This window comes from Sorangium sp. So ce1036, assembly GCF_051369805.1.
Taxonomy (GTDB): Bacteria; Myxococcota_A; Polyangia; order Polyangiales; family Polyangiaceae; genus Sorangium; species Sorangium cellulosum_F.
The window spans coordinates 7,650,244-7,706,606 of record NZ_JBBMOX010000001.1 but is presented as its reverse complement, the minus strand read 5'-3'; the positions used below and the strand labels follow the sequence as shown (position 1 = coordinate 7,706,606).

The window sequence follows — 56,363 nt, the reverse complement described above, 5'->3', positions numbered from 1 at the left end:
AGGATCGGGCGAAGGCGACGACGGCGGCCGGTACGGAGCGCCGCCCATTTCCTTACCTGGCTGCGGCAGCACCGGCCGACCCGTCCACGTTCCGGTGAGCGCCCACCAGGCGACCTCGAGCACGAAGCTCTTGCCGAGCCCATGGTCTCCCGTGATCACGTTGAGCCGCTCGCCGAGCTCCAGGTCGAGCTGGTCGGCCGGCCCCACCCCTTTCAAGTGCAGCGCTCGCAGCATCTCGGTTCCGCGTACCACACCCGTTGCGGTCCCGGCCATGCGTCCCGCCCACCGGCTCCTGCCTCCCAGGCTCATGACGCGGGAGCTGTCCGTCCGGGTGACCGTGGCGATCGGTCCCCATTCACCCCCATCGCGCCGAGGGGGAGATGTCCGTCTGGGTGATCGTGGCGGTCAATCCCCCATCCACCCCCGTAGCGCCGAGGGGAGGGTCTGCGCGGCGGCCGCGGGCGGGCGCGATCGAGCACCGACCGAGGTGCCATGAGGTCGCAGCGGGCTCCACGTTTCAGGCGCGCCTCGTGTGGCGCGCGACGAAACGTCCCAGGAGGCAAGGCCCGAAGGGAGACATGCCGGGCGGTGGTGGATGCGCAAGCTCCACGTTCCCGCCTCGGCGGATGGCGAGCGCCCGCCCGCGGCCGCCGCGCAGACCCTCCCCTCGGCGCGGGCCCTCGGCAGAGGGGCCCCCTCGGCGCGACCCCGGCCTACTCGTCCTCGGCCTCGCCCTTGTCCCCGCGCAACCCGAGCGCCTTGCACTTCTTGTAGAGGTGGCTCCGCTCGAGCCCGAGCCCCCGCGCCGTCGCCGCCATCTGCCCCCCGTGGTGGCCGAGCGCCTCCTCCAAAATGGTCCGCTCCGCCTCCTCCGAGAGCACCCGGAACGGCACCCCCGGCCGGAAGAGCCCCCCCTTCATCGCGGCCTGCTGCCCCCCGAGACACACCTTCACGTCGCCCTCGTCGATCGTGTCGTCGGGCGTCAGGATCACCAGGCGCTCGATGATGTTGCGCAGCTCCCGCACGTTCCCCGGGAAGCTGTAGGCGACCAGCATCCTCATCGCGCCGTCGGTGAACGCCATCCCCGGCCTGTCGTTCGCCTGCGTCGCGAGCGCGAGGAAATGCCGCGCGAGCAGCGGCACGTCCTCGCGCCGCGCCCGCAGCGGCGGCAGCGACAGCGGCAGCACGTTCAGCCGATCGTACAGGTCCGGCCGGAACTGCCCCTCGCGGCACGCCGCCTCGATGTCGCGGTTCGTCGCCGCCACCACGCGCACGTCCACCTTGATCGTCTCGTGCCCGCCCACGCGCTCGATCTCCCGCTCCTGCAGCACCCGCAAGAGCTTCGCCTGCATCGCGAGCGGCATGTCCCCGACCTCGTCGAGGAACAGCGTGCCGCCGCTCGCGCGCTCGAACTTGCCCCGGCGCTGCTTCGTCGCGCCCGTGAACGCCCCCGCCTCGTGCCCGAACATCTCGCTCTCGATGAGCTCGCTCGGGACCGCCGCGCAGTTCATCTTCTCCAGCGGCCCGCGCGCCCGCTTCGACGCGCCGTGGATCGCCCGCGCCACGAGCTCCTTGCCGGTGCCGCGCTCGCCCGTCACGAACACCGTCGCGGTCGCCTTCGCCGCCCGCGCGATCTGCTCGCGCAGATCGAGCATCGCCCGGCTCTCTCCGATGAGCTCGCCGACCTGGCCGGTCTGCGTCCTGAGCGCCTTCGCCTCGGCCTCGGCCCGCACGAGGCGCAGCGTGTTCTCGAGCACGAGCAGCAGCCGATCGGTCGAGAGCGGCTTCTCCAGGAAATCGATCGCGCCGAGCCGCGTCGCGCGGACGGCGGCGTCGATGGTCGCGTGGCCGCTCATCATCAGGACCGGCAGATCCGAGCCCGCCGCGCGGACGCGCTGGAGCAGCTCGACGCCGTCGCCGTCGGGCAGCGAGACGTCGAAGAGCGCGATGTCATAGCTCCGCTTCGCCAGCTTCTCCTCGGCCACCGCGACGCCGCCGGCGACGTCGACCGTGTAGCCCTCGAGCGACAGGGCCTTCTGGAGGGTCGTCAAGATCGCTCGCTCGTCGTCGAGCACCAGCACATGTCCGCGCGGCATCCCACCACCCTAGCGCGGAACCGCCGCGCTGGACGTGTGACACGCGCATGACATCCGCGCGCTCGCGGCTCGTGGCGGCTCGTGGCGGCCCGCGGCGGGGCGCGTGATCGCATTGGAAAGGGGCCGCCGGCGCGCGGTCGCTATGGTAGCTTGGCGCAGGATGTCTCCCGACGGTCCTGCGACGGCGGAAGGAGATCTGGAGCGCACGCCGTTCGCCCATCTCTTTGTCTACGCCGTCGATCACCGGATCACCGGCGCGCTCGTCCTGCTCGATCCCACCGGCGCCGAGCACACCCTGCGGATCGTCAGGGGGGTGCCGGTCAAGATCCGCCCGAGCGACGGCTATGCCCGGCTCGGCGAGATCCTGCTCGAGGAGCGGGTGATCTCCGCCGACACCCTGGCGGATGCGCTCGCGACGAGGGGCCTCCTGGGCGATGTGCTCCTGCTGTCGGGCTGCCTCGACACCGCCACGATCGACTGGCTCGCCCAGGTCCAGTTCGTGCGGCGGATGATGCGCCTGTTCGCGCTGCCCCCGGAGACGAGGTACCGCTACTTCGACGGCCTCGACGCGCTGGCCGACTGGGGCGGAGATCCCGCGAAGGTCGAGCCCCTCGCGCTCCTCTGGGCAGGGCTGCGCGAGCACGGCGAGCGCTCGACGCGGCTGGAGCGGACCCTGGAGCGGATCGGGGCGACCCCCCTCCGCCTGCACCCCGCCTTCGAGCCGGGTCGCTTCGGCCTGGTCGAGGGCGAGCGCGCCGTGATCGACGCGCTCCAGCGCTCCACCCCCACGCTCGCGGCGCTCGTGCGGTCCGGGGTCGCGCCCGAGCCGCTCGTGCGCAAGCTCGTCTACGCCCTGGCGATCACCCGCTACCTCGACTTCGGCAGGGGCTGGCCGGTGGGGGTCGAGCCCTCGTCCAGCGTGCCCCCCGCGAGCGCGGCGAGCCTGTCCCTCGGGCGCATGCAGCTCCGCCCGACCCTGCACCGCGTGGGCGCCGCCGCGCCGGATCCCGCCGGCGACGGCGAGCGCGCGCCCGTGGTCGGGCGAGCCCGGCGCCGCGATCGCTCGTCCTCGGAGCCGTCGCCCTCGTCCTTCGTCGCGGGGGCGTCTCCGCTGATCGGCGGCTCGCTCGCGGCGGCCGTGGCGGCCGAGCTCGCCGGCGCCACCGGGACCGAGGACGATCGCGCGACGCGCGGGCCGCCCCGCGCCGACAGGGATCGCGACGCCTGGAGCCCGTCCCCCACGGCCGAGGGCGGCGCTCCGGGCGGCTCGCCGGCCAGCGAGGACCCCTGAGGAGAGCGCCGGAGGCCGGACGAAGCGGCTCCGCCGCGCTGGAACGCGCGCGCCCGCTCGAGGAGAGCGCCGGAGGCCGGACGAAGCGGCCCCGCGCTGGAACGCGCGCGCCCTCTCTTTTATAGGCCGCCGAGCGATGCCGAGATCCGCGCAACGCCCGCTCCCCGCTCGGGTGCACCTCCCCTCGGGCAGGGTGGCGCGCCTGTCGGACGCTGCCGCGCGCGCTCACGCGGCGGCCGTCCTCGGCGCATGCGCGGACCGCGACGCCGGGGAGCGCGCGCCGATCGGCGCGTGCGCGCGCGGCGTGCAGATCCTCGCGGGCCCGTCGGTGCTGGCCGATGCGCGCGGCGCGCCGCTGGATCCGCTCGGCCTGCCGCTGCCCGACGCCCACGTCTTGCGGGCGCTGCTCGCGTTCGCCGGCGTCGTCCCCGAGGAGCCCGGCGCGTACTCCTGCGAGAACTGCGGCGCTCCGTTCGAGGTCGCGCCGTCGAGCCTGCTGGAGATCGGGCCGTTCACCGACGGGGAGCTCGACGACCCCGAGCTCGATCGCCCGTTCGACTTCGGCGCGTCGCACCCGGTGCCGGCGCTCCGCGTGGGGCGCGCGCTCTGCCGCAGCGTGCGCTTCGTGGAGCGGACGGTCGAGGAGGCCATGCCGCTGCTCCGCGCGCCGTGCGACGGCGCGCTCCGCGTCACGCCGTCCCTGGTGGCGGCGATGGGCGTCGCCGCGCTCGGCCGCGAGCGTCGCGCCTCGGTGATCGCCGACGCGCTCGCCAGGGCGCCGGACGACGCGTGGGCGGCGATCGTCGACCTCTACCACGAGGCGCGCTACCCGGCGCGGCTCGTCGCGGTCCACCGCTGCCCGGGCTGCGGCGCGCGCAACGATCTCGATGTGCCCCTCGAGCGAGAGCTCGAGCGCGCCCCCCTCCGCGCCCTCGGCGACGGCGAGGACGATCGCGGTGCGCCGGGCTCCACGCCGCGGAGGGCGGGCGCGTTCCCGGACCTCGACGCGTTCGAGGCGCGCGTCCGCGCGGCGGCCGAGCGGATCTACGCGGCCCGCGGCGTGCGGAACATCGACCTCTTCATCGATGCGGGGGTGCCCGCCTGCGATGACGGCGGCGAGCCGCTGCTCGGGTGCTACACGCCCGGGACGCCCGCGGACGATCTCGGGATCGCCCGCCCCCCGGAAATCCGGATCTTCTACCGGACGTTCCGACTGGAAGCTCGCGAAGATCCCGGGTTCGACGTCGACGCGGAGATCGACGAGACGATCGACCACGAGGTGACCCACCACCTGCACCACCTCGCCGGGAGCGATCCGCTCGACGACGAGGAGCGCGAGCAGATCGAGCGCGAGCAGCTGCGCCGGGTGGGGCACGCCGAGGCGGCGCGGCGCGCGCGGCGCGGCGCCCTCGCGGAGCTCGGCGGCTTCGTGCGCGCGACGTGGCCGATCTGGGTGATCACCGCCGTGGGATCCGCGCTCGCTTGGTGCGCGGGCGGTCGCTGACGCCCGGCGCGGAGCGGCGCGCGCGCCGCGGCGGAGCGTCCGCTGCTTTCTTCGAAGCGGGAAGGGGAGCTGTCTATACTGCGGAGACAGCCGGAAGATGTGCCGGGGGGCTCCCGGCTCCTCGAGCGCTGCTGTGCTCCTGCCGAGGATCGTGAAGACGAAGAGCTCGCCGGCCGTCGCGGCCGGATCCACCAAGGCGCCCCGTTCATCCAAGCGGGATGGTGATGCGCAGAACCGCCGGGGAAGTCCGGACGCCGTCGAGAAGCGCCGGGCCGCGCGCCGGTTCAACGAGCTGCTCCTGGGTGGCGGCGGTCGCGCCGGCGACGGCCGCACGGAGCGCCGGCGCCGGCGCCTGCTCGCGGAGCTGGCCGAAGGCGTCTCGCGGCGCGGCAAGCGGGCGCTCAAGCCGATCGACGTGCTCTCCCGGGTCGAGGAGCTCCTCGAGCTCGGCGAGCCGCTCGCCTCCATCCGCGAGGCGTACCCGCCTCCGCCCCCGGTCGAGGTGACCGCCGAGCTCGTGGAGGGCCTGAGGCACCTCCACCGCGCCTACGGCTTCTCCGCGGACGCCTACCGGTTCGTCGGGCTCGACGCGCACGCCCTGCGCAAGGCGGGGGTGCTCCGGGGCGGCCAGCGAGAGGGCCGGGGCAGCGCGCCTCCCCCCGAGACCGCGCGCCACGGCGCCGCTTGACCTTGCCTGCCGTCGCGGGGATAACCCGCCGCGATGCGCGCGAGAACGGTGAAGCTCTCCCTCGCCGCGGCCGCGATGGCGGTCGCGGGCGCGGCGTCGACCGGCCTGTCTCTCCGCGCCGAGGCCCAGCCGGCGCCCGCCGCCGCGGCGGACGCGGTGGTGGCGCGCGTCGGCGACCAGGGGATCACGGCGCGGGACGTCGAGCGCAGGCTCGCGCAGATCCCGCCGTTCCAGCTCCAGAGCCTCGGCCGCACCCCGGAGGAGATCCGGAGGCGCTTCGTGAGCCAGGTCCTCGTGCGCGAGCTGCTCCTGGCCCAGGGGGCCGCGTCGCAGCGGCTGTCCGAGCGCGCCGACGTGCAGGATCGCGTCCGCGGCGTGCTGCGCTCGGCGCTGCTGCAGCGCATCCAGGCGGAGGTGGCGGAGCGCTCCCCGGTGACGGACGAGGAGGTCCGCGCCTACTACGAGGCTCACCGGGACAAGTTCACCGCCCCGGCCATGGTGGCGCTCTGGCGCATCGTCGTCGCGACGCGCGAGGAGGCGGAGGCCATCCTGGCCGAGCTCAAGAAGGACCCTTCACCGCAGCGCTTCAAGGATCTCGCGCGCGAGAGGTCGCTCGACAAGGCCACCGGCATGCGCGGCGGTGATCTCGGCTTCGTGGCGCTCGACGGCGCCACGGCGGAGCCGGGGCTCACGGTCTCGCCGGCGCTCCTGAAGGCCGCCGCGCGGGTGAAGGACGCGGAGCTCGTGCCCGAGCCGGTCCCGGACGGCGATCGCTTCGCCGTGCTCTGGCGGCGGCAGAGCAGGAAGGCGGTGAGCCGCCCGCTGGAGCAGGAGGCGCCGGCCATCCGCCGGATCCTCGCGCACGGCAAGGTGGAAGCGCGGGTGAAGAAGCTCCTCGAGCGCCTGCGCGCGAAGGACGTCTCGGGCCACGCGCCCGAGCTCGTCGACCTCATCGACGTCACCTCGACGGGCGATCTGCAGCCGCTCAGGCGCCCGGGCACCCTCGCGAGCAGCCGGCGCCCGGGCGCGCCCCCGCCGTCGCCCGTGCCGCGCCACGACCTGCGTTGACGCGCCGCCGCGGGCGCGCGTCAGCTGACGGCGAGGACGAGCGCGACGGCGGCGAGGCCCGAGGCGACGGTGAGCGCGAGCGCGGCCACGCTCCCGGCGCGCCGGGCGCGCTCCGCGGCCTCGGGGCGGAGCGCATAGACCCCCTGGAGCAGCGCCGTGGAGGCCTTGCCCGGCACACGGAGCGACGCCGAGAGGACCTGCCCGGCGCCCTGCACGCCGCTCGTGACGAGCATGACCAGCGCGCCGAGCGGGCCGGCCATGAGATCCCAGCCGCACGCGTAGAGCCCGAAGCGGAGGGCGCGCCGGCGCTCTGGCCGCGCGCCCTGGCGGCGAGCGCCGAGGTCGAGGGCGGCCCCGTGCACGGTGTGGGCGAGCACCATCCACACGGTCAGCCCGGGGACGCCGACAGCGAGGCACTGGAGGGCGCTGTCGCGCGCGGCCGGGTTCCGGGCGAGCTCCAGCGTCAGGCTCGGCAGCGCCAGCGCCGCGACGGGCAGGAGCGCGACGATCATCGCGAGGATCGCGAGCGTCTCCGCCAGCAACGCGAACCGCATGGCCGAAGGGAGCGCGCCGTCGGGCATCATCGCGAAGAAGGTCTCGGCCCCCAGCGTGGTGGCCTTCGACGTGGCCCAGAGCCGCGACCAGACGCTGCCGACGGGGCGCTCCCAGGGGATGATCGCGACGACCCCCGAGCTCCCGTCGCTCGCCGCAGCGCACCCGGCGCAATCGGGCTGGCCGCAGCACGCGCAGAGGACCGCCGCGGGGACATCGAAGACCTCGTCGTCCCGCACGAGGTCCCGGACGAGCTCACGGCGTACGCTGGCAGATTCCTTGGCCATGGCGCACCTCCGAGCAGCGGACCAAAGCTACTCCGATCAAGGGTACGCCGCACGCGCGGGCCTGTCGACCCGAGACGCCCGGGAGCACGTTCCGACCGGATGCCGGACCCGCCGGATGCCCCGCGCCGGACGCACCGGATGCGCGGGGGCGTCGCTTCGTCCTCGGAGATCGGCGCGCGCCTGGAGCAGAGGATTCCACGGCGCGGCGCCGGCGAGCGATCCGTTGGACGGCGCGCTGCGCGCTGCGCGCGGCGCGCGGCGCGATCAGTGCAGCACCTCGTCGCCCCGTCGCGGCTGCCCGGTGGGGAGGTCGTCGAGCCTTCCTCCGAAGAACGCCGCGGTGATCAGCGCGAGGAGCGCGATCGCCCCGGTCGCGTACAGCCCGTAGCCCCACGTGAAGCGGACGGGGCGGAGCAGCGTGCTGGCCGGCGTGAACAGCAGCCGCAGCGCGACGGTGGTGAGGGCGGTCGCCGCGAGGAAGGCGACGGCCACGCGCGCGCCGCGCATCTGGTGGATGGATCTCCGCGTCAAGACGAGGGGGATCATCACGAAGAAGGCGACCGCGGGGGCCCACATCCACCCGAGCCTGCGCGCGAGCCCGAAGCCGCTCAGGTCGCGCAGCTCGGGCGCGGTCTCGTGGACCCACGGCGCGAAGAAGGCCGCGAGGCCGAGGACCGCGAGCGCGAGCAGCGGCCCCCTGCAGCGCCCGGCGTAGGTCCAGGGGAGCGGCTCCCTGTGCGGCGGGAGCGGCTCGTCCGGGTCCTCGTGGAGCGCGTCGTACGAGGGAGGAAGCCTGGAGAGCGCCTCCAGCCGGAGGCCGCAGGCAGGGCACGTCTGTGCCTCGCTCGCCTCGAACAGCTCCCGGCAGAAGGGGCACGCGCGGAGCGCGGTCATCGAGGCGGGAGGATAGCGCAAGCGCAGGGCGGTCACCGCGCGTCCGGGGTCGCATCCCCGGGGCCGGGAGCCGCATTCCGGGGTTCCACCGCGGCGGAGCTTGGCTCATAGTTCCACCCCATGGGCAAGCGGGATCGGCTCCCGGACGATGAGATCGCCGGGTTCATCGCGGCTCACCCGGGCTGGGCGCGAGCGGGCGAGCGGATTGAGCGGAGCTACGCGTTCCCGGATTACGGGGCCGCGGTCGGCTTCGTGATGCGGGTCGCGCTCCTGGCCGAGCGGCGCGATCATCACCCGGACGTCGCGCTGTCGTGGGGCAAGGTGCGGGTCGCGTGGTCCACGCATGACGCCGGCGGTCTGACGGCGCTCGATCTCGAGCTGGCCGAGCTGACCGACCGCCTCAACCCGGCCTGACGTCGCGCGTGGGCAAGGTGCGTGGGATGCTCCCGAGCGAGCTGTTGCGGCGCCTGGATCTGGGGCTGGACGGGGATCTGCCGCACCTCGAGGAGGCGCTGACCCATCCGAGCTTCTCGAACGAGCAGCGAGGCAGCCGGCGCGTGGACAACCAGCGCCTGGAGTTCCTGGGCGACGCCGTGCTCGGCCTCTGCGTCACGGAGCTGCTGATGGAGCGCTTCCCGGGGGCGCGGGAGGGCGAGCTCTCGATGATGCGCTCGGCGCTGGTCAACACGGACGCGCTCGCGGCGTGGGCGCGCGGGATCGAGCTCGGCGCCGCGCTGCGGGTCGGGCGCGGGGCCGAGGTCGCCGGGGAGCGCGACCAGACGAACGTGCTCGCCGACGCCGCCGAGGCGCTCGTCGCGGCCCTGTACCTCGATCGCGGCTTCGAGAGCGCGCGCGCGCTGAGCCGGAAGATCGTCGCGAGCCCGCTCGAGAAGCTCGCGAGCGGCAGCTCGCTCGGGCGCGACGCGAAGAGCGAGCTGCAGGAGCGCGTGCAGGCGCGCGGCGCGGCGTCGCCGCGCTACCGGCTGGTGGGCACGGAGGGGCCGGACCACGATCGCGCGTTCCTCGTCGCCGTCGAGGTCGACGGGGAGGTCATCGGCACCGGCCAGGGCCGATCGAAGAAGCTCGCGGAGCAGGCCGCCGCGCGCGCGGCGCTCGAGGCGCTCGCGGCGGGCGCCGCGCCGGGGCCCGCGCCCGTCTCACCGCCCGAAGGGGCGCTCGCCGAGGCCCTGGGAGGCGCGCCCGAGGGCAGGGAGGCGCCGCCGGAGAGCGGCGGGGCGTCCCCTTCGCGACCCATGAACGACCGAGGACCCAGCCGATGATCCGTCACCTGTTCCTTGCCATCACCTTCGCGCTCAGCGCGCTCTTCATCGCGTTGCCCGCCTGGGCCGGGAGCTACCTCGACCGGGCGAGCCTGCTCCTCGACGAGGCCCGCAGGGAAGGGGACCTGCTCCAGCCGCGGACGCATGACAAGGAGCTCGTCCTGGTGATCCACGCGCTCGCCGAGGCGCGCGCCCGCGTGGCGGCCAGGATGGAGTGTCCTGCCTCTGTCTCCAGGGCGCACCCGCACCTCCTGCTCGTGCTCGAGAACAGCGAGCGCGCAGCCGACGCGGCCGCTCAGGGCAACTTCAAGAAGTTCATGGAACACCTCACCGTGGCGCGAAACGAGGACCGCGCGTTCCGGGCGATCCTCGCCGAGCTCGGGTACACGCTGCCCACGCCGCGCGCGCAGCGCTGAGCGCGGCGCGCACCGGCGCGGCGCGGGCACACGAGCCGCGCCGGTCGGGAGCCGACGCCACGCCGCGCGCGCAGCGCTGAGCGCGGAACACACCGGCGCGATGCGGGCCCGCGATCCGTGCCCGTCGGAAGCGGGGCCACGCCGAAGCGCAGCCCCCTCCGCGGGGACGCCTCAGAACACGGCGCCGAGATCGATCGCGAGGGTCCACTGCTGCCCGAGCCCGGCGAACTTGTTCTCGCCGGCGATCTCGTAGGCCTCGCCCTGGTTCGCGTCCTCGGGCGGTACGACGTCGGTGATGAAGTGCGCGCCGAACTTGACCATCTGGAAGCGCAGCTGGGCGCCGAAGTGGAGCCGGTGGCGCGTCATGCGCACGGCGTCGAACACGACGGTGTTGTTGAAGTCGGCCTGCGAGCCGCCCGAGCACACCGGCTGGCCGTCGTAGGGGACCGGCGCCCCGCCCTGCCCCTCCACGGGGGTCGCCGGCGAGTTCACCCCCCGGAAGTTGCAGTAGCTGACCGCGTCGGTGTTCGGGGTGAGATCGATCAGCCCCGAGTCGCCGAAGATCCGGAGCCACTGGTAGCCGGCGTACGGGGTGACGACCACGGTGCCGGAGATCGGCAGCGGCTTCGACACCTGCGCGTCGATGCCGGCGACCGTCAGCTGGAACTCCTCGGTCCCGGTGACCGTCCGGACGCTGCCGCCCACGGCGACCTCCGGGAAGATGGCGGGGATGCCCTTGCGGAAGCCCTCGAACAGCGCCCAGCGCACGTCGGCGCCCGCGCTGATGAGGTTCGTGTTGGCGAGGAACCCGACCGCGGTGGTCAGCTCGAACCCGAACGGAAAGCCCTTGCGCACCTTCAGCGCGTAGTGCTGCAGGAAGGCGTCCGGGCTCCTGTTCTCGATCGAGAAGTCCTTGGTCGTCGGATCCTGCGGCCCCTGGGTGCCGCGCTTCCAGTAATCCGCGTCGCTGTCAATCTTCGTGAAGTCGGCCTCGAGGCCGATCTCGAACCCGCCGTAGCCGGTGGTCCGCGCCGCGTGCATCGCCGACGGCGCGACCGCGAAGCCGTACTGCGCGATGAGCTTCGCGAACGCGGCGTCGTCGGTCTGGCAGCGCTCGTAGCGCGAGGCGGGGTTGTAGTAGAGGCCCTTGTCCGGCCCCACCAGGCGGCAGCCCGAGTCGCGCACGAGCCGCGCGAGGGCTGGATCCATGGTGTCCGCGGTCGCCACCGAGGACGACACAACACCTGCAAGGGCAATGGCCGAGGCGATCCAGCACGATGCACGCATACCGAGCGAGTCTCCGAGGCGGGAGGCTACGTGTCCGCTCGCACAGCCGTCAAGCGAACAGAGGCACCTCGTCGCTTTCCGATCACGTTTTGCGTCGCCCCACGTGGGCTGGCTGCCTCCTCCGGGGCCGCGCCGGCCAGGTCGCGGCCGGCGCCGGATGCACGATCGGCGCGCTCGGGGGTTGCGGCGCGCGGGCGCGTCGCGGAAAGAGAGGCCGTGCTCAAGGACGGTCGCCCCCGGCTCCGCGCGGCGCCGCTCGATCCGCCGTTCCGGATCGTGCTCGTCGAGCCGGAGATCCCGCAGAACACAGGCAACATCGCGCGGCTCGCGGCTGCGACGCAGAGCCCACTGCACCTGCTCGGCAGGCTGGGGTTCCGCATCGACGAGCGGAGCGTCCGCCGCGCGGGGCTCGACTACTGGCACCTGGTCTCGCTCGAGCAGCACCTCAACCTCGCCCATTTCCAGAACCGGCACCCGGACGCGCGGCTGCGCCTGTTCAGCGCGCAGGCGACGCGGAGCTACCTCGACGCCGACTTCCGGCCGGGCGACGCCCTGGTGTTCGGCAAGGAGAGCGTGGGCCTCGACCCCGAGCTCCTCGCCCGCATGCCGGACGACGTCTTCGGGATCCCCACGCTGGGCGCCGTGCGCTCTCTCAACCTCGCGAACGCGGTGTCGATCGTCCTGTACGAGGCGCTCCGTCAGGCGGGCGCGCTCGCGGGCGCAGCGCCCGGATGAGGGGGCGAGGCGGCGATGTGCGGCGGATGAGGCGCGCGGGACGGGTGCGCGCGGTGGACGCCGGCGACGAGGCGTTCTAAGGGGAGGCGGTCATGGCGGTGCACCGGCAGGGCTCGCGACGCAGCGATCGACGGGCCGCCTCGCGTCTGCGCGGGGTCGGCGTCGCGATCGCGCTCTCGCTCGCCGCGCTGGCCTCCGCCGGGTGCAGCAGGCGGCCCCCGAACGGCACGCCTGACGGCGCCGTGCGGGAGCTGATCGCGCGCCTGCGCCAGCTGCACGGCGATCCGGCCGACGCCAAGGCGGCCTTCGAGCTCCTGTCCCGGCGCGCCCGGGACAACCTGGCGACGCGCGCGCAGCGCTACAGCGCGGCGACCGGGAAGGCGATCGCTCCCGAAGCGATGATCACGCCGTCGCGCTTCCTCCTGCGGTTCGAGCCGCAGCGCTACGTCGCCCAGATCGCCGGCGCGCACGCGCTGGTCGACGTCGCCGGCCTGCTCCCGGGCGAGCGCGCCCAGGTGCCGTGTGTGTACGAGGATGCAGGCTGGCGCGTCGACCTGGCGCTGCCTCCGCTCCCCCCCGAGCAGAAGCGGCCCGGCAGCGATCTCTGAGCGAGGGCGGCCCGGCGGCGATCGCCGAGCGAGGGCAGCGCCCGCCCCGCCGGGCAGCCGCGATCGAGCGTTCGCCGCCCTGGGTCGCCGTGCCTCCCGCCTGGCAACTCGGACCCACAAAAGCCCGGAGGCCGGCAATGCCGGCCTCCATCGGCAGCGGCCGCAGGGCCGCTAACCATGAGGGTTCGCCTCAGTTGGCGAGAAAGATCGCTTCGATTTCGGTCTTCACCTGCTCTTCCGTCTGGCCCCGGGCGATCGCGATCTCCTTGACGATCAGCGTCCGGGCCGTGTCGAGCATGCGGCGCTCACCGAACGAGAGTTGCTTGTCCGTCTTCAGGCGGTAGAGGTCGCGGAGCACCTCCGCGACGTCGTAGATCGAGCCCGTCTTGATCTTGTCCATGAAGCCGCGGTAGCGGCGGTTCCAGGTCTGGTTGTCGAACGCGATGGTGCGCTCGCGGAGAATATCGAAGATTTCCCGGATTTCCTGCTCTGAGATGACCTGGCGAAGGCCGACCGCGCTCGCATTGCTCACTGGAACCATGATCTTTCGATCCGTGTCCAAGATGCGGAGAACATAGAACCGCTGGCGATTACCCGCGATATCCTTCTCCTCGATGTTGACCACCTCGGCCACGCCCTGGGCCGGGTAGACGGCTTTGTCGCCCACCTTGAACTGGATCTCCGAACGAGCCTGCATATCGTCTCCTTTGCCTTCCACCCCGCCGTCTCTTTATTTTTTTCGTCTGCTCCCCGAGATCCTCCTCGGGGAGCGTCCGTTGAACATGCGGTTGAACCTGGACCCGCAGAACCAACACACACCGTCGCGCATTCCGAGAAAAACGCCGAGATCGCCGCTCGAGAACGCTGCTCGAGAGGCAAGCGCGCGAGCACCACCGCCGTGACCCTCGAGAGGTCGGTGCTCCGGCGTGCAAAGCAGAATCCTGGTCAGCGGCGGAAGAAGCGGACGGTTCCGGGCGGAAGGGACTGAGGTTGGGGGAACGGCCCCCTCGAAAAAGGGCCGGTTTGCGCCAGGCGCGCGCACTCTAGTGATCCGGCGCAGATACGTCAACAAAATTCCCCGTAGCTGACCCATCGTGGGATTATCATTGCGTTTTTCTTCTCGAGATCGGGCGGGGTCACAGTGTGTGCCAGTGGAGGCATCCGCCTAGGCGCGCGCCGGCTCGCCCCCCTAGCTTAGGGCAGAGCGGGCGTCTCCGGGAGAGGTGGCGGACCTGACCTGGGTGGGATGGCTCAAATATGTGGTCGAGCCAACGGGGTGTGGGCGGATTGCCGGGGAGAAATCCGTCCGACCTTCAGCGGGTGGGGAGGCTCAAGGGAGGCAGAGCCGTTCGGCCAGCCCCCAGCGGACGCCGCGATCGGAGGCGACGAGATCGACGGAGCTTCCGGATATCCTGGTGACCCAGGCGAGGATCTCCTCGATGAGCACGCTGCCGGCCACGATCACGTCGGCGCGCGCTGGATCCAGGGCGCGAAGCTGCCGGCGGGCGGCGAGCGGCATCGACGCGAGCCGGGACGTGAGGGCGACGATCTCCGTCCGGGATATCCTGGCGCCGTGCACGCGGGCGCCGTCGTACGGGACCACGTCGCGCACGATCGCAGCGAGGGTGGTCACCGTCCCCGCGACGCCGACCAGGGTGGGCGCGGCGGCCAGGCGCTCCGCTGGAAACATGGCCAGCGCGGCCCGGGCGTCCGCGCGCACGGCCTCGATCTCGGCCTCGGCCGGCGGGTCCGAGCGGATGTGACGCTCGGTCAGGCGGACGCTGCCCACGTCGAGGCTCGCCGACTGCACCACCGCGCCGTCGGCTCCGCCGACGATGATCTCGGTGCTCCCGCCGCCCACGTCGAACACGACCCTGGGCCCCTGGGCCGGCGCATCGAGCCCCGTCAGCGCGCCGGCGAACGTGAGCTCCGCCTCCTCCCGCCCGGAGATGACGCGCGGCGCGGCGCCGATGAGCTCGCTGGCGCGGGCGATGAACGCCTCGCCGCCGGCGGCGTCGCGCATCGCGCTGGTCCCGACGGCATCCACGCGCTGGGCCCCCAGGGTCCGGAGCTCCTCGCCGTAGCGGGCGAGGCAGGCGAGCGTGCGCTCCACGGCCTCGGGCGCGAGCGCGCGCGCCGCGTCGACCCCCTGGCCGAGCCGGGTGATCGTGGCGCGCTCGACGAGCGCGACGAGGTCGCCCCCGCGGCGCTCGGCGATGAGCAGGAGGACCGAGTTCGTCCCGATGTCGATGGCCGCGACGCGCATCCGCCTGGACCTACTGGGTGAGCGTCTTCAGGTCGAGCATCTCCTCGACGTTCGGCAGCACCACGAGCTCGCAACGGCGGTTCGCCTGCTTGTTCTCGGGGGTGTCGTTGGGCTTCACCGGGTCGGTGTCGCCGTAGCCGGAGGCGCTCCACCGCTCCGGCTTGAGGCCGCCGCCGCCCTTGTCCTCGGGCTGGAGCAGGAAGGCGAGCACCTCGCGGGCGCGCATGACGCTGAGCCCCCAGTTGTCCTTGAAGCGACCGCCGGCGAGCGGGGTGTTGTCCGTGTGCCCGGCGACCTGGAACGAGCGCGCCGACAGCCCGGCATCGTTGCGGATGACCTCGGCCACCTTGAGCAGGATGTCCTGGCCGTCCTTCTTCAGCGTCTCCCGGCCCGAGTCGAAGAGGACGTCGCCGGGCAGCTGGATGACCATCCGGTTGTTGCGGACGGTCACGTTCAGCCCGAGCTTCGTGAGCGCCTGGAGCTTCTCCCGCAGGACCTCGAAGCGCTTCTTGATGTCCTCGAGCTGCTGGGCGCGGCGGCGGAAGTCGTCGAGCGCGCGGGCCTGCTGCTCGAGGTTCGCGTTCAGGTTGGAGATGTCGACGCCGGCGGCCTTGAGCTGGGACTTGAGCTGCTCGATCCTGGCCGCGGCCTCGTCGAGCTCGCCCTTCGCCTTCTTGTTCTGCGCCTGCTCGGCGCTCAGCTGGGTCTTCAGGCCCTCGATCTCGCGGATCTTCGCCTGCATCTCCTCTTCCGAGTAGCCGCATCCGGACGCTCCCGAGCCGGCAAGGAGCGTTGCGCCCAGCAGCAACCACGACGTCGAGCGACGAACCAACATACCTTTCCTCCTAGAGCGGCGCGGAGCTCAGGCCCATGAGCAGCGAGCTCGGCGCGGGCGGCGCGACGGTAGCGAGGCGAATGGCGCCGCACAAGGCTCTCTAGAGCCTGCGCAACGCGGGTGCTCCGTGCGACCATGAGTCGTCCAGCGCTCTTCGCGGCGCCGGACAGGCGCGCGATCGCCGGGGAGGAGCGGCGCGCGACAAGACAGAGCCTCGATTGATTGTCAACAAAAATCGACCGTTTCTGGCGCCTGGTGGATTTCACCATGGCCTGATCCGGCGTTTACCCTCGCAACGCTTGCAGACCAGTTTGCCTGGAACACACGGGATACATCAGTTTAGGCCCTGCAAGATTTTCCTTGACCGTCACCATGCGTGGCAATATACGTCGTGCAACATCTGTTGCCTCGGTCAGGAAATTGTATCGGCGAGGACGTTCGGCGATGCCCGGGTGCCGGGGCGAATGCAGGAGGATTTCCAATGGCTGCTAAGAAGACCGCGAAGAAGCCTGCGAAGAAGGTGACGAAGTCGGCCAAGAAGCCCGCCGCCGCGAAGGCCGGGAAGGTCGCGAAGAAGCCGGCGCGGAAGGCAGCGAAGAAGGCCGCCCCGAAGCGCGCCGTCGCCAAGAAGACCCCGAAGCGCGCCGCCGCCAAGAAGCCCGCCAAGAAGGTCGCGAAGAAGCCGGCGCGCAAGGCCGCAGGCAAGAGGGCGGCTGCGCCGAAGAAGGCGGCCGCGACCCGCGGACGTGCGGCTGCCAAGCGCGCGCCGGCCAAGGCCGCGAGCACCCGCGGCGCGCGCAAGAGCACGCCAGCACCCGCCCCCGTGAGCGTCGCGCCGTCCGACGAGTCGGAATAAGGCGCTCCAGGCGCGCCTCGCACCTCCTGGTGGATCGAGGCGCTGCGAGCGGACCCACCGACCGCGACGAGACGGGTGGGTCCACAGGGGCGCTCGGGGGGTGAAGAACGCCGGAGAGACGGCGCTGGACACAGCGCTGGAGTAGCGCACGCGAGCAGGTGAAGACGTCCCTGCGGCGGCGCCGCCGCGGTATGGCGGGGGCTGCGGGCGCTGGCGATGAGGCGAGGCTCGTCTCCGCGTTGACGGCGGGCTCGTCTCCGCGCTGACGGCGCGGCACCGGCAGGGGAGCGCGCGGCCTCCAGCGGCGTTTCCCCGGGAACGGCGGCGAGCCTTGCTCCCGGCGGCGGTGCGTCGCTCAGGTGCGCTCGCCGAGGTAGAGCCGGAGGGCGCGCGCGGCGCCCTTGCGATCGAACGGGACGCCGACGAGGTCCTCGCGCTTCGAGATCTGCTCGAAGAGCTTCATCAGGAACTCGTGGAACGCCTCGCACTCGCGGATGGCGGCGTCGAGCCGCTGCGGATCGAGCAGATCGCTGTCCTCGAGCGCCGTCATCGCCGCGATGAACGCGTCGACGCGCGGGTAGTCGCCCACCCGGAGCAGCGGATAGCCCATCGCCTTGAAATACGAGAGGAACTCGCGAACGAACGCGAAGCTCGCGATGCCCGTCCATCGATCGGGCGCGGGGCCCGTCTGGCGCGCCTTGCTGGCGAACGCGCGCGCGATCTGGGCGAACATCCACACGTCGCGCCGGAGGCGATCGCTCGTCGCGCGCCGCGCTGCCTGATCATCGAAGACGCGCCCCTCCTCGAGCTTCGCGCCGAGCGCGCGGCCGAGGAACAGGATCGCGTTCTGCAGCGCGGGGCGCAGGCCGTGCGAGGCGGCGCGGAGGCGGACGCGGTACTCGGACTCGCTCACGAGCGCGTCGGCGGGCGGGAGATCGTGCTCGAAGGCGCGGCGCATCTCGAGCCGCAGGTTCGCGGAGAGCCCGGTCAGCGCGGCCTTCGTGGCGAGGAGGCGGTGCCCCTCGGCGGCGAGCTCGTCATGGCGCGCGACGATGTCGCTCGCGGCCACGCGCATGAGATCGCGTTCGAAGCTGTCGGCGAGCAGCGAGCCGGCGCGGCGCCGGAGGTAGTTCGAGAGCGCGCGGGCGTCGCTGCGCAGGACCGCGAGCACCAGGTAGCCGCGCCCGGCGACGTGGCGATCCGAGTGATCGATGGCGATCGCGTCGAGCAGCCGGAGGTACCGGAGCATCCTGAACAGCGCGAGGAACGTGAGCGCCACGAGGCGGTGCGCTTGCTCGCCGGGCACGCGCTGGATCAGCTCGAGGACCTGCGTCGACGCGATGCGATCGAACTCCGGGCGGAACTCGAGCGCGTGGAGCGGGTTGAAGAACGCGCTCTGGGCGATCTCTCGCATCGCCGTCGCGAGGTGGGCGTAGAAGAGCCTGAAGTTGACCCGCGGGAGCCGGAGCAGCCCGCCCGCGACCTCGATGAGGTTCGTGAACCCGTGCCTCAGCACGAAGAGGCTCGACTCCGGCGACTCCTGCGCCATCGTCGCGTGCAGGAGGCGCGTGCGCGCGGTGTCCTCCGGGAGCACCGTCTCCAGGTACCGCTGGAAGACGAAGGCGCGATCGCGATCGCCGAGCATGGTGCGCGTGAGCTGCACCACGCGCGCCATGCCGTCGCGGGCGTGCTGGAGGTGCTCGTGGAAGTCGTGGCTCACGATCGTCTGGCGTCGCCCGGCGCCGGGGTGGTTCCTCGGGTTCGCGAAGCAGGCGACGCCCTTCAGGAGGATCTCGAGCTCGAAGAGCGTCTCCTCCTTCTTGTCGGCCGCGAGGCGCGCGAACCACGCCTCGCGGGCTTGCTGCTGCTCCCGCCTCAGGCCGCGCGTGTCACGGAGCAGCTCGGCATAGGCGTTGCGGCCGGGGTGGCCCGAGCCGCGCAGGATCCCCGAAGCATCGCTCGACACAGACGTGCTCCTCGCCGGCGACGCGCGGCTAGTTGCGTCGCTTGAAATCGAAGGGGTAGGTCAGGACCGTCTCCTTGCCGCTCGGCGAGCGCGCCCAGGGGATCGACGCCGCGAGATCCGCCATGCAGGACTCCACCTGGGGCGCGGTCACGTCGCTCTTGTCGCGCACGATGATCGCCTCCTCGACGGCCCCGTCGGGCTTCAGCTTGAGCTGCCAGGTGATCTTGCCCTGCGCGCCCGGATGCTTGCGGGCGTAGAGATCGAAGCAGCACCGGAAGGCGTCGCGCTTCGCCTTGATCGTGTCGACGAGCGGCTGCAAGCGATCACTCGAGCCCGCGTCGGCGGACGTCATGGCGTTGTTCATCACGACCCCGCCGTCCGGCGGCTCGTTCGTGATCTCGGAGGCGAGCTCCTTGCAATCCTCGACCGTCTCGGCCTTCCGACGGGGCGCCGGCCTGTCCGGCAGCACCGGCGCGGCGGCGGCCCCGCCGGAGGCGACCGGGGGCTCGGCGCCGGGATCCGTGGCCGGCGGCGGGGCGGGAGAGCCGAGCGGCGTGCTGTCGGGCGGCGAGGGCGGCGTGGTGCCGCTCGAGCAGGCCGCGAACAGGGCAGCGGCGAGGAGGACTCCGGTGAACACGGCGCTGGCGGCGGCGCAGGGACGCATGGCGCGCATACTAAACGGTCCGGCCGAGCGGAGGCGAGGCGCCTCGTGTTTTTCTCCTCGCCACGCCGACTCCTCTGCACCGAGGACGGGGGAGCGCCGTCGCGTACTGCGACGCGGAGGGGCGCGTCGCCGCGGTCCCGCGAGCGCTCGCCCCACGCCCCGGCTCCCGGGAGGGAGCCGCGCCGCCCCCGGGAGGGAGCCGCGCCGCCCCCGGGAGGGGAGCCGCGCCGCCCCCGGGAGGGGGGCCGCGCCGCGAGGCGCCCTGCGATGGCGGGCGTCAGCCGGTCTTGAGGAAGGGGTCCCACTCGTCGAACGGATGCGGCAAGCCGAGCAGGATCTGCATGGTCGACGACCACCGCGGCGGGAGCGGCTGGCGGATGAGCCGCATGCTGGCCTCGTCGGGCGTGCGCCAGCCCTTGCGGAGGTTGCACGTGCGGCACGCGGTCACGAGGTTCTCCCAGGAGTCCTCGCCGCCGCGCGAGCGCGGGAGCACGTGGTCGATGTTGAGATCCCGGAGGGGCGGGCGGCGCGCACAGTACTGGCACTGGTGCGCGTCGCGGAGCATCACGTTCTTCCGCGTGAGCCGGATCGTCGGGCGCCGCATGCGATCGTAGCGCCGGAGATGGAGGACGCGCGGCACGCGGAGCGAGCCGCCGACCACGGGGAGACCGTCGTCCTTCTCCCGGACCGGCAAGCACCGCCAGGCCGAGAAATCGTGGAGATCGCCGGCCTCGTCGATGGCGAGGGCCGCGCCGCCGAAGAGCAGCAGGAAGGCGCGCCGCGCCGTCGTGATCTGCACTGGCTGGAAGAAGCGGTTCACCACGAGGACCGGAAGATCGAGCGGCTCGGTCTTCCGCTCGCGGCGGAACCCCTGAAACCCGTCGCCGAGATCGGGCTCTCCATGAGGAGAGCCCCCCGGGACTTTCGCTTCCCCGTTCGGCACGTGGGGAGTGTAGCAACGAAATCCCCGGTGAACATCCGGGCCGCGGCCCCGGTGCCCGGACGGCGCGGGCCGGGGGACGGCCGCCCCCGGCGCCGCGCGGCGGATCGCTTTCAGTCGGGCGCCGGTTTCGCTAAGACGCGTCCATGCTGAAGGACTGGCGTCTCCCGAGTCGAGCCGCCGCGGGGGGGAAGCAGCACGGATGACAGAGCAGCGCGAAGGAGCGGAGCCGGAGCGGACGACCGGCGCGGAACCACCCTCCGGCTCGCCGTGGGACGAGCCGATCGCGCGCGCGCCGCTCGTGTTCCTCGACCTCGAGATGACCGGCCTCCGCCCGGAGAGCGACCGCGTGATCGAGGTCTGCGCCGAGCGGATGCGGGGGGACGCGCTCGAGGACGCGGTCACCTCGCTCGTCCGGCCCGAGCCCGGCGTGTTCGGCAACGCGCACGTGCACGGCATCGATCCGCAGGCGCTCGCGGGCGCGCCCACGTTCCCCGAGCTCTGCGATCGCATCGAGCAGGTGATGGAGGGCGCCGTGCTCGTCGCCCACGCGGCCGCGTGGGACGTGGCGTTCCTCGAGGCGGAGCTCGCGAGGGCGGGCAAGGCGAAGCGCGTCCCGTACTACCTCGACACGCTCGTCCTCTCGCGCCGGGCCTTCGCCCTGCCGAGCCACAGCCTCGCCTCCCTCTGCCGGGAGCTCGGCGTGCACCGCGAGCGGGCCCACCGCGCCGAGGACGACGTCCACGCCCTGCGCGCCGTCTTCCGCAAGATCGTGGAGGTCCTCGCCCCGCGCACGCCGCGCGACCTGTGGCACGTCCGGATCGGCGAGCGCCACGCGCGGCCGGCGCTGGTGGCGGCCGCGGTGCGCGCCGCCGAGCATGCCGCGACCGTGCGCATGCGGTACCGGCCGGCGCGCCGGGGGCCGGAGGAGCTCGTGGTGTGCGTGACGGGGGTGCGAACGGACCTCGACCCACCCCGGGTTCTCGGCTATCTGCTGCCGTCGCGCAGCCGCCGCGAGCTCCGGGCCGATCGCATCCTGGCGATCGAGCCGATCTCGCCGGGAGAGCCCGGGCCGGACGGCACGGCGGCGCGGAGGGCCTGAGATCCACGTGCGAATCCATTCGAATCGAACCGCGCTGACGAGCCGCTCGCTCACCGTCCGCCTCGGCGGCCTGCTGGCCGCGACCCTCCTCACCGCCTCGTGCTCGACGCTGCCCGGCGCCGAGTCCGCCCGCCCGCCGACGGCGGAGAAGTGGCTCGCCCGCGCCCGGCACGAGTTCCAGTCCGCCGACGTGGACAACGCGCGGGACGCGGTCGCGAAGGCGCTGGCGATCGTCCCGTCCGACACCGAGGCCCGCCTGCTCGCGGGGCGCATCGCGCTGGCGAGGCTCGACTACGCCGAGGCCCTGCGCCTCCTCAAGGGCGTCTCCGGCTCCGAGGCCGCCGGGCTCCGCGGCCGCGCGCTCTGGTACAAGGGCGACCTCGACGCCGCCGCCGACGAGCTCGAGGCGATGCTCGACGATCCGGACGTGGTCGACGACTGGGCGAAGTCGATCGCCAAGCTGGCGCGGCGCGGCGCGGGGCGCGCGCCGTTCACCCTCTCGGGCGCGCTGCTCGCGGCGATCGAGATGCCCCACGTCAACCCGGCCGCGCCGTTCTTCGTCGTGCCGGTCGAGATCGACGGCGAGTCGGCGCTCGCGATGGTGTCGACGGGCACGGGCGAGGTGGTCCTCGACAGCAGCACGCGCAAGGAGCCGAGCTGGATCTCCCTCCGCTTCGACAAGAGGCTCGAGATCAACGACGTCCCGGCGCTCACGCAGGATCTCTCGGGCATCTCGAAGCAGATGGGCGCGCCGATCAAGGCGCTGCTCGGGGTGAACCTGCTCCGGCACCTCAACGCGACGATCGACTACGGCGGCCGGCAGTTCGTGGTGCGCAGCTTCTCGCCGCCGGCGCCGCCCGACGCGACGCGCGTCGACGTCGCCTTCATCAAGGGCGGCGGCATGGTGCTGCGGAGCAGCCTCGGGCCCGACAAGTCGGTGCAGGGCCCGCTGCTCGTCGACACGTCGATGACGTTCCCGATCGCGCTCGACAAGGAGGGCTGGAAGAAGGCCGGCTCCGAGGTCGACGCGCTGAAGCCGGTCCCGGAGGACCCCGAGCAGCGGCTGAAGCAGGGCGTCGTGCCGGTGCTGCGGCTCGGCGCGCTGGAGATCCCCAGGGTCCCGGGCGTGTACGGCGCGCCGCTCAACGCGGTCGAGAAGCAGCTCCAGCTCGATCTGGACGGCGTCATCGGCGCCGGGCTGCTCGCCTACTTCCGCATCACCTTCGGCGACGGCGGTCGGCTCATGTGGCTCGAGGACGACACCGCCGTCAACAAGCTGCTCCGTGGCAGCGAGCCGGCGCCGGCCGACGAAGGGCAGGCGCCCGCCGCGCCGCCGGACCAGCCCGGCCCCGCGGGCGAGGCCGGCGCACCCGCGCCCAAGGCGCAGCCGCCCGCCGCGCCACCGCCGCCCGCGGCCGCTCCCAAACGCACGCCGGACCGGTGACGCCATGTCCAAGGAACTTCTGGCGGTCTACGCAGGGAGCTTCGACCCCATCACCTTCGGCCACCTCGACCTGATCCAGCGGGCGTCGACGCTGTTCGATCAGGTGATCATCGCCGTCGGCCGGCATCCCACGAAGAGCCCGCTCTTCTCGTACTCGGAGCGGCTGGAGCTCCTGCGAAAGACCACGAGCGAGGTGCCGAACGCGCGGATCGACTCGTTCGAGGGGTTGCTCATCCAGTACTGCCAGCGGGTGGGCGCGCGCGTGATCGTGCGCGGGCTGCGCGCGGCGACGGACTTCGAGTACGAGCTGCAGATCGCCCACGCAAACGCGGACATGAACCCCGGCATCGACACCGTGTTCCTGCCGACCCGCACCCACTACGGCTTCGTCTCGGCGTCGCTCGTGCGCGAGATCGCGAGCCACGGCGGCGACGTCAGCCATTACGCGCCCGCCGCGGTCTGCGACGCCCTCCGGGCGAAGTTCGGCGCCGCTGCGAAGCCCTGAGCGCGCGCGCTCAGTAGGTCCCGAACGGGGTCGGCATCAGCAGCAGCACGAAGAGGATCAACGTCACCACCGCGATCGCCCTGCGCGCCGGCGACAGCGCGCCGGGCTCCGTGGGAGGGTGCTCCCGTCCGCCCACGCGCAGCATCACGTAGACGACGCCGAACCACATCAGCCACGGCATCCCGTTCGCGATCGCCGCGCCGAGCGCGTCGGGGACCCCCTCCGCGCGGAAGCGCGGCGTGAAGTAGGCGACGTTGCCGAGGAACAGCGCCAGCATCAAGAGGTGCGCGGCGCGGCCGTAGCGGTCCTGCCTCTTGCCGAACAGCGCGTAGGCGACGTGCCCTCCGTCGAGCTGGCCGACCGGGAACAGGTTGAACGCCGTGATGAGCAGCCCGGCCCACCCCGCCATCGCGGTGGGGCCGAGGAAGACGTCGTGGCTCTCCGGGATCGGGCCGACGGCGAGCCACCTCAGCAGGAGGTAGAGCAGGCTCCTGCCCTCCTGCAGCGCGGGCCCCGAGGTCGCGTGCACCTCCGAGCGCGCGAGGCCCACGAGGAGGACCGGGATCGCCACGACGAGGCCGGCCAGCGGCCCGGAGGCGCCGATGTCGAGCAGCGCGTTGCGCGACTTGATCGTGCCCTTCATCGAGATCACCGCGCCCATGGTGCCCAGCGGGCTCACGACCGGGAGCGGGATGAAGTAGGGGAGGGACGCCTCGACCCCGTGCGCGCGCGCCGCGAAATAGTGCCCGAACTCGTGCGCCAGCAGGATCGACAGGAACGGCACCGCGAACGGCCACGCCTGCGGGAGCGCCTTCACCAGGGAGAGCAGGCTGTCGTCCTCCGGCGTGATCGGAGCCCAGAGGGTGCCCGCGACGAACACCGAGACGACCGTCAAGGCGAACAGGGCGAGGTTCTTCTTCCAGCGGAGCGGCGCCGGCCGCGGGGGGGCCGCGGCGCTCGGCCCTGCGGAGATCGTGGCCGCGGGAGCGCGCTCGGCCTCGATGTCGAGCGCGCTCGAGGCTGTGAATCGACGATCGTCGGTCATGCGGCGCTTAGCGTGGCCGCCTCCACGCCGACGCTCAAGCGGCCCGAGCGCTCCTCGACGCGAGGACGCGAGCGCGCGGCGCGTGACTTCGGCTGTGAGCGTAGTCACCTTCGTCCCCGTTGCTCCATGAATCGGCCTGCGCCGACGTGGCGCCGCGCTGGCCGGCGCTCGTCCTCGGAGCGTGCCCGCCCGCCGCGGCTGTCCGGCGGCGCGATCCCTCTGCACGGCGCCTGCCGGCCGGCGCGCTGCCCTGCGCCTCCGCTGCGCGCCTTTGCCCTGGCCCGGCGCGACTGCGCTACGCTCGTCTCATGCCTCCTGCTCGCGTCGCCGCCGAAGCGCTCGTGGGCAAGCTCCTCTGCAACAAGTACCGCGTCGTGCAGCTCCTGGGCAGCGGCGGCGTCGGTCACGTCTACCTCGCGGAGCGCCTCGAGAGGCCCCACGAGGCCGCGGCAGCGCGCGTCGCTGTCAAGGTCCTCCGCGCGGAGCTCCGCGACGATCCGTTGCTCGTCGCGCGGTTCGAGCGGGAGGCCGCCGCCGCGTCGCGCGTCCGTCATCCGAACGTCCTCCGCGTCGAGGCGCTCGAGCGCGCCGGCGATACGCCGTGCTTCGCGATGGAGCTGCTCGTCGGCCTCGATCTCGCCGACACGCTGACCTTCGCCCGCTCGCTCGCCCCCTCGCGCGCGGTCCGGATCGCCGCCGACGCCGCCGCGGGCCTCGAGGCCGCGCACCGCGCCGGCGTGCTCCACCGCGACGTGAAGCCAGAGAACCTGTTCCTCGTGCACGCCGCCGACGGGCGCGAGATCGTCAAGCTGCTCGACTTCGGGTTCTCCTTCACCCAGGGCCAGGGCGAGGGCGCGCTGCTCCCCCGCGTCGTCGGGACCCCGGAGTACATGGCGCCCGAGCAGGCGCAGGGCGCCCCGGCGGGCCCCGCCGCCGACGTCTACTCCCTGGGCATCGTGCTCTACGAGATGCTCGTGGGCCGTGTCCCTTTCCAGGGCCCGTACCCGGCCATCGCGGAGAAGCACGGGCGCGAGCCGCCGCCGCCGATGCACCGGCTGCACCCGGGGCTCCTGGTGTCCCGCGAACTCGACGCCGTGGTGCGCAAGGCGCTCGTGAAGGACCCCCGCAGCCGGTTCGCCTCGATGGCGGAGCTGCGGCAGGCGCTGCTCGCGACGCCGGAGGTGAGCGCCGGGGCGCCGCCCTCCGGCCCGCCGGACGCCGCGGCGAGGACGCTCCCCGGCGCGGAGCCCTGGGGAACCAAGCCGTGACGCTCGCCCGCTCCGCCCGCTCCGGCGACTTCCGTGTCCCCCCCTTTCCGTGTCCCCCCCCTTTCCGAGCCCCCCCTGCGGCTCGGCTTTGCTCCCACGGCGAAGCCCTGCTAGACGGCCGTTAGCCTCTCTTGTTCCGGGCGACAGCCGGATCAGCCCGTCAGGCCGAACCAGGTCGCGGCGAGCGCTCCGGCGCGGTTCGGAGGTCCGCGGGCGCGGGCCTCGTTTGCGCGGGTCGGCTCTCCAGCGGGTGCTGGGGTCCAGCATCGCGCGCCAGTCGCCCTCCACTCCCTCCAGGCTCTGCCTGGCCGCTTTCTCGGTTGCTGATTATGGGTCGTGCGACCCCATCTCCTGATCACGGCACATCGGCGCTCCAAGACGCCGAACACCCGCTCTACGAGGGCCGCAGCGCCTCCGGGGTCCACCCGGCGACCGGGGTCGAGCTCACCCCGACGGACGCCGGCGCTCGCGGCGACGATCCGTTCCGCGTCGAGCTCGTCGACGAAGACATCCCCACCCCGCGCCGCTACCAGGTCGTCTTCGACGAGGCGCGGATCGATCCCGACGTCCAGAAAGTCGTGCGGCGCCTCGTTCGCCACGGTTACCAGGCGTATCTGGTGGGCGGATGTGTGCGGGACCTCCTGCTCGATCGGCGCCCGAAGGACTTCGACGTCGCCACCAGCGCACGGCCGGAGGAGGTCCGCGAGCTGTTCCGCAACTCGCGGATCATCGGCCGGCGATTCCGTCTGGTTCACGTCCTCTTCCAGGGCGGGAAGGTCATCGAGGTGGCGACGTTCCGTCGCAACCCCAAGGAGGACGCCGACGACGGCAGCGAGCTGCTCATCCGGAGCGACAACGCGTTCGGCGCCGCGCACGAGGACGCCCTCCGCCGCGATTTCCGGATCAACGCGCTCTTCTATGACGTGGAGGCGCGGCAGATCCTCGACTGGGTCGGCGGCATGGACGACGTGCGCCGGCAGGTGGTCCACACGATCGGCGATCCGGAGACGCGCTTCCGGGAAGACCCGGTCCGCATCCTGCGCGCGCTCAAGTTCGCCGGTCGGCTGGGCTTCGCGATCACCCCCGGCGTCTACGACGCGATCGTCTACTGCCGCGACGCGCTCGCGCTCGCGGCGCGCCCCCGGCTCTCCGAGGAGATCCTGCGCCTTTTGCGCGGCGGTCAGGCGCGCCGCACCATCTACCTCGCGTGGGAGACGGGGGTGCTCGACGTGCTCCTGCCCGAGGTCTCGGCGCTGCTCTACGACGACCGCGGCGACGACGGCCCGGGCCAGCGCCTCTGGCGCGTGCTCGACTACGTCGACCGGCGCACCGCCGCGGACCGGCCGCTCGACGATACGGTCCTCTGGACGCTCCTGCTCCTCGAGCCGATGAAGGAGGCGTGCGACGGCGTCCGCGATCGCGCGGCCGCGGTCGCCGATTTCCTCGAGCCCCTCATCGATCGGCTGGCGATCTCGCGCCGCTACGCCGACGGCATGCGGCGCATCGTCGCGGTCCTGCCGCGGCTGGCCGGCGGCCGCGCCGGCCGCTTCGCGCGGACGGACATCTTCCAGCCCGCCCTCGACGTGCTGGCCGCCGAGCTGACCGCGCGCGGCGAGTCGACCGAGGCGATCGATCGGCTCCGGTCCACCTCGCATCCGCGGCGCCATCCCGCGGACGGCGCGCTGTACCGGCGGTGAAAGGCGGCCGGCGGTCGGCCCGCCGGCGTGGAACATCTCCGGCGTTTCTGGTTCCATCAGGATCCCGATGTCCGATCCGACCGCGCGAAAGCGCCGTGCTCCTCCGCCCGCCGCCTCAGCTCCGCGGGGCCGGCTCGGCGGCCGGGCGCGCGGCCTGGTCGCGTTCGCGCTCGCCTGCGCCGTGTCGCCGCTCGCCGACGCGCAGGGATCGCTCCTGCACGAGTTCATCCCGCCGGATCCGGAGGAGGACGTCTCGCTCGCCACGACGACGCTCGACGGGGGGCTCCCGGCGGCGATCCAGACGCCGAGCGGCCTGGCCACGGCGCCCGATCCGCAGCGCCCGCCCGGGAGCCAGCAGCAGGTTTACGGCAGCGCCGGATCGGACGCGGGGCCGGACGCGTCCTACGAGCCGGATCGCGACACCCGGAGGCCGAACGTCGAGCGCTACGACGATCCGTTCTCCCCTGCGACCGCGCCCTTCAAGCGGCTGCAAGCCTACGACGCCGTGCGGGCGGACTACTCGCTCGTCGTCCGCGAGCGGAGCCTCACGCCCATCGAGGTCGGCGGCGCGGTCTCGGCGGGAGACGAGGCGTTCTACGGCGACATCGCGGTCGATCTCGTCCCGAACCAGCCGGTCCGGATCCCGACGGTCGGGCCGGAGACGCGGCTCGTGCGGATGCACGTGAACCCCGCCACGCCGGTCGTGCTGCTGCGCGACGGCGCCGACAACTGGTTCGCGCGTGGCACGACGAGCGCGCGGATCCGGCTGGTCGTGCAGCTCGCGATCGCCCGCGCGACCTTCGGCAGCGAGTTCGCCGACGTCGACTGGGGCAAGCTCGAGCCGTACCGGGTGCCGCAAGAGCCCTCCCACGAGGCCGCGTTCAGGCAGGTGGCTCAGGCCATCGGCATCTCGCCTTCGATGCGGCCGCGCGACGTCGTGCACAGGATGGTCGAGTATTTCCGGTCGTTCGCCCCGTCGGACGAGCCGCCCAGGGAGCACGGGGACATCTACCTCGACCTCGCGCTCTCGCGGAAAGGCGTCTGCCGGCATCGCGCCTTCGCGTTCCTCGTGACGGCCCTGCACATCGGGATCCCCGCGCGGATGGTCGTGAACGAGGCGCACGCCTGGGTCGAGGTCTTCGACGGATCGCTCTGGCACCGTATCGATCTCGGAGGCGCCGCCCTCGACATGGACCAGGAGATCGATCCGAGCCGTCCGCCCCATGTGCCGCCTCCGGATCCGTACAGCTGGCCGGAGCAGCGCGACTCGGGCCAGGCCCTCGCCGAGCGGACGCGCGCCGAGCAGGCGCCGCAGGGGCCCTCTGGCGCGGGCAGCGCGAGCAGCAACTCTGCCGCGCCGCCGGCCTCGGCGCTGCCGCCGCCCACCCCCACGAGCGACCCGGGAGACCGCCCGGCGGAGCGCACCGAGATCGTCGTGACCGCGCTGGACAAGGACATCCGTCGCGGTTTCCCCTTCCACATCCAGGGGCAAATCAGCAGCGGCGGGGCGCCGTGCGGGCACGTCCGCGTCGACGTGATCCTGACGGGGAGCGCCGCCCCGCAGGGCGTGACGGTCGGCTCGCTGTCGACCGATGAGCGCGGCCGCTACGACGGCGCGGTGATCCTCCGGAGCGATATCGCGCTCGGCGCCTACGACCTCGTGATCGCGACGCCCGGCGACGTCCGCTGCAAGGCTGGCCGCTCGGACACGGCCCTTTGAGCAGCGCGCCGGATTCCCCCTCCTCGCCCCCGCGCGTGGCCGTGGGCGCCGTCGTGATCGAGCGCCCCCCGGACGCGCCCGACGCGCCGCGCGTGCTCCTCGTCCGGCGCGCTCGCCCTCCGCTGCTGGGCGCCTGGTCGCTGCCCGGCGGCCGCGTCGAGCCCGGAGAGCGGCTCGCGGACGCCGTAGCGCGCGAGGTCCGCGAGGAGACGGGCCTCGAGATCCGAGTCGGCCCGCTGGTGGAGGTCGCGGAGATCGTGGAGGCCCCCCATCATTACGTGATCCTCGATTACCTGGGCGAGCCGATCGGGGGCGCCCTCTCTCCCGGAGACGACGCTTCCGAGGTCGCTCTCGTCCCCGTGTCCGACCTGCCGGCCTATGGTCTCACCGAGATCGCGCTCCGCGTGATCCATCGGGCCCTCGCGATGGCGGCCGGTGGATGAAATGGCGCGGAGCCGGGAGAGGCTGACTTGGCGCAGCCCGCACGGGAGGCGCCATGTCGGCAGAAGAGCGATTCCCTCCCATGAATCCATCCGTGATGCGCAATGACGATGTGATTTGCTGTTCCATCGGTAGCGACATCCGCTGACGGCAGCGCTAGGTTCCAGAGGGGGGCCGCGGTGAGCGCTGGTTCGGCGATCAGGACGGGGGTGGTGGTCGTCGCGGCGGCGGCCCTCCTCGCTCCGCCGCGCTGCTTCGCCGGTGTCGATCTCGACGGCGCTGGCCTGTTCGCGCTGCCCGCCCAGCGCATCGCGCGCGCCGCCGAGCCTCTGGCGCAGCGCGGCTCGCCGGGCGGAGCCGGTGGGCCCGCGGCGCGGGTGGCGCGCACGCTCTCGAGGGCCGTCACTCGGGCGCTGCGCTCGGGCATCTCCCCGATGTTCCTCGGCGTGCACGGCCTCGGTGTGATCGTATCCGGTGAAATGTGATGATCCCGGCGACTTCATGGCCAGGTCAGGTCGGCAGAGCGATCGCGCTCGGCGACGTCGATTGACGAAGGCGTGGCGCCCATCGCATCTGGATTGCGGAGTTCCTGGAACCATCGTAGACCGGTATGTCTATGAGCCCAACGCGGAGAGCGCGGAAGGAGGAGCAGAAGGAAGAGCGGCGGCGGCTCATCATCGACGCGGCCTGGAGGCTGTTCCAGGAGACCCCCTATCCCGAGGTCACGATGGCGCAGGTCGCCGAGCGCACCAGGCTCGCGAAGGGCACCCTCTACCTCTATTTCACGACGAAGGAGGAGCTCTTTCTCGCCGTCATCGACCAGGAGCTCACGAAATGGTTCGATGAGGTGGACCTCCGCCTCGCGCTCCTCGACCCCTCGCGGGGTGAGGCGGCCGCGGCGCGCCCTCGGCCCGCGCGATCCCGCCGCGGCGCCGCCGCCGCGTCCCCGAAGGACACCGCCGCCGAGATCGCCTCGATCCTGTCGACGAGCCTCGCGGCGCGTGACGCGATGACGCGCCTGCTCTCCATCCTGCACAGCATCCTCGAGCAGAACGTCAGCTACGAGGCCGCCCTCCGCTTCAAGCTCTCCCTCCTCGCGAACGTCGAGCGCACGGGCGCGCTGCTCGAGCGGTGCCTGCCGTCGCTCGGTCCCGGGCGGGGCGGCCAGATCCTCATTCGCATGTATGCCCTGGTCATCGGGATGCGGCAGGTCTGCGATCCCAGCGACGTGATTCGCGACATCCGCAGCCGGCCGGATATGGGTGTTTTCCGGATCGATTTCGGCGAGGAGATCCGGGCCTCGTTTGCCATCCTCCTGAGCGGGGCGAGCGCGTCGCCGCTCGGGCCCGAGCGGCTAGCGGTCCCGGTCCGCGGCGCGCTCGGCGCCGTGGAGCGGCGTGGTCCGGAGAGCTGAGGGGCGCGCGCTCACCACGGATCCCGCACGGACATGGGCGGCAGGTGGTCGGCGAACGGCTGGTTGAGGATCCGCGCAATCACCGACTTCCACGTGGTCATGTCGTTCTCGAAATCCTCGTGACGCCGGGCCTCGGAGCCGTGAGGCGGAGGCCTCGTGTTCGGTCCCTTGATCCACTCCGCCCTCGGAAACACCATGGGCCGCTCCTCCCTGTCCTGCGTGAGGAGCGCGAGGACGTCCGCGTTCTCCGGATCGAGGAGCCCCGCTTCCATGCCGAGCAGCGAGACGCCGCTCGCCCCGGGCACGCGCGGGCGCCGCTCCAGCGCGTTCGAGGCCAGGTAGAGCAGCGACCGGCCGTACACCTCGCAGTGATCCTGGAGCTCCGCCTCGTCCGTGAGCGTGAACAGGGCGAAGCGGCGGATCATGCCGCCCTTGATCGCCGGCATGTACGTGTCGCGGAACGCGTCGATCGCGCTCGCCGGGGCGAGCAGCGACAGCGACTCGATGGGGAGCCCGAGCCCGAGCTGGCCCCGCATCGGGCCGCCCTCGATCCTCTTGCCCTTGTCCGCCGTGACGAGCTGGACGAGCGGCGCGAGCAGGAAGCTGCCGCTCGAGTGGCCGACCAGGTGGAGCTCGATCCTCGGATCCCTGTCCATGAGCGCCGCGAGGCGGCCGATCATCTCGCGGACGCCGCCGTGGTCGGCGTCCATCGTCGCGTCGCCGGCGGCGAGCTTCATCCGATCCCACTCCGCCTTCCCGCCCATGCGGCGGACGAGCGGCTCCAGGGCGTCGTCGCGCCGATCGATCATGAACCCGAACGCCCGCGGGTCGTAGCCGTCGTGGCGGCGGCCCTCGGTGGCGCGGTGGAGGATCTCGAGGAGGCGCGGATAGTGATCGGTCTCCCAGAGCAGCTCGATGGGGTAGATCTCGTGCCCGAGCAGCTTCGGCCGGAGGCGCGACATCCTGTTGATCGCGTCGATCTGCCGGCGCAGCGCGCCGCCCGCGATGAGCAGGAGGCGGCGGCGCTTCCAGGTCTCCGCCGCGTTCAGGAAGTCCTCCTCGATGATGATGCGGACGTCCTCCGACGACGTGCCGTAGGCGCCGCGCCGCTGGAGCTGCCCGTGCATGTCGATGCTGATGAGGTGCGGCCGCAGGCTGGCGAACGTCCGGCTCGTGGAGGTGAGCGGGCGCAGCGATCGCGGCTGGTTCAGGCGGACGGGGGCGCCGAGCCGGCCGACCCACGCGTCGAAGCCGTACTGCAGCCAGTCGTCGTAGCAGAGCCGGCCGAAGCCGCCCTTGCCCCAGCCGCTGCCCCACGAGTTCTGGAGCCAGAAGCCCTCCGCGTCGTACCCGACGATGGCGAAGGCGTGACCGCCCCAGGGGGCGATGAACGGGTTCGTCTTGTCGACCGGCGGGATGATGCCGTTCTTCTGGGTACCGTAGTACCAGCCGTTGAACGGGATGAGCGCCGAGGCCGCGATGACCCCGACCTCCGCGAGCGCGTTGTGCATCGCCGCGAGGTCCTTGTGGTTCACCCGTTGATACAGGCCGAGCGGCCGGAGCATCGCGTCCGCCGCGCGCTCCGGCGTGAGCGCGCCGTGGAGATCGTTCGGGTCCCAGGGCCACCGGTCGTAGGAGCAGATACCGTGTTTGTGCCAGCCCTTCATGGCGCCCCTCAGGCTGGAGCCCCTCGCGTCGTCCTCGCCCGGATACTCGTCGTAGCGGCGCGCCATCGTGTACACCATGTTCTGGCTCACGAGGCCGTGGTCCGGCGAGGTCTTGCGCTTGCGGAGCAGGTAGTGCGCCACCGTCGCGATCGTGAAGCCGGTGCAGCCGTTGTTCCTGCCCTGATCCAGCACGGGCACGCCGTGCTCCATGAAGCGCTCGGGGGGCATGACCGGGGGCACCTCCGTCATCGTGGGGCGATAGAGGTTGTCCCGGAAGTCGAGGACGTCAGCGCGGGCGTCGGTCGTGATGTCTCCGTAACGCTCGCTGAAACGCTCGGAATCGATCATGGTTTTCCGATCTCGTGCAGCCGTCGAGTGTCGCACGGGCCGCGCTCCCGGCAAAGTCGGTCGTGCCTCCCGCGCGGACGTCGCCGGTGTGATAGCGTCGCCCGAGGCGGCGCCGCCCGCGCTGGCCGGAGGCGAGATGAACGACGACGGCCGCGCACAAGGGGAGATCGCGGGCGCCGCGGAGGCGTCGCTCGAGGCCGAGGTGCTGCGGCGGCTCGGGTCGCTGCGAGGCCGGCTCGGGAGCGAGCTCGGCGCGCAGTTCGACGCGCTCGCCGCGCGCCTCAGGCTCTTCGAGGGCGAGCCGGGCGAGGGCTATTTCTCGCACCCGATGGCGCTCCCGGTGCTCCAGCTGCCGCTCTGGGTCGCGACGCGCTTCGCCGCGCCGCCGCCCGCCCCGGACGTCGGGTCGCGCGGCCTCCCGCCGCTCGCCGTGGATCTCGCCGAGGCGGCGGCGGTCGGGTACCTGCACGTCCGGGTCGAGGACGACCTCGTCGATGAAGGGATCGGCGAGCCCGGCGCGGCGGTGCTCCTGTCCGGAGCGCTGTTCGCTCGCCATCAGGCCGTGCTGGCCCGCTCGGTCGCCGGGGCAGGCGCGTTCTGGGCCCTCTTCGAGGAGGTCTGGCTCGGGTACGGCGAGGCGATGCTCCTCGAGCGGCGGCTGCACCGGGGCGAAGGCCCCGGCGACGCCGGCGCGTTCCGCCGGGTGCTCGCCCGCTCGCGCCCGCTCGTGCTCCCCGCGGCCGCGGCGCTGTTCGCGCTGTCGCAGACCGAGCACCTCGCCGCCCTCGAGGAGCTCGTCTCCTCCCTGAGCGCGGCGCACCAGCTGTTCGCGGACCTGCTGCACGCCGAGAAGGATCGCGCGCTCGGGAACACGACGTACGTGCTGCGCCGGCTCGGTACGCGGGCCGAGGCGCGGGATGAAGGGCAGGCCGAGGCGAGCGGACCTCTGCGCTCCGCGGGGCCCCGCCGCGACCCGGAGGAGGGGCGCGCCGCGGCGTCCGCCCTGCGCGCGCAGCTCTTCGCGCGCGGAGGCTTCGACGCCATCGTGGAGGAGGCGCGATGTGAGCTCGCTCGCGCGGAGGCCGCGGCCGGCGCGCTCGGGCTGCCGGAGGTAGCGCGCTTTTGCAAGCGGCGCGAGCGGTACATGGCCGAGATCCAGCGGCGGGTGTTCCTGGCCCTCTTCAGCGCGCTCGCCGGCAAGCCCGCCGCGAGCGCAGGCGCGCCACGCTGAGCCGCCGCGGGTGCACAAATACGCCATTCCTTCCACTTGCTAGCCGTTTGGAGGTCTCCTAGCCTCGCGAGCGGGAGAGAAAGCGAGGACGCCGTGGCATCGAAGAAAACAGAGGCAGAGCTCATCGGTCGCGCCGTTGTCGATTCGAGCTTTCGACAGCAGCTCCTCGCGGAGCCCGAGCGCACCATCGAGAGGGAAGGGTACGAGGTCGGTCCGGAGACGCTCCAGCGGATCCGGGACGCTGCGACCTCGACGCCCGAGGCGGTCGATGCGGCCATCGCGGCCGCGGCGCGCGACGGCGGAGTGGGTATGTGACGCTGTCGCCTGCCTCGGGGGCGACCGTCGCCTGGCCATGGCTGGGCAAGGACGACAGGCGGATCTGCGAGCGTTCCTGGGCAGCGCTGCTGGCCGCGGGGGCGCTCCGGAGCGGTGACGCGGCGTGGGGAGCGCCCGCGCTCTGCCGCGGCGTGGGCGGACCCGAGGGGCACCGCACCCCCTGGGCGAGCTGGGCCCTGCGGCTCTGCGAGCGCGCGCTCGCGCCTGCCGCGGCGGGGGACGCCGCCGTGGCGGTCGCCGTGGTGGCCGCCGGCGGCGTCGAGGGCGCTCCCGACGCGCTCGCGCGGGGCGCGCTCGCCGCGCGCCTGCTCGCGCCGCACGCGGACGAGGCGCGCGCGCGCCGCTGGCTCCTTTGCCTGGCCGAGCACGCGGAGGCCTCGTGGCCGCGCAATCCGGCGGCCGCGAGCGCCGGACCGGACGCGACGGCGGCGCGCCTCGCCTCCTGTGCCCGCGAGTCCGTCGCCCTCTGGACGGCGCCCGCGCTGCTCGCTGGCGACGATCTCGCGCCCGCTTCCCGCTTCGGAGAGGTGGTGGCCACGCCGATCTGGCTGCTCGACGGGCTCGTGCGCCTCTGGCTCGATCCGGCCGCGCCGGACCTCGCGGCGCCGACGCTCACGCCGCTCCTCGCGCTCTGGCTGGGCTGCGCGGATCTCGCTCCTCCGCTGCTCCGCGCGCTCTCGGGCGAGCGCGCGTCGCCCGTGCGTCGCCTCGAGATCTGCAGCCTGCTCGCGAGCCGCCCCTACCGGGCCGCGCTCGTCGCGCGCGTGCAGGACGCGCTCGCGTCGGCGCGCGCGGCCCTGGAGAGCTCCCCGCGATCGAGCCCGACCGCGCGCGGCCTGGCCGAGGCCGCGGCCGACTTCCTCGACGCGCTCGGCGAGCGCTTCCGGTTCTTCGAAGGGCTGATGTCGTTCCGCGATCTCCTCGGCGCCGGCGCGCCGCCCGGCGCGCGCCCGCAGCGCGGCCGGACGCCGGCCGACGCCGCGGGCGCGGATCTGCGCGCGGCGGTCGCGTTTCTCGTGGAGGCGTCGCCGTGGCAGGAATCGTGGGAGGTGCAGCGCTTCGGCGTGCTCGGGTCGCCCGAGGAGCCGGTCGGACAGTGGTTCGTCCGGGCGACGATCCTGATGGCGCTGCTCGAGATCGGGGCGATCGGGCGCGACGTCCGCGCCGAGGCCGCGGCGCTGCTCGACGAGATCCCGGCCGGAGAGCTCCGCTACTTCGGCGCGTTCCGCGAGCTCCCGCCGGACGCCGACGACCTCGCGATCATGCTCCAGCTCGTCGCCGCGACGGGCGCCGCGCGGGGGCGCGCGGAGACGTGGATCGAGGTCATGCTGGCCAACGTGGGCGACGACGGCATCGTCCCGACGTGGTTCTACCGCGGGCCCGCGGGGCCGACCACGCCGGGCGCGACGTGGGCCGGAGACGACTGCGCGGCGGTCCGGTTGAACCTGCTCGCGGGCCTCCTCTCGTTCGATGCGGGGCGGTTCGCCCGGATCATCGACGCGAACGCGCGGCGCGCGCTCGACGCCGTCTCGGCCGCCGGCGTCGAGGGGGCCGTCTTCTACGACGCCTCGTACACGGATCTCGCCTTCCTCCGCTTCGCGCGCCTCTACCGCGCGAGGGCAGCGGCCGCGCCGCGCGCGGCAGAGGTCGCCGTCGCCGAGTCCGCCGTCCTGTCGCGGATGCTCGGGTCGCAGCGGCTCGACGGCGGCTTCGGGACGCCCCTCCGCACCGCCGCGTGCCTCGAGGGCGCGGCGATGGTGCCGTCGCCCGAGCCGCTGCTCCTGGAGCGGGGGGCGCGTTACCTCGGTGAGCTCCAGCTCGTGGACGGCTCGTGGCCGGCCGAGCCGCTCTACCGGGTGCCGATGAAGGACGGGCGCGAGGGGCACCACCTGGGCAGGGCGCTCACGACCGCCCTGTGCGCGCGCGGGCTCGCCGCGGCCCTCTCGCGGCTCGGGATCGGAGGAGAGCGGCGCGCATGAGCATCGAGAAGTCGCCCGAGATCGTGCGGATCCTCCACGCGCAGGAGATGCGCGGCGAGCGGATCGTGAACCACATCCGGTTCGCGTTCGCGCTGCTCTCGGTCTACACGTTCGCGCACGTGTGGACGGTCAACACGCCGGCCGCCAACACGATCTTCGCGGTCCAGATCGGCGGGTACCTCGTCTACTCGCTCCTGCTCTACGCGTTCTTCCGCCTGCGCCCGGGCGCCTACGTCGGCTGGCTCAAGTACGTGAGCATCTTCGTCGATCTCGCGCTGCTCACGCTCACCGCGCTGGCGACGGCCAGGAATCACTCCGGCATCATCGAGTACTTCACGAGCTACCTGTCGACCGTCTACGTGCTCTGGAACCTGATGTCAGGCTTCCGCTACAGCCTGGCGGCGTGCCTGTACTCGGCGGGGCTGTCGGCCCTCTTCAACTCCGTCGTGCTCGCCGTGACCGTCTACACCGGCGCGGTCCCGATCAGCCCGGTGTCCGTCTACGGCCAGAACGCCATCAACCTCGCGGACCAGTGCCAGCAGGTCCTCTTCATCGCGCTCCCGGGCGTCGTCGCCGGCATCATCGCGCGCATGTCGCGCAACCTGATCCTCCGCGCCGAGGTGGAGTCGCTGGCGCGCGCCCGGCTCGAGCGCGAGAAGCAGGAGCTCGGCCGGTACCTCTCGAAGGATCTCGTCGACTTCGTCCTCTCCGATCCGCGGCGGCTCAAGCTCGGCGGCACGCGCCGGCACGTCTCGGTGATGTTCACCGACATCCGCAACTTCACCCCGCTCGCCGAGTCGGTCGAGCCGGAGGTCGTGGTCTCGTTCCTGAACGAGTACTTCACGGAGATGGTCGACATCGTGTTCCGCTACGGCGGCACGCTCGACAAGTACATCGGCGACGGCCTGATGGCGGTGTTCGGCGCGCCGCTCTCGGTCGAGGACGCGCCGAAGCGCGCCGTCATGGCGGCGATCGAGATGGTGCAGGCCCTCGAGCGCTTCAACCAGCGGCAGCACCTCGGCTGCGGCGAGATCAGGATGGGCGTCGGGATCGCCACCGGCACCGTCATCTCCGGCAACATCGGGTCGCTCCAGCGCATGGAGTACACCTGCATCGGAGATACGGTAAATACGGCGTCGCGCCTCGAGCAGGCCAACAAGGAGCTCGGCTCCAAGATCATCATCTGTCAGGCGACGTACGCGGCCGTCAACGACGCCATCCCGGCGCAGGCCACGGGCGCGGTCAGCATCCGGGGCAAGAACCGCCAGGTCCACCCCTACATCGTGGACCACGCCGACGTCTCGCCGGCGCGCCTCTCGGAGCTCCGGGAGCAACTCCTCCAGGCGCCCCGCCGCATGGAGTCGATGCCGCCGCGGCCTGACGCGCCGCGCGTGCCGGTCGTCTGGAGCGGCACGGATCGTGGCGAGGCCCAGTAGGCGGGCGCCCGCGCGATCACCCCGGGCGCGTCACGAGGGCGTCGCGCGGAAGCGGCGCACCCGCGCCGAGCCCGGGCCGCCGTCCTGGGTCGAGAGGCCGAGCGCCGTGCGCGCCGGCGCGTGCAGGCGCTGGAGCACGCGATCGAGCAGGCGGAGCGCGCCGTCGCTCATCTTCACGCCGCGCGGCGAGCGGTAGCCGAACGCGACGCCGTCCACCACCTTGTACGCGTTCTCCGTGGGCGAGGCGGGGCGCATCTCGACCACCAGCGCGCCGTCGCGCGTCTTCATGATGACCACGATCTCGCCCGGGCGCGCCGAGGCCTCGACGAAGGTCCACCCGCCGGAGGTCGCCTCCTTGATCCCGAGCTCGAGCACGCGCTGCAGATCCTGCCCGGCCGGCGCGAGCGTCGTCGCGCCCTCCACCCGGATCTCCCCGCCCGGCGGGACCACGCCGCTGCCGAGCGGCATGGCCGGCCGCCGCATCTCGCGGGGACCGGGGAACGACCACATGTCCGGCGTGATCTCCCCGCCCTCGCGGTACGCCATCTCGATGAGGCGGCTGCGCTCGCGGGAGAGCGCGTCCTCCGACCAGCCGAGGCAGGAGCGCATCATCAGCGTGAAGGGATCGAACCGGAGCTCGAACGACGCGGGCGCGCGCGTCATGAGGTCGTCCGGGAGGACGAGGCAGTGGAAGATGCGCACCTTGCAGGGCAGCTCGCGCGCGCGCTCGAGCGTGCGCCGGAACGTGATGGGGCCGTCGCCCGGCAAGCCGAGGAGGATGTCCACCTCGATGTCCGTGAAGGTCGAGAGCTCCTCGATGACCTTGGCGAACTTCGACTCCCGGAAGGGGCGCTGCGTGCCGTCGCCGGTGTCCTTGTTGAGCGGCGGCAGCCGCGCCTCGAGGTGCACGTGCGCGGCGCCGCGGAAGAACTCGAGGTGCTCGTCGTGCACGTGCTCCGGATCGATCGACGCCATCAGCGCCGCCTGCTTGAAGAAGCCGACCTGCCTCTCCGCGGCCACGAGGTTCCGGAACGCCTCGGCGTTCAGGTTGATCGGCGCGTCCACGATCTGCGCGCCCGGGGCGCCCGCGGCGCGGAGCGCCGAGAGCTCCTCGACGAGGTAGGCCTCCGAGAAGACGCCGGCGCCGGCGTTGCCCGTGGAGACCCGGCAGATGGGGCAGCTCATGGCGCCGCCGCGGCAGATCTCGAGCGGGACCGTGCGATCGGTCGCGAGCAGCTTCATCCGGATCGGCGAGGGGAGCTCGTCGGGCGGGACGTGCGGCGCGTCGCCCGTCGAGACCCAGCCGTCGGCGGAGGGGACATGCAGCCCCGGCACGGCGCGCAGCGCCTCGGGCGAGCGATTGCTCAGCCGGACGACGTTGCGGAACGTGAGCTCGTTGCCGTGCACGAGGGCGCTGATGCACGCGGTGGCGTCGCGCCAGGGCGCGAGCGCGAACATCGCGGGGCGCGCCAGGGGGCCGGTGAGGATGATCGTGCGCTCCGGCCGGTTGCGTTGCAGGTGGCGAGCCACCTCGACGAACGTGGGGAAGGACCAGACGTGCGCGGCGAGGCCGATCACGTCGGCGTCCACGGTCTCGACCTCGGCGATCCACGCGTCGATATCCCTCGTCTGCGCATCGATCACGTGGATCGGCACGCCGGCGAGCTCGGGATCGGCGAGCAGGGAAGCTTCGACACGACGGATTCCATGGCTGAACGGCGCTCCCCCACCGTCCGGCATGGTTGGCTCCATCGCGAGTAGCGCGACGCGGCGTTCGCCAGGCATCCATGGGAGTCTACCAGGGTGTCTCGCCTGTCGGGGAGTCCGTTCGTGCTCTCTGCCGGCGCGTACTTGCTGCTCGCCCGGCTTGCATCCGGAGCGCAGCCGGGCTTCCATGCCGTCCGGGGCGGGATGATGGGGACAGCGGGACGTACCGCGCTGGCGGAAGTCGGCGGTGCGCCCGGCTGCGTGCTCCACGGCCCCCTCGACGTGGCGCGTCGCGGCCATGGCCGCGGAGCTCACGGATCCCACGGCCCCCTCGACGTGGCGCGTCGCGGCCATGGCCGCGGAGCTCACGGATCCATCCGTCCGGACGGGTCGCGCCGCGTCTCTCGTCGAGATGCCCGGGCTGCCGTCGAGCGAGCGGGCGCATCCTCCGCGCGACGCGTGCCCAGGACGTGACGGACAGGGGCGTGCCGCCCGTGCTGCGCTGCGCTGCGCCGGTGGTACGATCGACACTTCTAGGGAGCGGCGGCGGATGATCCGCCGCGCGAGGTTCACCTCGGCCGGGCGCAGATCTGCCCGAGAGCGGCTTCGCCCGGGCGCTCCCCTGCTGTACCATCGGCGTCGACACCGACGCCCGAGCACCGGATGCGTATGTCCCAACCCTCCTTGCTGGAGCTGCCCTGCCCGAGCTCCGTCGTCCCCGTGCAGATCCAGGGCTTCAGCGCCGGTGCTCGAGGTATGTACGGGCCTCGAACCCAGCGCGGCGCCGACCGCCGCAGAGCGACCTTCATGTGCCCCCTTCCTCGCAGATCGAGCCTGGTCAAGCGGACCCCGAGCAGGGATTCAGGGCTTTCCCTGTTTCGCCGTGACGTCAGCCTTTCGCATAGTGATTGATGCACCGTGCCTGCCACTCCCTTGAAGAGGATCCTCGTTGTCGATGATGATCCGGATATTCGAGAGACCCTCGCCGAGCTCTTGCAAGAGGAGGGGTACGCCGTCGCCTCTGCGGCCCATGGCGCCGAGGCCCTGAGCGCGCTCCGGACCGACCCGAGGCCCGGGCTCATCCTGCTCGACCTCATGATGCCCATCATGGATGGCTGGCAGTTCAGGGCGGAGCAGAAGAAAGACCCGGAGCTCGCGTCGATCCCGGTGGTGATCATCTCGGCGACCGGCCGCGACGAGCTCGTGTCCTCGCTCGGCGCGGCGCAGTTCCTCAAGAAGCCGATCAACCTCGAACAGCTGCTCGCCGCCGTCGAGCAGCACTGCAGGTGACGGCCCGTGGTGCTCTTCGTCTATGGCACGCTGATGCGCGGCGAGCGCGCGCATGAGCTGCTCGGGCGCGCGCGCTGCCTCGGGCTCGCCCGCACGGCCCCCCTGTTCGAGCTCGCCGACCTGGGCGCCTACCCGGCGCTCGTGCGCGGGGGCTCGACCGCGGTGGCCGGCGAGCTCTACGAGCCTGACTGGGAGACGCTCGCCTCGCTCGATATCTACGAAGGCTGCCCCGACCTGTTCCGGCGCGAGTCGATCGAGCTCGACGGGGGCGGGCGCTGCGAGGCGTACCTGATGCCGCCGGGCCAGGCGATGCGATTGCCCCGGATCGCATCGGGGGACTGGAGATCGCGGGGAGGATGAGCGGGTCGCGGGGAGGATGAGCGGGTCAAGCGGGGCCGGTGCGGCGGGCTGGCCGCAGCCCTGACGGCGAGCCATCGTCCCTCTCGGCGCCCGTCCTGTCCTCGATCACGAGCAGCAACGCGGGGAGATCGCCCGCGTCGTTCCCGGTGATCCGAGAGGGGCGTACCCGCATGACGTGGAGGCGCCCCCCGCGCTCCTCGACCTGCCGCTCGGTGGTGCTCATCGTGCCGATGACCTCGGCGACGACCGGCGCCAGGTCGACGCCGCTCCTCGGCTTCACCTCGAGGATGGACCTGCCCACGTCGCTCGCGCTGAGGCCGAGCAGCCTGTCGGCGGCGCCGGTGGTGCGGCGGATCCGCAGGTCCGCGCTGAGCATGAGTATCGGGACACTGAGGCTGCTCAGCAGGTTGCGCAAATCGTCATTGGCCAGCCCCAGCGCGATATTGGTGCTCTGGAGCTCCTCGTTGACGGTGGTCAGCTCCTCGTTCGTCGACCGGAGCTCCTCCCTCGCGGACTCGAGCGCATCGTTGGTCCTCCGGAGCTCGTCATTGCTCGCGAGGAGCTCCTCGTTCGCGCACAGGAGCTCCTCGTTCGTCGCCTCGATCTCCTCGATGATCGACAGGAGGTATTCCCTGGTGAGCACGAGCTCCCTGCGGAGCTGGACGACCTCCAGCTCTCTCGACGCGTCGCCCTGGCTCGGGGCGCCGCCCGGCGGATCGAGCCTGGTCGCGCCGGACTCGGTGAAGATGACGAGGAAGCAGCGCCCGCGCGGGAGCCGCACCTTGAGCGGCCACACCTCGACGTCGACGAGCCGGAGCTTCTCTCCGTGCCGGACCTTGATCTGCTCCAGGCGCGCCACCGTGCCCGAGCGCATCGACGCGTCGACGGCGACGCGGAGCCCGGGCACGAGCCCCTCACGGGCCATCCTGAAGAGATGCAGGCTGGCGTCGCCCGGCGCCGGCTCGAGATAAGGCCCTGTCTTGCCCCGGAACTGGAGGATCTGCATCTCCTCGTCGATCACCACGCCCGCGGGGGCGTAGCGCGCCATGACGATGGCGTCGGCCTCGGCGCGCACCCGGTCCATGATCGGCCCGTCGCCGGCGCCCGGCGCCTCCGCGGCGGCCGCGGGAGCGCTCGGGAGCGCGGGCGCGGTGGGGCCGGGGGAGCTCTCGGCCTCGGGCATGGCGCGCTTGCAGAAGATCCTGTGGGCCCGGTCCACGACACCGAACAGATCGGGCGTCGCGCCGACGCTCTCGGACGAGCCGAGGAGCAAGAAGCCGGTGGGCTTGAGGCCCTGGTGGAAGGTCTGCAGCACCCGGCGCTGCAGGCTCGGCTCCAGGTAGATCATCAGGTTGCGGCAGCTGATGAGGTCGAGCTTCGAGAGGGGCGGGTCGGACGCGGCGTTGTGGCGCGAGAAGACGCACAGGTCGCGGATCGATTGGTGGACCTGGAACCCGCCTTGCACCCTGACGAAGAAGCGGCGCAGCCGGCCGGGCGAGACGTCGAGCGAGATGCTGTCGATGTAGATCCCCGCCCGCGCCCGCTGGATGGCGCCCTCGCTCAGATCGGTGCCGAAGATCTGGATGGCACGATCGCCGGCGTCGGCCTCGAGGAACTCGAGCAGCGCGATCGCGATGGAGTAGACCTCCTCGCCCGTCGAGCACCCCGGCACCCAGATGCGGACAGGGCAGTCCTGGGGTCTCTTGTGCATGAGCACCGGGAACACGTGGGTCTTCAGCGCGGCGAAGGCGTCCGGATCACGGAAGAACGCGGTGACCCTGATCAGGAGGTCCTGATAAAGCTCCTCGAGCTCGGCCGGCTGCGCGCGCAGGTAGTCGAGGTACTCCTGCAGCGTGGTGAGCCTGTGGAGCATCATGCGCCGCTGGATGCGGCGCTTCAGGGTGCTCTTTTTATAATGGCTGAAGTCCACGCCCACCGTGGCCTGGAGCAGCCTGAAGAGCTTGCCGAGCTCGGAGTCGACCCCGAAGGACGCGCCGTGCGTGAGCCACGGGGCGAGCGCGTATCCGGGGCGGCCCATCCTCGCGAGCTCCGCCGCGATCTCCTCGACGCTCAGGGTGAAGTCGACGCCCCCGGTGGAGACGGCGCTCCGCGGGAGCGCAGGCCGCTCGGCGCCGCGCGGATCCTCGGCGAAGGTGACCCCGCCCTCCGCCTTCACGTCCTTCAGCCCGAGCGCGCCGTCGCTCCCGGAGCCGGAGAGCACGACGCCGACCGCGTTGGGCCCGAGCTCCCGCGCGAGCGAGCGCAGGAACACATCCGCAGCGCTGCTCGGCCCACCCTGGTCGCGCGGCGTGAGCTCGACGCTTCCGTTGGCCAGCGTCGCCTGGGCGTCTCGGGGGAGGACCTGAACGTGACCAGGCACGAGCCTCGCGCCCGCGCGAAGCTCGGTGACCGGCAGCGGACTGCACTGCGCCGCAAGCTCGAGGACGGGAGGGTCCCCGGCCTCTGCGTCGTAGATCAGCACGAGGGAGATGCGTGTGTCGCGGCTCGGCAGGCGCCGGAGGAGCTCGGCGAGCGCGCCCCGCCCGCCGACCGAGGCGACCACGCAGACGACCGGAAACCGCACATCGCTCGCGGGGCGTGCCTCGCTCGTCGCGGCGGGCTCGCCGGTATCCAGGAGCGGGTCGAGCGCGCGCCCCGGCGCTGCCAGCCCGCCAGATCGGTGCGCGGCATCGCTCTGGCCAGGTGCCCTGAATTGCGTCCGGCGTGACTTCTTCTGTTCGGGCATGGTGGCTTGAACGGTTGAGCGCTCTCTCAGGGGCCGCGCGGCCGCGGGGGACCTGACGAACGCGAAGCTACGGTTGCGATATGCGCTCGGTCAACGGGCCTGTCATCGTCTGGAACCGTCATCGTCCGGAACCGTCATCGTCTGGCATCGTCGGGTTGGACGTGGACGTCCGCTGGTATCGTCGGGTTGGATGTGGACGTCCGCGCCCGGGGCCCCAGCCATCTTCTCGTGACGCCGGGAGGCCGCGAGGGGCAGCGCGCGGAGCGGCATATCGACGGTCATCTCAGCTCGAGCGCTCCAGGTGCTTGAGGAGTCGTTCGAGCTCCTCCAGCGTGTGTGCAGACTGGTCGGAGACCGCACGGGCGGAATCCACGAGTTTGCGTAGCATCTTCTCGTCCAGCGCTCCGCTGGGCTGGAGCCTGATCAGCGTCTCCAGCGCGGCATCGTGGCGCGCTCGGGCGGCGCGCGCCGCGGCCAGCGCGCGGCGCAGACGCGTGCGCGGGGGCTCCTGGCTCTCTGCCCTGGGCCACCTGCTCGCGGTCGGATCGCCCTGCGCCTCCTCGGCGGGCGCCTCGCGGGCCGGGCGCAGCGCGGGCGCCCTGTCCGCCCGCGCCGGTCGGGCCACGCCGCTCGCCGGGGCGCGCGCTGGCTCCCCGCGCCCGTCACCGTCGTCTAGACGGAGGCTGATCTCCCGCTCTGCGCCGGCCTCCGCGCCGGCCTCCCATCGTGCTTCGTCGACGATCTGCTTCGTCGCATCATTGACGAGAAATACCTGATCGGCGTCGTGGAATCGGTCTGCCCGCAAGGTCAGCAGCGCGGCGCGCGCCGCCCCGAGCGAGCGGATGTGCTTCATGAGCGCGAGCCGCCGGCCCCGGAAACGAACGTAGATGCTGTAGCTGGTCTGGGGCGCCATCTGCACGGCCTCGCGGGAACGACCACGTCATGCTGTGTCCGGCGTCCCTTTTGATAGCAGCTTTCAGGGGCAATCCGCCACGGCGCTGCGCCGGACAAGCAAGGCCCCGGCCCTATTATGTTCCCACGCGTTTCTCTTCCCATGGTCGCTGCGAACGGGCGCTCTTCGGCGCGGCGGTCCGGACTCACGCCTCGGGGACCGCCGTCAGCAGCACCAGTCTCCCGGCGGTGCGCTCGGCCGCTCTGCACGCCGTGCGTACGAGCTGCCACTGCGCTTTCAAGAGCTCCGCCATCAGCGACCCGTCCTGGCAAAGCGCCTTGCAGAGGGACGCCTCGGCGTCGTCGCCGAAGGAGAGCACGCGGACCGCGATGGCGAGCGCGAAGTCCCGGGTCAGCCGGGCTCGCAGGTCGACGTCCGGCGTCCAGACATGGAGCGCGTGCGCGGAGAGGGCGAGCTCTATCCTGTCCTCAATCGATGTTCCGGCGCCGGTGCACCACTGGATCGACTGGCAGGTCTGCCGGAGCAGCTCCTGGATCAATCGCCTATCGTAAGCTGATGGTGTGCTCACACAGCCCTCCTCGACCGTCCCCGGTCCCGCGGAGGACCGCCCGGAGGGCGCCCGTCACCGGCCCGAGCGCACGATCGTCGAGCTGGCGCATGTCTGGACAACCCTGGATGCTCACCCGAGAGACCGTGCCCTCCGGGTTGCTCGATGGGGTGTCTCCCCAGCTCCCCGATTCACCCCCCCGTCGCTGTCCCCTGCAGTCGGATCCCCCACAGATTATTACCTCGGCAGGAGCCTGACCGACCGCTGGGACGATGAGGAATCCGGCGTCAGGTGTTGCCTGTACAACATCCTGGGCTGCTCGCCGCCGGGGTCGCAATGCGTTCAGGCAGAACCTTACAGCGCCGCGCGTCCCGGTCCCTGCATCGCCGCTCGTCGCCAGGGGCTTGACGCGCCGCCAAGGACGGCTTGTTGCCGCGTGCGCGCGGGGGGCTCAGGTCGCCTTGATCTTGGACCGCCGGCGCTCGCCGCTCGGTCTCGCGGCGGGAGGCGAGGCGGCGACCGGCGCCGTGCCCCGCGGCGCCGGATGGGTGACCGATAGGTCAGTCACGGCGCGCACCTCCGGGGCGAGCAGCCCGTGCATGAAGAGCTGGAGCGCCTGCGAGCACCAGGCCGCGATGTCCGGCCGCGACGGCGAGTCGATGAGCTTGCGCACCAGCCGATCGAAGGCGCCGGAGATGAGCGCGGCGATGACGCTGGGATCGAGATCGCGCCGGTAGAGGCCGGCGTCGATCGCACGCCGGACGCGGCTCTCCACCTGGCGGGCGACGCGCTGCGCGAACTCGTCGATCAGGTAGGCGTAAGGGGCCCCGCCGCCGCCTGCCAGCATCATCTTGAGGAGCGCCCGGTTCTGCCAGCAGAACTCGATCACCTCGATGTCGTGGGCGAGGAGCCGCTGGAGGTAGTCGCTGATCGACGCTGGCTCGTCCTCGAGGATCAGCGGGGGCGGCTCGACGCACCCCGCGAGCCGCGCCACGAAGGTCTCGACGATCTGCTTGAAGCAGTCTTCCTTGCTCCGGAAGTGCAGGTAGAACGCGCCCTTGGAGACGCCGGCGCGCTCGGTGATCTCCTCGACCTTCGCCGCGGCGAGGCCGCGCTCCGTGAAGGCAGCCTCGGCGGCGCGGAGCAACTCGATCCTGGCGCGGCGATCAGCGAGGCGGGGCATTTCTGACTGTCCGGTCAACGTCCGGAACAGGGCCACTATGGGAAGGTCGCGCGGGTCCGTCAAGACGGCTGGGCCGCCCTTGGCGCGACGCACCGCGTCCGACCGCCGCGCCGATCCCGGTGGCACGAGCGCTGCTCCCCGGGGAGCCATGACGATCGTGACGAGACGAAAGGCGGCGGAGCACAGCGCCGGCGATGGCGGAGAGACGGCGGCGGCGCTCATCCCCAGCGGCCCGTCCCTGCAGAGCCTGCGCGAGGCCGCCGCGGGCTGCAGGGCGTGCCCGCTCTGGGAGCGGGGGACGCAGACGGTGTTCGGCGAGGGCTCAGCGCGGTCGAGCGTGCTGCTCGTCGGGGAGCAGCCGGGCGACATGGAGGACCGCGCCGGCAAGCCGTTCGTGGGCCCGGCGGGGCAGCTGCTCGATCGCGCGCTCGAGGCGGCGGGCATCGATCGGAGCCGGGCGTACGTCACCAACGTGGTCAAGCACTTCAAGTGGGAGCCGCGCGGCAAGCGTCGCATCCACCAGAGGCCCGACGCGCGCGAGATCCGGGCCTGCCTCCCCTGGCTCGCGGCGGAGATCGCGGTGGTGCGACCCGAGGTCGTCGTGTGCCTCGGCGCGACCGCGGCGCAGGCGCTGCTCGGCAGCTCGTTCCGGGTCACGCGTGAGCGCGGCCGGATCGTCGCCTCGCCGCTCGCGCCGCGCACGCTCGCGACCGTGCATCCGGCGTCCATCCTCCGCGTCCCGGACGAGGCCGCCAGGCGAGCCGAGCTCTCCCGCTTCATCGCGGATCTCTCCGCGGCGGCGCGGGCGCTCGGCTGATGCAGCACCACCCGACGCCGCGCGCCGCCTCGCCGCGGCGGGGGCTCGCGATGAAGTAGGATGCGCGCCGATGAGCACGAGCCCACCACCGATCCCGGGCGCAGCTCGCCCGGCGCCGCCCCCGCAGGCCGGGAGCGCTCACGGCGCGAGCCCCAAGAAGGTGTGGCCGCTGATGCTCGCGGCGCTCGGGGTCGTCTACGGCGACATCGGGACGAGCCCCCTTTACGCGATGAAGGAGTGCTTCAGCCCGAGCAGCCCGCACCGCGTCGCGCCGACGCCCGACAACGTGCTGGGCGTGCTGTCGCTGATGTTCTGGTCGCTGATGATGGTGGTGACCGTCAAGTACCTGACGTTCATCACGCGGGCCGACAACGAGGGGGCGGGCGGCATCCTCGCGCTCCTCGCGCTCGTCCCGAGCGGCGAGCGCAAGGGCGACGGCCGTGGCCTCCTGGTGCTCCTCGTCCTCGTCGGGGCCTCGCTCCTGTACGGCGACGGCGTGATCACGCCGGCGATCTCGGTCCTGTCGGCCGTGGAGGGCCTCGAGGTCGCGACGTCGACGCTGAGGCCGGCCGTCGTCCCGATCACCTGCGCCGTGCTGCTGGCGGTGTTCCTCGTGCAGAAGCGCGGCACGGCGGGGGTAGGGAAGATCTTCGGGCCCGTGACGCTCGTGTGGTTCCTCGCGCTCACGCTGCTCGGGGCCAAGGAGATCCTCCACCACCCCGGCGTGCTCCAGGCCGTCTCGCCGGCCCACGCGGTGAGCTTCTTCGCCGAGAACCAGGGGCACGGCTTCCTGATCCTCGGCGCGGTCGTCCTCTGCATCACGGGCGGCGAGGCGCTCTACGCCGACATGGGCCATTTCGGGCGCACGCCCATCAAGTACACCTGGTACGCGATCGTCTGGCCGGGGCTGCTCATCAACTATTTCGGCCAGGGGGCCAGGCTCCTCGAGGACCCCGCCAGCGCGTCGAGCCCGTTCTACGCGCTGGTCCCCTCCTGGGCGCTCTACCCGACGGTGGCGATCGCGACCGCGGCGACCGTGGTGGCGTCCCAGGCGCTCATCTCCGGGGCCTTCTCGCTGACGCAGCAGGCGGTCCAGCTCGGGTATTTCCCGCGCGTCACGATCGTCCACACCTCGAAGGAGGAGGCGGGGCAGATCTACGTCCCCGAGGTGAACCGCGGGCTTCTGGTCGCGTGCATCCTGCTGGTGCTCACCTTCCAGACCTCGAGCGCGCTCGCGGCCGCCTACGGCATCGCCGTCACGGGGACGATGGGGATCACGACGATCGTCTATTACGTGGTCACCCGGGAGACATGGGGCTGGCCGGCCTGGAGGTCGCTCCCCCTGGCCGGGCTCTTCCTGACGGTCGATCTCGCGTTCTTCGCGGCGAACAGCGCCAAGCTCTTCCACGGGGGCTGGGTGCCCATCGTCATGGGCGCGGCCACCTTCACCGTGATGACGACGTGGAAGACCGGGCGCAGGTACCTCGCGGAGGCGATCAAGTCGGCGATCCTGCCGCTCGACCTGTTCCTCGAGGACGTGAAGCGCATGAGGCCGCACCGGGTGCGCGGGACGGCGGTCTTCATGGCGTCGAACCCGGAGGGCACGCCGCCGATCCTGCTGCACCACGTGAAGCACAACCAGGCGCTGCACGAGCAGGTGGTGCTCCTCTCGATCCAGGTGCTCAAGGTGCCGGAGGTGCCGCCCGAGCGGCGCGTGACCGTGATCCCGAGGGGCGAGGGGATCTACCGGGTCACGGCGTGTTACGGCTTCATGCAGACGCCGAACGCCCCGTCGGCGCTCGAGGCGTGCGCGCGGCACGGGCTCCACATCGATCTCGGGAGGACGAGCTACTACCTCGGCAGGGAGACGCTGCTGACGACGGGGCGCTCGAAGATGTCCCGGTGGCGGAAGGCGCTGTTCGCGTTCATCTCGCGGAACGCGCGCCCGGCGACGGCGTATTTCGGGCTCCCGCCGAACCGGGTGGTCGAGCTCGGCATGCAGGTCGATCTCTGAGGGCCGCACCACCCCGCGCGGAGGTCAGGGGCCGGTGTACCGGGCCCGCGGCCGCAGCATGTAGCCCGCCTCGCGCTGCTCGAACGCGTGGGCGATCCACCCCGCGGCGCGCCCGACCGCGAACATCGCCGCCGCCGAGCCGGCCGGCAGGCCGAGCGCGGCCGCGATCGCGACGAGGCCCATGTCGAGCGACGGCGGATCGAGGCCGGCGTCGCGCAGCGCGTCGACGAGCGCGAGCACCGTGCGCAGCGCCGCGCTGTGCGGCGCGAGCCCGCGCGCCGTGTCGAGCAGCGCCCGCGCGCGCGGATCGCCCTCCGGGTAGAGCCGGTGCCCGAAGCCGGCGATGGGCTCGCCGCGGCGCAGGCGCTCGTGGACCGCGGCCGCCGCGCGCTCGGGCCGGCCCGCCTCCGCGACCAGCGCCTCCACCCGGTCGGTGACGCCGCCGTGCCTCGGGCCGGAGAGCGCCGCGAGCCCCGCGCTGACGCAGGCGTAGAGGTCGGCCCCGGTGGAGGCGGCCACCCGGACCGCGAACGTCGAGGCGTTCAGCTCGTGATCGGCCGAGACCAGGAGCGCCCGGTTCACGGCGCGCTCGGCCTTCTTCGAGGGGTTCGCGCCCAGCGCGACGAGCAGGCGCTGCGCCGTGCCCTCGGCCTCCAGGGCGGCGGTCGCCCTGCGCGCGTCCCGGCCCAGGCCGACGAGCGCCGCCATCGCCCGCACGAGGGCGCGCGCCCGCGCGCGCTCGGCGTCGCTCGTGGGGATGCGCCCGTCGCCCGAGGGCGCCCCCACGTGGCGGGTCATGTCGTGCGCGCCGAGCGCGGGCACCGCGAGCGCGAGCGCGGTGAACGGCGGCGCGCCCTCGGGCAGGAGCGCCGCGAGCTTCGCCGGGCGGACGCTCAGCCGGGCGGGCCGGGGGGCCGGCGCGCCCGCCGCGGGCAGCTCCCCGGTCCACAGGAGCTCGGCGACCGCGTCGAAGGGCACGTCCGCGAGCGCCAGCGCGACCGCCTCGTTGCCCCGGTAGACGGGCCCGCGCGGGCCGATCGCGGTGAGCGCCGACTCGAGCACCGGCTCGCCCCACCGGAGCGCCTCGGCCGCGACCGGGCCGTGGCCGGCGCGCGCGTCGTGCCGCGCCTTGAGCCGCTCGATGTCCGCCCTGAGGTAGAGCCGCGCGCGGCCCTTCCCGCCGGGCACCCCGCGGAGCATGCCCCGGCTCGCGTACGCATAGAGCGTCTCCCGCTTCACGCCGAGCAGCTCCGCCGCCTCGGCGCCGGTCACGTAGGCCGAGCGCCGCTGCTCCGAGGCAGGTAGATCAACCATGAGAGCTCCATCAACCGTAGATCAACCACGCCCCGCGATCCATGCGCGGCGCGCCCGTCGTCGCGGCCGCCGCCGCCGTCCCGGCGCCCCGGGCCATCGAGGCGCCTCGAGGGCGATGGTACATGATTGATTGTACAATCAAGGTTGATCAATGTTTCATCCGGCCCAATCCTTCGCTCCATCGGAGGTGGTTCGCATGGGGAACGTGGCGGCGCCGCTCGCGAGCGGCCTGGAGGGCGTGGTGGTGGCGGAGACGCGGCTCTCGGAGGTGGACGGAGCGCGAGGGAGGCTCATCCTCGCGGGCCATGACGTCGAGGCGCTCGCCGGCGGCGGCGGGGTGACCTTCGAGGAGGTGTGCGGGCTGCTCTGGGGCGGCGCGCTGCCCGCGCCGGCGGAGCGGGAGGCGCTCCGGGCGGCGATCGCCGAGGGGCGGACGCGGGCGTTCGCGCTCCTCGGGCGGCTCGGCGACGCGCTCGGGGCGCGCGACGGCATGGACGCGCTGCGCGCCGCGGTCGCGCACCTCGAGGGCGACGCCCCGCCGGCGGCGATCGCCGGGGCGGTCGCGACGTTCGCGGCGGCGTGGGCGCGGCGCGCGGCGGGCGAGGCGCCGGTCGCGCCCGATCCGGCGCTCCGGCTCTCGGCCGACTACCTGCGGATGGCGCGGGGGGGCGCGGCGAGCGAGGCGGAGGCGCGCGAGCTCGACGCGTACCTCGTGACGGTCTCGGATCACGGCATGAACGCGTCGACCTTCGCCGCGCGCGTCGTCACCTCGACGGGCTCGGACGCGATCTCGGCGGTGGTCGCGGCGATCGGCGCGCTCAAGGGGCCGCTCCACGGCGGCGCGCCGGGGCCGGTCCTCGACATGCTGGACGCGATCGAGGCCGCGGGCCCCCGCGGCGCGGAGGCCGCGGGCCGCGCCGAGCGCTGGCTCCAGGCAGAGCTCGCGGCGGGGCGGCGGATCATGGGCATGGGGCACCGGATCTACCGAGTGAGGGATCCGCGGGCGGCGGTGCTCGAGCGGGCGATCGAGCGGCTCGCGCGGACGGCCGGCGGGGCGCGCGGCGCCCGGCTCGCGCTGGCGCGCGCGGTCGAGCGCGCGGCGGAGGCGGCGCTCCGCGCGCGGTACCCGGATCGCCCGCTGCGCGCGAACGTCGAGTTCTACACGGCGGTGCTGCTCGACGCGCTCGGGCTGCCGCGCGCCCTGTTCTCGCCGACGTTCGCGGTGGGCAGGGTCGCCGGGTGGTGCGCGCACATCGACGAGCAGCGGCGCGCCGGGCGGCTCATCCGGCCGAGCTCCCGCTACGTCGGCGGCGCGCCCGGCGCCGCGGCCCCGGCCGGCTGAGCCCGGCGTCGCCCTGCGCCGATCAGGGGGCGCGGCACCGCCCTGACCAGGGCCCCAGGGCGCGGCATTCCCGTGAGTCGGACGTCCGTGTCATCCTCGTCGATCTGAAATCGCCGACCCGGTGATCCCGCCATCCCGGAGGGCAAAAGAAGAACGCACCGGGCGCAGGTAGGACGTTGTTCGTCCATCGAAGTTGGCAGCTTCGCGGGGGTACTGGTACCATGTTCAGTATGTCGCCCGTCGCCCTTGCCGCTCCTCTCGCCCGGGACCTCCTGCGCCATACCCTTCCCGAGTTCGAAGCGCGCGCCAAGACGCTCCCACTCGGCTTGCAGGAAATCAACGACGCCCTTCCGGAAGGGGGGCTGCCGCGCGGCGGCGTGGTCGAGCTCGCCGCGCCGCGGGGGCTGGGGCGCTCCACCTCGATCGCCCTCTCCGCGTGCGCGGCGGCGCAGGCGGAGGCGCGGCTGCGCGGGACGAGCGCGACGTCGGGGGCATGGTGCGCGTGGATCGATCCGAGCGGCTCGCTCTTCGCGCCGGCGGTCGCGCGCGCGGGGGTGGATCTGAGCCGGCTGCTCGTGGTGCGCCCCCCTCCGGAGATGCTCGCGAAGGTCGCGATCCGGATGGCGCTGAGCCGGGCGTTCTCCGTGCTCGTCGTCGACGTGGCCGGGGTCCCGGGCGCCTTCGGCCAGGCCGGGGGGAAGGGGGAGCACCGCGGGCCTCCGGTGGGGCGCCGCGAGGAGGACCTCGCGCGCTGGGTCAACGTGGTGCGCAAGCTCGCCCTGGCGATCGAGGGGAGCGACGCGGCGATCCTGCTCCTCACCGACCGTCAGGCGGCGCGGCCGATGCCCCTGCCGGTGGCGATGCGGCTGGAGCTGGAGCAGGTCGCCGAGGGGCGGCTCATGGTCCGCGTCGCCAAGGACCGCCGGGGGCGCGTGACCTCGCCGACCCCGGTGGTGCTCGGGCGGCGATCGAGGGCGGAGCGGGCGGCGGGCAGCGAGCCGCGGCCGGCGCTGTCGCGGGCGTGAGGAGGAGGCGATGGCGATGAGGCGCATCGTGGCGATCGTGCTCCCGCAGCTCGCGTGCGAGCTGGTGAAGCAGCGTGGACCGGTGTCTCCGAGCGGGAAGGCGCCGCTCGCGGTGATCCTCGGGGGCGACGACGAGCGCTGGGCGACGGCCGCCGGGCGGCCCGAGCGCGAGCCGCCGGCGCCGGCCGCGGTGATCGACGTGGTCGACGACGAGGCGAGGCGGTACGGGGTGCGGCCGGGGCAGAAGGTCGTCGAGGCGGCGGCGCTGGTCGCGCACCTGGCGATCCACCGGGTGACGTTCGCCGAGATCGACGCGGCGCTCGGCCGGGTCGCCGAGGTGGCGCTCGGCCTCGGGGCTACGGCGTCGATCCAGCTCGGCGAGCAGGGCGCCCCGTCGCGCGCCGGCGGGGCGCGCCCGGGGGCGCAGCGGGCGAGCCGCGCCGCGGAGCGCGCCTCCTCGGGCGCCGCGGCGCGGAGCCCCTGGGGCGACGGGCCTTACGACACGGTGTGGCTCGACATCACCGGGGCGTCGCACCTCGTCGGGGGCGAGGAGGCGCTGCTCGACGAGCTCTGCGAGCGCGTGGCGGCGCTCGGCCACAGGGCGCGGCTCGCGATCGCCGACGGGCCGCGGCTCGCGCAGGCGCTCGCGCGCTTCGGCGCGCACGCGGCGGACGGCGGGCGAGGGGCCGAGGCCTCGATCGCGCCGCCGGGCAAGGGGGCCGAGGCGCTCGGGCCGCTGCCGGTGCAGGCGCTCCCGGTCGAGCGCGAGGTGGCGAGCTTCCTCGTGCGGCTCGGCGTCCTCCGCGTCGAGGATCTCGCGCGGCTGCCGCGGGCGCAGGTGGCGGCGCGGCTGGGCCCCCGGACGAGCGAGGTGATGGAGCTGCTCGCCGGCCGCGATCCCGTGCCGCTCCTGCCGTTCGAGGTGCCCCGGCTGATCGAGGAGGAGGTGCTCTTCGACGAGCCGATCGAGAGCGCCGAGTCGCTCCTGTTCGTGCTGCGCGGGATGACGTCGCGGATCGCGTCGCGGCTCGCCGCGCGCGGCGAGGCGTGCGGGCGGCTCAACGTCGCGATCGCCTACGATCGATCGATCGCGCGGCTCCGCCAGGGCGAGCGCGAGGGCGACGGCTCCGCGGAGCCCTCGCCGGAAGAAGAGGAGCGCGGCCCGTCGCTGCGCTTCCACGTCGACATGCCGGTGCCGCTCTCGGACGCGGGCGATCTGCTCCGCCCCCTCAAGGCGAAGCTCGAGCGGATCGAGCTCGCGGCGCCCGCGGTGGGGGTCCACCTCATCGCGTCCCGCATCACGCGCGCCCGCCGGGTGCAGCTCGATCTGTCGCGCGACCGCTCGGCCGATCCCGACAGCCTCCCGGCCCTCCTGGCCGAGCTCTCGGCCGAGATCGGCGCGGAGCGGGTGGGCGTCCTGGAGATCGCCGACGCGCACCGCCCCGAGGCGCGCTCGCGGCTCGCGCCGGCCGCGGACGAGGCGGCCGCGCGGGGGGCGCCGCGCGCGCGCGGCGCGGAGCCGGGCGCGGCGATCCCGGACGGGGGCGAGGCGCCGGCGCTGGAGCCGGCGCGGCTCATCGCGCAGCCGATCCCGCTCGGCCGCGTGGGGCGCGGGACGATCGTGGCGATCGATCGGCACCTCTACGCGATCGAGCGGCTATCCTTCGTCATGCGGCTCGACGCGGTGGAGTGGTGGACGCCCACGCCGGCCTCGCGCGACTACGCGCGCGCCTGGCTGGTCTCGGGCTCTCCCTCCGGCAGGGCGGTCCAGGCGCGGCCCGGCGAGCTGCGACCTCGAGACGGCGCGAGCGCGAGCTCGTGCGGCGAGGCGTGGATCTACGTCGACCGCGCGACGGGCGAGGCGTTCCTGCAGGGGTGGTGCGAGTGAGCGCGGGCGCCCCGGTCCCGTTCGCGGAGCTCTGCGGCCGCTCCTGCTTCTCTTTCCTCGAGGGCGCCTCGCACCCCGAGGAGGTCGTGCACCGCGCCAAGGAGCTCGGCCTCGAGGGGCTCGCGCTCTGCGATCGCGACGGGATCTACGGCAGCGTCCGCGCGCACACCGCGGCGAAGAAGGTCGAGCAGCGGGTGATCGTCGGGGCCGAGCTGACGATCGGCGCGCCGCGCGCGGGCTCGGGGCAGCGCGCCGAGCCCGCGCCGGGGGCCCAGCCCTCGGTGGTCCTCCTGGTCGAGGACGGCGAGGGATACGCGAACCTCTGCCGCCTGCTCACGATCGCGCACGCCGACTGCGAGAAGGGGGCGGCGAGCCTCTCGGCGGAGGCGATCGCGGCGGCGCCGCGGGGGCTCACCGCGATCGTTCCGCTCGATCCCCTCGCGCCCGCGGGCGCGTCGAGCGCGCTGATGAGCACGCTGCGCGACGCGTTCGGCGAGCGCGCGCTCGCCGCGACGTGGAAGCACCTCGATCGCCTCGACGGCGAGCGCGTCGCGGCGGCCCTCGCGGCGGAGCGGCGCTACGGCCCCTGCGTGGTGGCGACCGCGCGCCCGCTCTACCATCACCCGTCGCGCAAGCCGCTCGCCGACGTGCTCACCTGCATCCGGACCAAGACGACGCTCGATCAGGCCGGGACGCGGATCACGCCGAACGCGGAGGCGTACGTGCGCTCGGGCGCGCAGATGGCGGCGCTGTTCCGCGACCACCCGGCCTGGATCGCGCGGACCGTGGAGATCGCGTCCCGCTGCCGCTTCTCGCTGTCGGATCTCCGCTACAGTTTCCCGAGCGACGCCCTCTGCATGCCCGGGGAGACCTCGGATCAGGCGCTGCGCCGCCTCACCGAGGAGGGCTGCCGCGACCGTTACCCCGAGGGGACGCCGCCCGGGGTGCGCGCGCAGATCGAGAAGGAGCTCGCCCTCATCGCGAAGCTCGGCGTGGCGCCCTACTTCCTGAGCGTGCAGCAGGTCGTGAAAATCGCGCGCGCGCGGCAGATCCTCTGCCAGGGCCGCGGGAGCGCGGCGAACAGCGCGGTGTGCTTCGCGCTCGGCGTGACGGCGGTGGACCCGGCCCGGTCCAACCTGCTCTTCGAGCGCTTCCTGTCGGAGGAGCGCAACGAGCCCCCGGACATCGACGTCGACTTCGAGCACGAGCGCCGGGAGGAGGTGATCCAGGCGATCTACGACATGTACGGGCGCGACCGGGCGGCGATGGTCTCGGAGGTCATCGCGTACCGCGGCAAGAGCGCGCTCCGCGAGGTGGGCAAGGCGTTCGGCTTCTCGCCGGATCAGGTCGA

Annotated in this window: 49 protein-coding genes (1 of these 49 running past the window's edge); 31 read left to right on the top strand and 18 right to left on the bottom strand. The window is 73.0% G+C overall.

Annotated features, from left to right (window positions below):
* Window positions 1-713: 713 nt before the first annotated feature.
* Window positions 714-2,096, bottom strand: a complete 1,383-nt coding sequence (locus WMF31_RS28985; RefSeq protein ID WP_436605052.1) for a sigma-54-dependent transcriptional regulator — start codon at window positions 2,094-2,096, stop codon at window positions 714-716.
* Window positions 2,097-2,256: 160 nt separating this feature from the next.
* Between WMF31_RS28985 and WMF31_RS28980 the strand changes: the two genes are divergently transcribed.
* The 4 genes from WMF31_RS28980 to WMF31_RS28965 all read left to right on the top strand — a co-directional run bounded on the left by WMF31_RS28980 (window position 2,257) and on the right by WMF31_RS28965 (window position 6,647).
* Window positions 2,257-3,387, top strand: coding sequence for a hypothetical protein (locus WMF31_RS28980; RefSeq protein WP_436605051.1), 1,131 nt, complete (start codon window positions 2,257-2,259; stop codon window positions 3,385-3,387).
* A 172-nt stretch (window positions 3,388-3,559) separates the two neighbouring features.
* Complete coding sequence (locus WMF31_RS28975; protein WP_436605050.1) at window positions 3,560-4,891, top strand: metallopeptidase family protein; 1,332 nt, start codon at window positions 3,560-3,562, stop codon at window positions 4,889-4,891.
* Window positions 4,892-5,042: 151 nt separating this feature from the next.
* Window positions 5,043-5,579 carry a hypothetical protein gene (locus WMF31_RS28970; protein ID WP_436605049.1) on the top strand — a complete coding sequence of 179 codons (537 nt, stop codon included), beginning with the start codon at window positions 5,043-5,045 and terminating at the stop codon, window positions 5,577-5,579.
* Window positions 5,580-5,612: 33 nt separating this feature from the next.
* Window positions 5,613-6,647 carry a peptidylprolyl isomerase gene (locus WMF31_RS28965; RefSeq protein WP_436605048.1) on the top strand — a complete coding sequence of 345 codons (1,035 nt, stop codon included), beginning with the start codon at window positions 5,613-5,615 and terminating at the stop codon, window positions 6,645-6,647.
* A 20-nt stretch (window positions 6,648-6,667) separates the two neighbouring features.
* Here WMF31_RS28965 and WMF31_RS28960 read toward each other — a convergent pair whose 3' ends face one another.
* Window positions 6,668-7,486, bottom strand: a complete 819-nt coding sequence (locus WMF31_RS28960; RefSeq protein WP_436605047.1) for a hypothetical protein — start codon at window positions 7,484-7,486, stop codon at window positions 6,668-6,670.
* A 264-nt stretch (window positions 7,487-7,750) separates the two neighbouring features.
* Window positions 7,751-8,380: a hypothetical protein gene (locus WMF31_RS28955; protein ID WP_436605046.1), complete on the bottom strand. Its 630-nt coding sequence runs from the start codon at window positions 8,378-8,380 to the stop codon at window positions 7,751-7,753.
* Between the two features lie 120 nt (window positions 8,381-8,500).
* Here WMF31_RS28955 and WMF31_RS28950 point away from each other — a divergent pair, with 120 nt between their 5' ends.
* Genes WMF31_RS28950 through WMF31_RS28940 form a run of 3 tightly spaced genes read left to right on the top strand, consistent with a single transcriptional unit; the run spans window position 8,501 to window position 10,076 of the window.
* Complete coding sequence (locus WMF31_RS28950; protein WP_436605045.1) at window positions 8,501-8,794, top strand: 4a-hydroxytetrahydrobiopterin dehydratase; 294 nt, start codon at window positions 8,501-8,503, stop codon at window positions 8,792-8,794.
* 26 nt (window positions 8,795-8,820) lie between these two features.
* On the top strand, window positions 8,821-9,660 hold the full coding sequence (rnc, locus tag WMF31_RS28945) for a ribonuclease III (RefSeq protein ID WP_436605044.1): 840 nt from the start codon (window positions 8,821-8,823) through the stop codon (window positions 9,658-9,660).
* Entirely contained in the window at window positions 9,657-10,076 is a 420-nt protein-coding gene (locus WMF31_RS28940; protein WP_436605043.1) for a hypothetical protein, read from the top strand. Before rnc ends, WMF31_RS28940 begins: the two co-directional genes overlap by 4 nt.
* Window positions 10,077-10,247: 171 nt before the next feature.
* Here the strand turns inward: WMF31_RS28940 and WMF31_RS28935 are convergent, their stop codons facing one another.
* A complete protein-coding gene (locus WMF31_RS28935; protein ID WP_436605042.1) occupies window positions 10,248-11,285 on the bottom strand; it encodes a hypothetical protein in 1,038 nt (345 codons plus the stop codon).
* Between the two features lie 294 nt (window positions 11,286-11,579).
* Between WMF31_RS28935 and WMF31_RS28930 the strand changes: the two genes are divergently transcribed.
* Window positions 11,580-12,098, top strand: a complete 519-nt coding sequence (locus tag WMF31_RS28930) for a tRNA (cytidine(34)-2'-O)-methyltransferase (protein WP_165373091.1) — start codon at window positions 11,580-11,582, stop codon at window positions 12,096-12,098.
* Between the two features lie 92 nt (window positions 12,099-12,190).
* A complete protein-coding gene (locus tag WMF31_RS28925) occupies window positions 12,191-12,706 on the top strand; it encodes a hypothetical protein (protein WP_129346457.1) in 516 nt (171 codons plus the stop codon).
* A 190-nt stretch (window positions 12,707-12,896) separates the two neighbouring features.
* On the opposite strand, the gene WMF31_RS28920 is transcribed toward WMF31_RS28925, so the two are convergent.
* The 3 genes from WMF31_RS28920 to WMF31_RS28910 all read right to left on the bottom strand — a co-directional run bounded on the left by WMF31_RS28920 (window position 12,897) and on the right by WMF31_RS28910 (window position 15,807).
* Entirely contained in the window at window positions 12,897-13,403 is a 507-nt protein-coding gene (locus WMF31_RS28920) for a CarD family transcriptional regulator (RefSeq protein WP_012234339.1), read from the bottom strand.
* A 633-nt stretch (window positions 13,404-14,036) separates the two neighbouring features.
* Window positions 14,037-14,972: a Ppx/GppA phosphatase family protein gene (locus WMF31_RS28915; RefSeq protein WP_436605041.1), complete on the bottom strand. Its 936-nt coding sequence runs from the start codon at window positions 14,970-14,972 to the stop codon at window positions 14,037-14,039.
* Window positions 14,973-14,982: 10 nt separating this feature from the next.
* The gene (locus WMF31_RS28910; protein ID WP_436605040.1) at window positions 14,983-15,807 is read right to left on the bottom strand and encodes an OmpA family protein; all 825 of its coding nucleotides are present in this window, start codon (window positions 15,805-15,807) and stop codon (window positions 14,983-14,985) included.
* A gap of 481 nt (window positions 15,808-16,288) precedes the next feature.
* On the opposite strand from WMF31_RS28910, the gene WMF31_RS28905 reads away from it, so the two are divergent.
* The gene (locus WMF31_RS28905) at window positions 16,289-16,663 is read left to right on the top strand and encodes a histone H1 (protein ID WP_129346460.1); all 375 of its coding nucleotides are present in this window, start codon (window positions 16,289-16,291) and stop codon (window positions 16,661-16,663) included.
* A 355-nt stretch (window positions 16,664-17,018) separates the two neighbouring features.
* On the opposite strand, the gene WMF31_RS28900 is transcribed toward WMF31_RS28905, so the two are convergent.
* From WMF31_RS28900 to WMF31_RS28890, 3 genes are all read right to left on the bottom strand, one after another.
* On the bottom strand, window positions 17,019-18,629 hold the full coding sequence (locus WMF31_RS28900; protein ID WP_436605039.1) for a hypothetical protein: 1,611 nt from the start codon (window positions 18,627-18,629) through the stop codon (window positions 17,019-17,021).
* A 28-nt stretch (window positions 18,630-18,657) separates the two neighbouring features.
* Entirely contained in the window at window positions 18,658-19,293 is a 636-nt protein-coding gene (locus tag WMF31_RS28895) for an AgmX/PglI C-terminal domain-containing protein (protein WP_436605038.1), read from the bottom strand.
* Between the two features lie 277 nt (window positions 19,294-19,570).
* Window positions 19,571-20,236 (bottom strand): HNH endonuclease, encoded by a 666-nt coding sequence (locus WMF31_RS28890; protein WP_436605037.1) that lies wholly within the window; start codon window positions 20,234-20,236, stop codon window positions 19,571-19,573.
* A 199-nt stretch (window positions 20,237-20,435) separates the two neighbouring features.
* Here WMF31_RS28890 and WMF31_RS28885 point away from each other — a divergent pair, with 199 nt between their 5' ends.
* From WMF31_RS28885 to coaD, 3 genes are read left to right on the top strand one after another with little or no spacing between them, the layout of a single operon-like run.
* A complete protein-coding gene (locus WMF31_RS28885) occupies window positions 20,436-21,335 on the top strand; it encodes a 3'-5' exonuclease (RefSeq protein ID WP_436605036.1) in 900 nt (299 codons plus the stop codon).
* Window positions 21,336-21,342: 7 nt separating this feature from the next.
* The gene (locus tag WMF31_RS28880; RefSeq protein WP_436605035.1) at window positions 21,343-22,779 is read left to right on the top strand and encodes a tetratricopeptide repeat protein; all 1,437 of its coding nucleotides are present in this window, start codon (window positions 21,343-21,345) and stop codon (window positions 22,777-22,779) included.
* A gap of 4 nt (window positions 22,780-22,783) precedes the next feature.
* Entirely contained in the window at window positions 22,784-23,284 is a 501-nt protein-coding gene (gene coaD / locus WMF31_RS28875; protein WP_436605034.1) for a pantetheine-phosphate adenylyltransferase, read from the top strand.
* Between the two features lie 10 nt (window positions 23,285-23,294).
* Here coaD and WMF31_RS28870 read toward each other — a convergent pair whose 3' ends face one another.
* On the bottom strand, window positions 23,295-24,329 hold the full coding sequence (locus tag WMF31_RS28870) for a site-2 protease family protein (protein ID WP_436605033.1): 1,035 nt from the start codon (window positions 24,327-24,329) through the stop codon (window positions 23,295-23,297).
* Between the two features lie 308 nt (window positions 24,330-24,637).
* Here WMF31_RS28870 and WMF31_RS28865 point away from each other — a divergent pair, with 308 nt between their 5' ends.
* The 6 genes from WMF31_RS28865 (at window position 24,638) to WMF31_RS28840 (ending at window position 30,869) form a co-directional block, all read left to right on the top strand.
* On the top strand, window positions 24,638-25,597 hold the full coding sequence (locus WMF31_RS28865) for a serine/threonine-protein kinase (RefSeq protein WP_436605032.1): 960 nt from the start codon (window positions 24,638-24,640) through the stop codon (window positions 25,595-25,597).
* Window positions 25,598-25,926: 329 nt separating this feature from the next.
* Window positions 25,927-27,294 (top strand): polynucleotide adenylyltransferase PcnB, encoded by a 1,368-nt coding sequence (pcnB, locus tag WMF31_RS28860; RefSeq protein WP_436605031.1) that lies wholly within the window; start codon window positions 25,927-25,929, stop codon window positions 27,292-27,294.
* Between the two features lie 67 nt (window positions 27,295-27,361).
* On the top strand, window positions 27,362-29,014 hold the full coding sequence (locus WMF31_RS28855) for a transglutaminase-like domain-containing protein (RefSeq protein ID WP_436605030.1): 1,653 nt from the start codon (window positions 27,362-27,364) through the stop codon (window positions 29,012-29,014).
* A complete protein-coding gene (locus WMF31_RS28850) occupies window positions 29,011-29,457 on the top strand; it encodes an NUDIX hydrolase (protein WP_436605029.1) in 447 nt (148 codons plus the stop codon). The genes WMF31_RS28855 and WMF31_RS28850 overlap by 4 nt, the downstream gene beginning before the upstream one ends.
* Window positions 29,458-29,634: 177 nt before the next feature.
* On the top strand, window positions 29,635-29,940 hold the full coding sequence (locus tag WMF31_RS28845) for a hypothetical protein (protein ID WP_436605028.1): 306 nt from the start codon (window positions 29,635-29,637) through the stop codon (window positions 29,938-29,940).
* A gap of 131 nt (window positions 29,941-30,071) precedes the next feature.
* Entirely contained in the window at window positions 30,072-30,869 is a 798-nt protein-coding gene (locus WMF31_RS28840; RefSeq protein ID WP_436605027.1) for a TetR/AcrR family transcriptional regulator, read from the top strand.
* A gap of 11 nt (window positions 30,870-30,880) precedes the next feature.
* Here the strand turns inward: WMF31_RS28840 and WMF31_RS28835 are convergent, their stop codons facing one another.
* Window positions 30,881-32,884 (bottom strand): C1 family peptidase, encoded by a 2,004-nt coding sequence (locus tag WMF31_RS28835; RefSeq protein WP_436605026.1) that lies wholly within the window; start codon window positions 32,882-32,884, stop codon window positions 30,881-30,883.
* A 136-nt stretch (window positions 32,885-33,020) separates the two neighbouring features.
* Between WMF31_RS28835 and WMF31_RS28830 the strand changes: the two genes are divergently transcribed.
* The 4 genes from WMF31_RS28830 (at window position 33,021) to WMF31_RS28815 (ending at window position 37,866) form a co-directional block, all read left to right on the top strand.
* Complete coding sequence (locus WMF31_RS28830) at window positions 33,021-34,115, top strand: geranylgeranyl pyrophosphate synthase (RefSeq protein WP_436605025.1); 1,095 nt, start codon at window positions 33,021-33,023, stop codon at window positions 34,113-34,115.
* A gap of 93 nt (window positions 34,116-34,208) precedes the next feature.
* Window positions 34,209-34,430 (top strand): Franean1_4349 family RiPP, encoded by a 222-nt coding sequence (locus WMF31_RS28825; protein ID WP_129346473.1) that lies wholly within the window; start codon window positions 34,209-34,211, stop codon window positions 34,428-34,430.
* Window positions 34,427-36,430 carry a hypothetical protein gene (locus WMF31_RS28820; RefSeq protein ID WP_436605024.1) on the top strand — a complete coding sequence of 668 codons (2,004 nt, stop codon included), beginning with the start codon at window positions 34,427-34,429 and terminating at the stop codon, window positions 36,428-36,430. Before WMF31_RS28825 ends, WMF31_RS28820 begins: the two co-directional genes overlap by 4 nt.
* Window positions 36,427-37,866, top strand: coding sequence for an adenylate/guanylate cyclase domain-containing protein (locus WMF31_RS28815; protein ID WP_436605023.1), 1,440 nt, complete (start codon window positions 36,427-36,429; stop codon window positions 37,864-37,866). The genes WMF31_RS28820 and WMF31_RS28815 overlap by 4 nt, the downstream gene beginning before the upstream one ends.
* A 30-nt stretch (window positions 37,867-37,896) precedes the next feature.
* Here the strand turns inward: WMF31_RS28815 and WMF31_RS28810 are convergent, their stop codons facing one another.
* Window positions 37,897-39,606, bottom strand: coding sequence for an oxidoreductase (locus WMF31_RS28810; protein ID WP_436605022.1), 1,710 nt, complete (start codon window positions 39,604-39,606; stop codon window positions 37,897-37,899).
* A gap of 885 nt (window positions 39,607-40,491) precedes the next feature.
* Here WMF31_RS28810 and WMF31_RS28805 point away from each other — a divergent pair.
* Together WMF31_RS28805 and WMF31_RS28800 are read left to right on the top strand one after the other, a co-directional pair.
* Window positions 40,492-40,863: a response regulator gene (locus WMF31_RS28805; protein WP_436605021.1), complete on the top strand. Its 372-nt coding sequence runs from the start codon at window positions 40,492-40,494 to the stop codon at window positions 40,861-40,863.
* A 6-nt stretch (window positions 40,864-40,869) separates the two neighbouring features.
* Entirely contained in the window at window positions 40,870-41,223 is a 354-nt protein-coding gene (locus tag WMF31_RS28800; protein WP_436605020.1) for a gamma-glutamylcyclotransferase family protein, read from the top strand.
* A gap of 25 nt (window positions 41,224-41,248) precedes the next feature.
* On the opposite strand, the gene WMF31_RS28795 is transcribed toward WMF31_RS28800, so the two are convergent.
* The 4 genes from WMF31_RS28795 to WMF31_RS28780 form a co-directional block, all read right to left on the bottom strand.
* On the bottom strand, window positions 41,249-43,969 hold the full coding sequence (locus WMF31_RS28795) for a CheR family methyltransferase (RefSeq protein WP_436605019.1): 2,721 nt from the start codon (window positions 43,967-43,969) through the stop codon (window positions 41,249-41,251).
* A gap of 283 nt (window positions 43,970-44,252) precedes the next feature.
* The gene (locus WMF31_RS28790) at window positions 44,253-44,882 is read right to left on the bottom strand and encodes a hypothetical protein (protein WP_436605018.1); all 630 of its coding nucleotides are present in this window, start codon (window positions 44,880-44,882) and stop codon (window positions 44,253-44,255) included.
* A 184-nt stretch (window positions 44,883-45,066) separates the two neighbouring features.
* Window positions 45,067-45,420 carry a hypothetical protein gene (locus WMF31_RS28785; RefSeq protein ID WP_436605017.1) on the bottom strand — a complete coding sequence of 118 codons (354 nt, stop codon included), beginning with the start codon at window positions 45,418-45,420 and terminating at the stop codon, window positions 45,067-45,069.
* 460 nt (window positions 45,421-45,880) lie between these two features.
* A complete protein-coding gene (locus WMF31_RS28780) occupies window positions 45,881-46,612 on the bottom strand; it encodes a TetR/AcrR family transcriptional regulator (RefSeq protein ID WP_436605016.1) in 732 nt (243 codons plus the stop codon).
* 148 nt (window positions 46,613-46,760) lie between these two features.
* Here WMF31_RS28780 and WMF31_RS28775 point away from each other — a divergent pair, with 148 nt between their 5' ends.
* Together WMF31_RS28775 and WMF31_RS28770 are read left to right on the top strand one after the other, a co-directional pair.
* Complete coding sequence (locus WMF31_RS28775; protein ID WP_436605015.1) at window positions 46,761-47,429, top strand: UdgX family uracil-DNA binding protein; 669 nt, start codon at window positions 46,761-46,763, stop codon at window positions 47,427-47,429.
* A gap of 70 nt (window positions 47,430-47,499) precedes the next feature.
* On the top strand, window positions 47,500-49,443 hold the full coding sequence (locus tag WMF31_RS28770) for a potassium transporter Kup (protein WP_436605014.1): 1,944 nt from the start codon (window positions 47,500-47,502) through the stop codon (window positions 49,441-49,443).
* Between the two features lie 24 nt (window positions 49,444-49,467).
* On the opposite strand, the gene WMF31_RS28765 is transcribed toward WMF31_RS28770, so the two are convergent.
* The gene (locus WMF31_RS28765; protein WP_436605013.1) at window positions 49,468-50,757 is read right to left on the bottom strand and encodes a citrate synthase family protein; all 1,290 of its coding nucleotides are present in this window, start codon (window positions 50,755-50,757) and stop codon (window positions 49,468-49,470) included.
* Window positions 50,758-50,953: 196 nt separating this feature from the next.
* Here WMF31_RS28765 and WMF31_RS28760 point away from each other — a divergent pair, with 196 nt between their 5' ends.
* From WMF31_RS28760 to WMF31_RS28745, 4 genes are all read left to right on the top strand, one after another.
* Entirely contained in the window at window positions 50,954-52,099 is a 1,146-nt protein-coding gene (locus tag WMF31_RS28760; protein ID WP_436605012.1) for a citrate synthase, read from the top strand.
* Window positions 52,100-52,320: 221 nt separating this feature from the next.
* Window positions 52,321-53,124, top strand: coding sequence for a recombinase A (locus WMF31_RS28755; RefSeq protein WP_436605011.1), 804 nt, complete (start codon window positions 52,321-52,323; stop codon window positions 53,122-53,124).
* A gap of 10 nt (window positions 53,125-53,134) precedes the next feature.
* Complete coding sequence (locus WMF31_RS28750; protein ID WP_436605010.1) at window positions 53,135-55,012, top strand: DinB/UmuC family translesion DNA polymerase; 1,878 nt, start codon at window positions 53,135-53,137, stop codon at window positions 55,010-55,012.
* Window positions 55,009-56,363: the start of an error-prone DNA polymerase gene (locus tag WMF31_RS28745; RefSeq protein ID WP_436605009.1), read on the top strand. 1,915 nt of this gene lie beyond the right edge of the window; 1,355 of the gene's 3,270 nt are visible here — the first part of the coding sequence; the start codon lies at window positions 55,009-55,011; its stop codon lies off the right edge, out of view. Before WMF31_RS28750 ends, WMF31_RS28745 begins: the two co-directional genes overlap by 4 nt.

Bases quoted from the DNA above. Each gene is read 5' to 3' on its own strand.
- WMF31_RS28985 (WP_436605052.1), bottom strand. From the start codon at position 2,096: ATGCCGCGCGGACATGTGCTGGTGCTCGACGACGAGCGAGCGATCTTG.
- WMF31_RS28980 (WP_436605051.1), top strand. From the start codon at position 2,257: ATGTCTCCCGACGGTCCTGCGACGGCGGAAGGAGATCTGGAGCGCACG.
- WMF31_RS28965 (WP_436605048.1), top strand. From the start codon at position 5,613: ATGCGCGCGAGAACGGTGAAGCTCTCCCTCGCCGCGGCCGCGATGGCG.
- WMF31_RS28960 (WP_436605047.1), bottom strand. From the start codon at position 7,486: ATGGCCAAGGAATCTGCCAGCGTACGCCGTGAGCTCGTCCGGGACCTC.
- WMF31_RS28955 (WP_436605046.1), bottom strand. From the start codon at position 8,380: ATGACCGCGCTCCGCGCGTGCCCCTTCTGCCGGGAGCTGTTCGAGGCG.
- WMF31_RS28950 (WP_436605045.1), top strand. From the start codon at position 8,501: ATGGGCAAGCGGGATCGGCTCCCGGACGATGAGATCGCCGGGTTCATC.
- rnc (WP_436605044.1), top strand. From the start codon at position 8,821: ATGCTCCCGAGCGAGCTGTTGCGGCGCCTGGATCTGGGGCTGGACGGG.
- WMF31_RS28940 (WP_436605043.1), top strand. From the start codon at position 9,657: ATGATCCGTCACCTGTTCCTTGCCATCACCTTCGCGCTCAGCGCGCTC.
- WMF31_RS28935 (WP_436605042.1), bottom strand. From the start codon at position 11,285: ATGGATCCAGCCCTCGCGCGGCTCGTGCGCGACTCGGGCTGCCGCCTG.
- WMF31_RS28925 (WP_129346457.1), top strand. From the start codon at position 12,191: ATGGCGGTGCACCGGCAGGGCTCGCGACGCAGCGATCGACGGGCCGCC.
- WMF31_RS28920 (WP_012234339.1), bottom strand. From the start codon at position 13,403: ATGCAGGCTCGTTCGGAGATCCAGTTCAAGGTGGGCGACAAAGCCGTC.
- WMF31_RS28915 (WP_436605041.1), bottom strand. From the start codon at position 14,972: ATGCGCGTCGCGGCCATCGACATCGGGACGAACTCGGTCCTCCTGCTC.
- WMF31_RS28910 (WP_436605040.1), bottom strand. From the start codon at position 15,807: ATGTTGGTTCGTCGCTCGACGTCGTGGTTGCTGCTGGGCGCAACGCTC.
- WMF31_RS28905 (WP_129346460.1), top strand. From the start codon at position 16,289: ATGGCTGCTAAGAAGACCGCGAAGAAGCCTGCGAAGAAGGTGACGAAG.
- WMF31_RS28895 (WP_436605038.1), bottom strand. From the start codon at position 19,293: ATGCGTCCCTGCGCCGCCGCCAGCGCCGTGTTCACCGGAGTCCTCCTC.
- WMF31_RS28885 (WP_436605036.1), top strand. From the start codon at position 20,436: ATGACAGAGCAGCGCGAAGGAGCGGAGCCGGAGCGGACGACCGGCGCG.
- coaD (WP_436605034.1), top strand. From the start codon at position 22,784: ATGTCCAAGGAACTTCTGGCGGTCTACGCAGGGAGCTTCGACCCCATC.
- WMF31_RS28870 (WP_436605033.1), bottom strand. From the start codon at position 24,329: ATGACCGACGATCGTCGATTCACAGCCTCGAGCGCGCTCGACATCGAG.
- WMF31_RS28865 (WP_436605032.1), top strand. From the start codon at position 24,638: ATGCCTCCTGCTCGCGTCGCCGCCGAAGCGCTCGTGGGCAAGCTCCTC.
- pcnB (WP_436605031.1), top strand. From the start codon at position 25,927: ATGGGTCGTGCGACCCCATCTCCTGATCACGGCACATCGGCGCTCCAA.
- WMF31_RS28855 (WP_436605030.1), top strand. From the start codon at position 27,362: ATGTCCGATCCGACCGCGCGAAAGCGCCGTGCTCCTCCGCCCGCCGCC.
- WMF31_RS28840 (WP_436605027.1), top strand. From the start codon at position 30,072: ATGAGCCCAACGCGGAGAGCGCGGAAGGAGGAGCAGAAGGAAGAGCGG.
- WMF31_RS28835 (WP_436605026.1), bottom strand. From the start codon at position 32,884: ATGATCGATTCCGAGCGTTTCAGCGAGCGTTACGGAGACATCACGACC.
- WMF31_RS28830 (WP_436605025.1), top strand. From the start codon at position 33,021: ATGAACGACGACGGCCGCGCACAAGGGGAGATCGCGGGCGCCGCGGAG.
- WMF31_RS28815 (WP_436605023.1), top strand. From the start codon at position 36,427: ATGAGCATCGAGAAGTCGCCCGAGATCGTGCGGATCCTCCACGCGCAG.
- WMF31_RS28810 (WP_436605022.1), bottom strand. From the start codon at position 39,606: ATGCCGGACGGTGGGGGAGCGCCGTTCAGCCATGGAATCCGTCGTGTC.
- WMF31_RS28795 (WP_436605019.1), bottom strand. From the start codon at position 43,969: ATGCCCGAACAGAAGAAGTCACGCCGGACGCAATTCAGGGCACCTGGC.
- WMF31_RS28790 (WP_436605018.1), bottom strand. From the start codon at position 44,882: ATGGCGCCCCAGACCAGCTACAGCATCTACGTTCGTTTCCGGGGCCGG.
- WMF31_RS28780 (WP_436605016.1), bottom strand. From the start codon at position 46,612: ATGCCCCGCCTCGCTGATCGCCGCGCCAGGATCGAGTTGCTCCGCGCC.
- WMF31_RS28775 (WP_436605015.1), top strand. From the start codon at position 46,761: ATGACGATCGTGACGAGACGAAAGGCGGCGGAGCACAGCGCCGGCGAT.
- WMF31_RS28770 (WP_436605014.1), top strand. From the start codon at position 47,500: ATGAGCACGAGCCCACCACCGATCCCGGGCGCAGCTCGCCCGGCGCCG.
- WMF31_RS28765 (WP_436605013.1), bottom strand. From the start codon at position 50,757: ATGGTTGATCTACCTGCCTCGGAGCAGCGGCGCTCGGCCTACGTGACC.
- WMF31_RS28760 (WP_436605012.1), top strand. From the start codon at position 50,954: ATGGGGAACGTGGCGGCGCCGCTCGCGAGCGGCCTGGAGGGCGTGGTG.
- WMF31_RS28755 (WP_436605011.1), top strand. From the start codon at position 52,321: ATGTTCAGTATGTCGCCCGTCGCCCTTGCCGCTCCTCTCGCCCGGGAC.
- WMF31_RS28750 (WP_436605010.1), top strand. From the start codon at position 53,135: ATGGCGATGAGGCGCATCGTGGCGATCGTGCTCCCGCAGCTCGCGTGC.